Source organism: Metallibacterium sp. (assembly GCF_054637675.1).
The window spans coordinates 1-57,208 of record NZ_JBTSRB010000011.1; the positions used below are offsets into that span (position 1 = coordinate 1).

Consider the following 57,208-nt stretch of genomic DNA (forward strand, 5'->3'; position numbering starts at 1 on the left):
CGGCGGCGGCGGCGGCGCTGCAGCCGGCGGCGGCGGCGGCGGCGGCGTTTCGCCGCCGAACCGATAGATCAGGCCGACCGAGAGTAGATCAACATCTCCCTTGTTGCCGACGGCATCGCTGATTCGGTAGCGCTCCGCCTCAAGCCGCATCCCGAGCGCTTGAGTGAGCTCGTACTGCAGTCCAACGCCAAACTCGTAGTTTGTAGCGCGCTGACTGGGATGGGGGACGAGTACGTTGACCGCGCCGGTCCCGGTGAAACTGTCCCTGGCCTGGGCGTAGATCAATCCGACTCGGCCAAACGCCGACAACTTTTCAGTGATCGGAAGAAAGCCGACGGCGTCAAAATCAAGACCGCGCAGCCGAATGTTTCCGTTCAGCGAACCCGGTGGCAGCGTCATCGAAGTGAAGCCGAACTTCCCCAGATCGAAGTAACCGCCTTCAAGGGCAAAATACTTGTTGAACTGGTAGCCCCCGAAAAACTTGAACCCCGTGTTGCGGTCACGATCCGACATTGAGGTCGTGGCAAAACCACTTTCCAGGAGACCGTTGGTAATTCTCGCATTGTCAATTGTCGCCCTAGTCTGGCCAATGTTGGCGCCAACGTACCAGCCTGTACTGTCCGCCATCGCGAATGGGCTGGCGATTACAGCGAGTATCGCCAAACTCAGCATCCATGGAGCTCTTGATATTTTCATGTTCTTCTCCCTGAGGATTGACCGTCTCAGATAATGGTATGAATTACGGTAGATCAAATACCTCAAGACTCATGGAGCCGGTACATTAATGACCGTATTCACGATCGTAACTGAAGCACCCAAGGATATTGCCCTGCCGTTCAAGGTTGTTATCGCGGCATTGCCCGCTGTGGAGATGGTGACACCCGACTGGGAGATGATCGTTCCCACCATGGTCCCGCCTCCGCCTGCGTTGATCGTCGCGGCGCTGCCGACCTGCCAAAAGACGTTCTTCGCTTGGGCCCCATTCTCCAAAATGATGCTTTGCGGGAATGCCGCACCCGGGCCGCCCACGGTAAGAGAGGTCGCCATCTGGAACACCCACACGGCATTCGCGTTGCCTTGGGCGTTGAGGGTCAGGTTGCCGCCCTGGATCATGAACGAACCCGCGGCGGCTGTGTAAACGCCGGGAGTGAGCACGAGGTTGGCCAAGTTGCCAGCGCCCGGATCGGGTCCGCCCGGCATTGCCACCAGCGCGTTATAGGCGGTCAACGCGTCAGCGCGGGCCTGCGTTGCGATCGCCAAGGTGGCCGATGTTCCTTCAGTCGGACAGCCAACAGTCGGCGGCGGCGGCGCTGTGTAGATCGTGCCATTGACGGTTCCGATATTAAGCGGCGTTTGCGTATAAATGCACTGCGGACCGGCATCGTGGAATCCAGTCACTGCGGTAGAGACAGCGGTAGTCCCGATGTCACCATTGACCACGGTAAGCGTGCCCTGATTGGTCATTCCGGCGGACCCACCAAAATCACCGAACGTCGTTGCCGATCCAAGAGCTACCGGCGCCAGGCAATTCCCTGTCGCGGAACCAACGGTAAAGGTCCATACGAAGTCACTGGCCATCCCATTGGCTGGGATTGCAAGATCCTTGACCCCGTTGGCGCCACCTTTGATCGTGGCCGTATAAGTCACGCCGGCGGTCAGTGCGTTGAGCGGCGTAAAGGTCGCAATGGTGCCTGTGGCGCCATCAAGAACCACCGATCCGGCTGTGACGGGAGTCGAGGCAGGTGCCGGCCCCGTCACGGTAAAAGTCGCCGAGTTGACCGTGGTCGGGTCCATCCGCAAACCCGAGGGTACGTTGAAGGTCGCGTTGATGGTCGCGTTGGGACACACAGCGGAGGCGCCAGCGACAGGGATCGTGGACAGCACCGAGACATCTGACGATGCGACTGCGGTTGCGGTGGTAAAGGTCCAGACGTAATTGCTTGCCGCGGGCAAGGATGCCTGATTGCCCGCCAGTGCATTGCCGGCCACATCCGTGGCCGCGGAGGTAATCGTGGCGGTGTAGGTCGTGCCGGCGGCAAGCGCTGCGGTTGGCGTGAAGGTCGCAGTCGCGGTGCCAACCGTGTAACTCACCGTGCCGGCCACGGCGGTTGTGCCCGGCCCTGTCAGCGTAAAGGATGTCCCGGTGATCGTTGCAGGGGCCATCTCTTCAGTGAACACGGCAGTGATTGCCGTATTGGTTGGCACGCCCGTCGTCGGACCTGGAGTGGTCGTGGTCGGTACGGTGGACGCCACTCTGGGCCGGGTCGTGTCCGGCGCCACACCCGTGGTAAAGGTCCAGACGTAAGGACTCACCATGGCGAGGCCGCTGATGCTTTGGGCCGCGGTGACCGTGGCGGTATACAGGGTGCTGGGTTGGAGGGTTGTCCCGGACGTGAGGGTATAGGTGGCAATCGTGTTGCTAGCATTGAGCGTCACGGTCCCGGTGGGACTGGTGCAGGACGCGGCACAGGTCACCGTGAAACTTGCTGCGCCAGTGATCGGCGCCATCGGCTCGCTGAAGGCGGCGGTAATGATGGTGTTGTTGGTCGTCACGCCGGTGGCGTTGTTGACTGGAGCGACGGCGGTCACCGTTGGGGCAATACCCGTGGTAAAGGTCCAGACGTAAGGGCTCGCCAAGGGGAGGCCCGTGGCGAGACTGGTGGCCCCGGTGATCGTGGCGGTATAGAGGGTAAGGGGCTGAAGGGTGGTTCCGGGCGTGAGGGTAAAGGTGGCCACCGTGTTGCTGGTGTCAAGCGCCACGGTCCCCGTGGGACTGGTGCAGGACGCGGCACAGGTCACCGTGAAACTTGCTGCGCCAGTGATCGGCGCCATCGGTTCACTGAAAGAGGCGGCAATGACGGGGTTGCTGGTCGCTACGCCGGTGGCGTTGTTGGCTGGGGTAACGGCGGTCACCGTCGGAGCGAGCGCAGCCGTGCCACCCGCGCCGAGAATCGGGGCACGTCCTTGGCTGCCTCCACCACTGCATCCTGCCAGCAAGGCGCTCAGCATCAAGGCCATGAACATCTGCAGGTATCTGGAACTCTTGAATTCGTTCATTTGCCCATCCTCTCCATCTGATCCAGAAAACCACCGGCATCAACGACCAACCTTGGTCGGCACGTACACCGACGCTCAGCAAATCGCACAGCGCGAAACTTCATCGTGCTGAATGATCTCCATGTGCCGGCTTCGAGTCTGTACGGTGGCGTACATACATGCGGCAGTCGCTGCGAAGCACGCGCCACGCATCCGCTTTTGCAGCGCGCCGTCCGATTGCGGACGCTGTCACGCGCTCGTGCCAAGCACTGCTTGCTGCAACCTGCTGATTGTTTGGCGCTCGTGTCAACGCCAACGCATGGCACAAACCTTGCGATTGGCCCGGCATGGATTTCCAGAACCTCGCGCTGAAGAAGCAGAAGCGCCATCGCCTGTGGATCGCGGGCAGCGCCAGCGCGCTGCTCGTGCTGGTGCTGACCATCGGCATCGCGCGACTCGGTCCGGCGCTGCCAACGGCGCAGCGCGCCAACCTGTGGATCGGCACGGTGCGGCGCGGCGATCTGACCATCCACGTGCGCGCCGATGGCGTGCTGGTGCCCAGGCTCAGCCGCTGGATCGCCGCCGCGTCCGGCGCCGAGGTTGATCACATCCTGGTGCGCCCCGGCGCCACGGTTACGCCCGCCACGGTGTTGATGCGGCTGAGCAACCCCGAGGTGCAGGATCGCCTGAGCAGCGCGCAAGCCGGCGTGGCCGAGGCCGAGGCCGACCTGGCCGCCAAGCGCACGTCGCTGCAATCGCAGTTGCTGGACGAGCGCGCCGCGCTGGCCGCCGCGCGCGCGGCCTATGCCTCGGCCAAGATCAAGGTGGACGCCGACGCCACGGTGGCGGCCAAGGGCATCATCCCGATGGTGCAGTACAAGCAAAGTGTCATCGCACTCAAGCAGCTCGGCTACCGCGAGCAGATCGAGCAGCAGCGCGTCGCCGTGTTCGGCAGCAACATCCGCGCGCAGCTCGCCGCGACGCAGGCGGCGTTACGACAGCAGCGCAGCAATCTGGCGCTGCGCCAGCGCCAGCTCGCCGCGCTCACGGTGCGCGCCGGCCTCGCCGGCGTGGTGCAGGAAATCCCGGTCCAGGAAGGCCAGCAGGTCGCCGCCGGTGCCAACCTGGCGCGCGTGGCCGATACACGCAGCCTGATGGCGCGCCTGCAAGTGCCCGAGGTGCAGGCCAAGGACGTGGCGCTGGACATGCCGGTGGCGGTCGATACGCACAACGGCGTCGTCACCGGAGACGTCGCGCGTATCGATCCCGCTGTGCAGCAGGGCAGCGTGCGCATCGAGGTCGATCTGCGCGGCACGCTGCCGCCCGGCGCACGGCCCGATCTCTCGGTCGAGGGCCGCATCCGCGTCATGCGCCTGGACAACGTGCTGTGGGTGGGACGCCCCGCGCTGGGGCAATCCGATGCCACCATCTCGCTGTTCCGCCTCGGCCCGGGTGGCGACACCGCCACGCGCGTGCCGGTGCAACTGGGCGCGGCATCGATCGACCGCGTGCAAATCCTCAAGGGCCTCGCCGCCGGTGACCAAGTGATCCTGTCCGACACCAGCGTGTGGGACAAATACAACCGCATTCGCATCGAATGACACACCACTTCCCACGCCACAGGAGTCCGCCATGACAGCCACCGCATCCGTGATCACGCTGCGCGATGTACGCAAGGTGTTTCAGACCGACGAGGTGGAAACGCACGCGCTCAGCGACGTGCACCTGGACATCCGCAAGGGCGAGTTCGTGTGCATCACCGGGCCGTCCGGTTGCGGCAAGACCACACTGCTGTCGATCCTGGGATTGCTTGATGTACCCAGCGCCGGCAGCTACGCACTCAACGGCCACGCCGTGGCCATGCTGGGCCTGCGCCAGCGCGCGCGCCTGCGCAACGCCGAGATTGGTTTCATCTTCCAGGCGTTCAACCTGATCGGCGATCTCAGCGTCGAGGAAAACGTCGAGCTGCCGCTGACCTACCGCAGTGGCATCGCGCGTGCCGAGCGCCGCCGCCGCGTGCAGGAAGCGCTGGAGCAAGTCGGCATGGCGCACCGTCTGCGCCACTATCCTTCGCAACTTTCCGGCGGCCAGCAGCAGCGCGTGGCGGTGGCGCGCGCGCTGGTCGGCCAGCCCGCCATCCTGCTGGCGGACGAGCCCACCGGCAACCTCGATTCGCGCAACGGCGACGCGGTGATGCAACTGCTCAGCGAGCTGCACCGCAAGGGCTCGACCATCTGCATGGTCACCCACGACGCGCGCTACGCCGCGCTGGCGCAACGCAGCGTGCGTCTGTTCGACGGCCGCATCGTCGATGAGGACAGCTTCCAGCGCCTCACCCGCGAAGACGAAGCGCGCCTCGAATCGATGGTGAATCTGGATCCAGGCATGCAGCCATGAACGCGGGCGTGCTGCTGCGCGAACTCTGGCAATCCTGGCGCGCCAGCTTGCGCCGGCCGGGCTTCGTGCTGCTGGCGGGGCTGACGCTGGCGCTGGGCATCGGCTTCGCCACACCGCTGGTGGAAGTGCTGATGCGTCTGCATACACCGCTCGACGCGCCGCAAGCACAACAACTGATGCTGCTTTCCCGGGCCCCGCCCGGAAGCTGGTCACCGATGTATTACCGTGACTACCAAGTCCTGCGCAGGCTGCCCGGCATTGCCTCGAGCGGACTGTTCAGTACCGCATCGTCCAGCGTCAATGCCGGCAGCGGTGGGAAGTTGCAACTGGTGCAGTCGCTGCGGGCGGACCGTGACTATCTGATCACGCTGGGCACTCGCATGGTGCAAGGCCGCTACTTCAGCGCGGCCGAGGACCAGCCGCACGGACCGCCAGCGGTGATCGTGAGCTATAGATTCTGGCAGCAGCGCCTGGGCGGCGGTCAGGTCGTGGGCCACGATCTGCAGGTCAACGGCCACGCGGTGCCGATCGTCGGCGTGCTGCCACGGCATTTTCCGCAGATCAATCGGGCCGCGGTCGTGCTGCCGCTACGACTGGATGCTGCGGATGACGCGACCGGCAGCCTACTGCCGGTGGTACGGCTGCGCCGAGGAACCGTGCCCGCGCAGCTTGCAGCGCTCGCCACGGTGCGCTTCAACACCCTGAAGCCACAGACCGGGGCATCGCGAACGCAACAGCCACCATTTTACTGCTGGCCATTCGCTCAGGCGGTCAATGGCACCTTGCCCGGGTTGTCGCTGCTGTTATTGCTGTCAGCCGGGACCCTGGTGCTGGTCGTCGTCGGCAATTTGACCAATCTGATGCTGACGCGCGCGCAGCAGACACGACAAAACCTGGCCCTGCGTGCGGCTCTGGGTGCGCCGGTTACTCGCCTGCTGGTCGGTGCCTGGGGCGAAGGCGTACTGATCGTATTGCTCGGCGCCACTGCTGGTGTGATGGTCGGTCGCGTGGTCGCCCACCTGCTGCAGACACAGATCACCTTGCTCATGAGGCTGCAATCACCCGAGCTGGCTGGCTGGGCCACGACGTGGTGGATCGTCGCGCCGCTTGCGCTGCTGGTCACCATCATTGGTGCGCTGTTGGCTACCCTGCGTGTGCGCCACCTCGGCAAAGCGCTGGGCACGCTGCACGGCGCCGGTGCGGGCGCCGATCCCGGGGCCACACGCTCCGGCCACGCGCTGGTCATCGCGCAGACAGTGCTGGCGACCGCGCTGGTCGGCATTGGCGTGCTGTTTGCCAGCGCGGCCTATCGCGCAGCGCACGTGCCGGGTGGCTACAACACGCGCGATGTTTACCAGTTTCACATCATGCCGACCAAGATGCAGTACCCCGATACGCGCAGCCGGTTGCAGTTGCTGCGGCAGGTGCTTGACGCGCTGCATGCCATCCCCGGTGTCGAAACCGCCGCTGCCAGCGACATGGCGTGGTTCGGCAGCGTATTCGAGGGCGTGGCGCGATTGCCAAGCGGGAAACCGTTTTACCCGCGGATGCGTTTCTTCAGTGGCGACTACGCCAAGGCCCTGCGCATTCCCGTATTGCAGGGACAAGTGCCCAATGTGCCTACTGGGCAGGCGCAGCCTTTGGCGTGGGCCAACCAAGCCTTCGTCAACCGTTACCTGCACGGCAAGTCCATTGGCCAAACCATCGAGTTGGGCAGCGGCAAGAACAAGACCGGCATTTCCGTGGCTGGCGTGGTCGGCGACACTTATACCAACCAGCGCCAGCATGAACCGATGCTGTGGATACCGATCGACGCTGCCACCAGCAAGGCGAGCGGCGCCCTGACTGGCTCCTCATTGTATTTCATCGTGCGCATGCGACCCGGTATTGCGCTGCCCGTGTCGACTGTTGCAGGCAAAGTCCACGCGGTGGCGCCGATGCTGGCCGTGGCTGATTGGCGCCCATTATCCAGCGATGCGCCCTATCGGTTGCTGTTGTTGCAGGCCCTGGCGCAGGTGGCGATCGCATTGGCCTTCACAACGATGGTTCTGGCCGGGATCGGCCTGTACGCCGTCACCAGTTCGGCAACCGGATCGCGTGTGCGCGAGTTCGGCATGCGCATGGCATTGGGCGCATCGCCGTTCGGTCTGATGCTGCTGGTGCTGCGCGGCGCAATGCTGAGAACGCTGGTCGGCCTGATGCTGGGCAGTGCGCTGGCGATCCTGCTGGGCCTGCTGGCGCGTGCGCTATTGCTTTCGCTGGGTTCCAGTTGGCTGCAACCGTGGAGCCTGGCGATCACCTGGCTGGTGTTGCTGGCAATGGGCGTACTGGCGGCACTCTTGCCGGCATTGCGCGCAGCGCGCACACAACCCAATGTCGTATTGAACGAAGCCGCGCAGTGAGCACCGTCACCCTGACCAGGAGCAAGCCAAGATGAATGCCCAAGTGATCGCTCGCGAACTTTGGCAATCCTGGCGCGCCAGCTTGCGCCGGCCGGGCTTCGTGCTGCTCACCGGGCTGGCGCTGGCCTTGGGCGTGGCCCTGTGCGCGCCGCTGCTGGGTGTTTTCCTTGCAACAATAATCAGCCCACCGCAGCTCGCGGCACCGCAAGCGGATCGTCTTGCCTATATCGGCCCAAGCCACGCGCCGGGGCAGTACACCTCGATCTCGCTGGAACAATACGAGCAACTGCATACCTTGCCTGGCATTGCCTCGATCGGCGTGCAGACCTTTTTCAATCAGGTCAATGTGAGCGCCGGCCGCTTTCCGCTGCTGGTGAATGCGCAGCGCGTCGATCGCGGATATCTGGCCACGCTAGCCATGCCAATGGCCCTGGGGCGTTACTTCACCGCCGCCGAGGATGACCCGCATGGGCCACGCGCGGTCATCATCGGTTACGGTTTCTGGCTGCAGCACTTCGGCGGCAGCCGCGCTGTCATCGGCAAGAACCTGAGCATCAATGGACAGCCCGCGCGCATCGTCGGCGTGCTACCCAAGTCCTTTCCGAACTTGAGCTTTGCCAGCGTGCAACTGCTGCTGCCCCTGCGCGCCGCACCCGGGCTGGCGCGTGACAACGACCTGACCGCGATCGCGCGGCTCGAAGCCAACACCAGCTTCCAGCAGCTCAGCGCGGAAGCCGCTTTGCGCATGCGCCTGTTTTTCGCTCGGCAGGGCAAGCATCACGTCGACAAGCACTCCTTCGTCGCGCAACCGCTGCTGCGTTCCATGCGTCCCGGTTCGTTCGGGATCGGAGTGTTGATGGGTCTGGTGACCGCAGCCTTGCTGCTGCTGACGGGCAGCAATGTGATCAACCTGATGTTGCTGCGTGCGCAGCAACAGCGGCATCAATTGACGATCCGCACGGCGATGGGCGCATCCGCCTGGCGCCTGCTGCTGACGGCGTTGGCCGACGGCCTGTTGATCGTCGTCATCGGCTGCACTGCGGGCTTGCTGGCCAGTGATCTGCTGCTGCGCGCACTGGCCGCGCATCTGGCAGACATCGGCTTCATGGGGTCAAGCCACGTCACACTGACCGGCAACATGGTCGTGCTCGCCATCTTCATCGCGCTGCTGATCACCAGCGTCGGCGCGATCACGGGCGCGCGCCGCGCGCACGCGCTGGGCGCGAGCGCCGCGGCCGTGCAGGGTCTGCACAGCGGCCAGGACGCGCGCGCCTCGCGGCTCAATCGGATTCTGGTCGTGGTGCAGGCGGTGCTCGCCACCAGTCTGGTCGGCGTGGCGCTGCTGCTGGCACAGGCGGCATGGCGCCAGGGGCACATGGCCACGGGTTATGACACACGCGGCGTTTACAGCTTCCATGTGCTGCCACCGCGGCAGTTGTATCCGGATCGGCAAAGTCTGGCGACGCTGGCCGCGCGGATCAGCACCGCGCTGCGTTCGATCCCGGGCGTCGCAACGGCTGCCGCCAGCGACCTGCCCTTGCATAACGACACCCGCATGGATGCATTCCAATTGCCGGATGGACACACAGCCACAGTCTCCATGCGCGCAGTCAGCCCTGACTATCTGCAAGCGCTGCGCCTGACGCTGTTGCGCGGGCGGCCGTTCGATCGCGCCGATTTCCATGACGGCGCCGCGGTGGCCATGGTCAATGCCGCCTTTGTCAAGCACTACCTGCACGATGCGGCGCTCGGCCAGATGCTCGGCATTTCACCCAAAAAAGGCAGCACGAAGTTCTTGCAGATCGTCGGCGTGACCGCGAACGCCCACGCTCCGGGCCAGGCCCCGAGCCCGGTGGTGTTCGTGCCCCTGCCCATTGATCCGCACAGTGCGCTGGCTTACAGCGAGGGGCTGCATTTTCTGCTGCGCATGCACGCCGGCAACACGCTGAGCGCCGCCAGCGTGCGCGCCAAGGTCCACGAGGTGGCGCCCGCGTTGGCCGTCGCCCGGCTGCTGCCGCCCAGCGCACAGATGCCGGGCATGCTGGCCTTGCTGGGCATGCTGTCCGACATCATCGCGACGGCCGGCCTGCTGGCCTTGCTGCTGGCCGGTCTTGGCCTGTACGCGGTGATGCGCGTGGGCGTCAACGCGCGCACCCGCGAGTTTGGTGTGCGTGCCGCGCTGGGCGCCTCGCCGCGCGCGCTGTTTGCGCTGATCCTGCGCGCCGGCCTGCGCCCGCTGGCCATCGGCCTGGTGGTCGGCAGCGTGATCGCCATATTGCTGGGCATGACCGCGCACTCATTCCTGCTCGGACTCAGCGGCTTGAACCCCACCGCGATGCTGCTGACCTGGCTGGTGCTTATCGCCACCGGCTTGCTCGCCACGCTCGCCCCTGCCCTGCGCGCCGCACGCACATCGCCCACGGTGAGCCTCAATGAAAGCGCGCGTTGATCCGGGCGCAACTTGCGCCTCCATCGGAGCGATGTAGCCATGAATCTCGGCGTGGTCTTCAGGGAACTCTGGCGATCCGGCTTCTCGCCATGGCGTTGAATTGATTGCAGCGCCAGCTATTGAGTGTTTTCCCAATCCCGTATCACCCAGACCACGATTGCATCCAAAGGAATTGAACAATGAACGACACATCCATGATCAAGCCCACGCCGCTACTGCGCTTCCTGCGCAGGCCGGTGCTGAATGAACACGCGTCGGGGCGACTGACGCTCTGGCCATGGCTGGGCTGGTTGTGCCTCCTGCTACTGCTCGGCTTCGCGGGTGGGCAAGTGGATGGCGCGCTCATACACCTTTTCGGCTGGAGGATCCCACCGAACAGCGCTCAGAACTATCTGACCACGCATGCCTCGTGGTCAGCCGCCGCCGTGGTGCTCGCAGCACCGATCCTTGAGGAACTCGGCTTCCGTGCGTTTCTGTCCACTGCGCCGAAATCGGTATTCATAGGGCTGACGTTCTTCCTCAGCTACGTGTACTTCGCGGTGCGCATGAACATGGCACACGTGCCCGCTGCGTTGGCCATTGCTCATTATTTCGCGGCCTTGTGGCCGCTGCTGCCGGCAGGAATCATCAGCCTGTTGCTATACCGCTACGCACGCGAGCAGGTACTGACCTTGTTTCGCAGGCATGGCGTTTGGGTATTCTGGGTTTCCTGCATCGTGTTCGGCGCTGCACACGCTGCGGTCTATTCCAATCATCTGGAGTGGTGGGGCTTCGTTCTGGCGCTGCCGCAGTTTCTGATTGGCGTCGGGCTGGCCTACGTGCGCGTGGCCTTCGGTTTGCGCTGGAGCATTGCCACACATCTTGCCTTCGATGCACTGGTGGTGTTCGCCTCCTGGCTGTATGTGGCTACACCTCAAGCCAGCACGTTGCGTACGGCGCTGACTGGGCTATTTCTGGTGCTTGTCGCGCTGATCGTGGCCTATGGACTCGTCGTTGTATGGCGGGTCTTGCGCCGGCAATGGTAGGGCTTGAAAGGTGGCAACATGAATCTCACTGTCGTATTCCGCGAACTATGGCAGAGCTGGCGCGCCAGCCTGCGCCGGCCCGGCTTCGTGCTGCTGGCGGGGCTGACGCTGGCGCTCGGTCTGGGGCTGTCGGTGGCGATGTTCGCGCTGGTGAATACGCTGGTGTTGGCGCCGCCGCCGTTTGCGCAGCCGAACCGTCTGGTCTCGATCGGGAAAGGCCCCGAATTGATCGTGCCCGCGCGCTGGTATGGCGCATTGCATGATCTGCCGGCGCTGCAGTCAGTCGCTTATTGGACCGGAACATCGGCGGCTAACATGGCGTCGCCGGGCAAGCCACCCGCGCCGGTGACGACGCTGGGGGTCGGCCAGAGCTATCTGCCGACACTGGGCGTGCGTCTGGCGCTGGGGCGCAATTTCAGCGCCTCGGAGATGCTGCGCAACGGGCCGCGCGCGGTGATCCTGACCTATGGGTTCTGGCGGCAGCGCTACGCCAGCCGTGATGCCGTGCTGGGCAGCATGCTGCAATTGGATGGTCACTCCTACGCCATCATCGGCGTGCTGCCCAAGAATTATCGCTGGATCGTGCCGTTCGATCTGCTGGTACCAGCCAACCTCCATCAAGCTATCGAACAGAAGTGGGATCTTTCGGTTTTCGCGCGTTTGCATGCGCACGTCGGCGTGCGTCAGGCCGGCGTGCAGATCAACGAGCGCTTGCAGCACTGGCTGCAAGCTCACGGCGAGAGCCAGCCCGAACCCGCGCACCTCGAGACCATGCTGCTGGCTGCCAACTGGACGATCAATGACATCGGCATTTTCGGCATCATCATGATCTGTACGCTGGCCGTGCTGCTGCTGGCAGCGGTCAACGTGACCAACCTGATGCTGCAGCGCGCGGTGCTGCGCGGCCACGTGCACGCCATCCGCAACGCGCTGGGCGCATCCCTGCCGCGCATGGCGCTGCCGATGCTGGGTGAGGGCCTGCTGATCGCGGTGCTGGGCATTACGATGGCGCTGGGCATCGCGCAACTGGCGCTGCTCTGGGCCAATGCCACGCTGATGCGGCCCGAGTGGTTCGCCTTCGTGCCGGGCGTGCATCTGACGCCAGGCGTATTCGTGCTGAGCGCGACCGTCGGGCTGCTGGTGATGCTGGCCGCCAGCCTGTTGGCGCTGTGGCGTGCGCGCAGCAGCCAAGCCGTGCGCGAATTGGTCGGCGGCGGGCGCAGTGGGCAGACGGTGGGCGCCAGCCGGCTCAGCCGCGTGCTGGTGGTGTTGCAGGCGGCGCTGGGCATGACGCTGCTGATGGTGGCGCTGCTGTTCGCGCGCAGCCAGCAAGTGCTGGCGCAGGCCAAGCTGGGCATCGACGCGGACCACGTCATCAGCACCACGATCACGCCGCCGGCGTCGCTATACCCCGATGCGCAAACCCTGAACACGCTGGCCCGGCAGGTGATCGCGCGCATGCGTGCCATCCCCGGCGTGCGGCGGGTGGGCGTGCTCAACACGTCGCCGATCGGCTCTTACACCCAAATCCGTTTGCACAGCGACAACCCGAAACCCGTCGCTGTCAGCTATCAATTCGTTGCCGGCGATGTCCTGCAGGCCCTCGGCGTCGCGTTGCAGCGAGGGCGTGTGTTCGATGACACCGACCACATGGGCAGCGCGCCGGTGGCGTTGGTCAACAAGGCCTTCGTGCGTGCGCACCTGCGCGGCGATCCGTTGGGCCAACAGGTGACGCTGGACCTGCGCGGCTATGGCCTGCCGGATGAGTCCGTCACCGTGGTTGGCGTGCTCGGCGACATCAAGACCTTTGGCCTCGCCTATCCGACCCTGCCGACACTGTACGTGCCGATGGCGCAGGTGCCTCCCAAGCTACTGCTATCGCTGATCAACCGGCTGCATTTCGAGGCGGCGGCATCCGGATCGCCGACAACTTATGCCGCTGCCATGCGCCAAGCCGTGCAGGCCGTGGCGCCGCAGTTGGCGGTGCAGCATGCGCGACCCCTGAGCGAGCGTGTACGCAACTTCTTTGCGCCCATCCGCGTGATCGCCGAGATCATGGGAGCACTGGCCGTGGTTGCGCTGCTGCTGGCCAGCCTGGGGCTGTACGCCGTGGTCAACGTGGCCACGCAGGCGCGGCGCTGTGAATGGGGCGTGCGCGGAGCGCTGGGCGCCGACCCCACACGGTTGATCTTGCATGTGCTGCGACAGGGGATGCGCCTGGTCGTCATCGGCGTCGGGCTCGGCCTGGCGCTGGGCTGGGCCGCAACCCGGACCGTGCAGCATCTGCTGACCAGCACCGTGGCCCACGTCGATGCCCAGGCTGCGGCGGTCGCCGCGCTGGCGTTGGCGCTGTTGCTCAGCGCCGCCTTGCTGGCCTGCCTCGCCCCCGCCCTGCGCGCGGCGCACACGCCGCCGGTGGCGGCGCTGAGCGATGACTGACGTCGCCGTTACACTGCGGCCATGACGCCACGCCCGCCGCGCGCCCACGAAGCCACGGTGCTGATCGCCGATGATCAGGCCGATGTGCGCGCGGCGTTGCGCCTGCTGCTCAAGTCCGAGGGCATCGCCAGCATTGCCGCCGAGGGCGCGCAGGCGGCGCTGGACGCCGCGCGCGGCCGCGAACTGGCCTGCGCGCTGATCGACCTGAACTACACCCGCGACACGACCTCGGGCGCGGAAGGCCTGGGCCTGCTGGCGCGGCTGCGCGAGCAGGCGCCGGAGTTGCCCATCGTGGTGATGACGGCATGGAGCAGCGTGCCGCTGGTGGTCGAGGCGATGCGCCGCGGTGCCAGCGATTTCATCGAGAAACCCTGGGACAACGCGCGTCTGCTGGCGGTGCTGCGCGCGCAGATCGCGCTGGGCGAGGCCGCGCGCCGTCAGCGCCGGCTGGAGGCCGAGAACGCGCTGCTGCGCGGCGATGCCATGCCGGGCTTCGTCGCCGAATCGCCGGCGATGCGCAAGCTGCTGGACATGCTGGCGCGCATCGCGCCCAGCGACGCCAACGTGCTGGTGCTGGGCGAGAACGGCACCGGCAAGGGCGTGATCGCGCAGCAGTTGCACGCGCGCTCGACGCGCGCGGAGCGGGCGTTCATCAAGGTCAACATGGGCGGCATCGCCGAAAGCGTGTTCGAGTCGGAGATGTTCGGCCACGTGCGCGGCGCCTACACCGACGCGCGCAGTGAGCGCATCGGCCGCTTCGAGCTGGCCGACGGTGGCACGCTGTTTCTCGACGAGGTGGGCAATATCCCGCCGGCGCAGCAGGCCAAGCTGTTGCGCGTGCTGGAGGATGGCGAGTTCGAACGTCTGGGTTCCTCGCGCACGCAGCATGCGGACGTGCGCCTGATCGCGGCGACCAATGCCGATCTGGCCGCGGCGGTGGCCGCGGGGCGCTTCCGCAAGGATTTGCTGTACCGCCTCAACACCGTCGAGCTGCATCTGCCGCCGCTGCGCGAACGCCGCGAGGACATCGTGCCGATGGCGCGCAGTTTTCTCGCCGCCAGCGCGCAACGCCATCAGCGCACGGACATGCGCCTGGCCATGGACGCCGAGCGCGCGCTGCTGGCGTATGCGTGGCCGGGCAATGTGCGCGAGCTGCGCCACGTGATGGAGCGCGCGGCGCTGTTGTGCCCGGCCGGCGTGGTCGATGCCGCCGCGCTGGCGCTGGGCACGGCGGCCGCCGCCGGCGCTGCCGTCGAGCACATGACGCTGGAACAGGGCGAGGCCTGGCTGGTGCGGCGCGCGCTCGAACGCCATGCGGACAATCTGCAGGCCGCCGCGGATGCGCTGGGCATCACCCGTCAAGCGCTGTATCGGCGCATGGAAAAACACGGCCTGCGTGATGCCGACGATGCCACCGGCAGCAAATGAACCCGCGCGCACGTCGCGCTTGACGCGCTTCCAGTGGCACGTGCTGGGCGGCGTGCTACTGACGCTGTGCCCGCTGCTGCTGATCGCGATCATCCTGATCGTGCTGCCGCTGCCGCCACTGACACGCTGGCTGCTGCTGGGCACGGCGCTGCTGGCCAGCGCGGCGCTGCTGCGCTGGTACCTGCGCCGCGTGACGCGGCCGCTATCCACGCTGGCCAGCCTGCTGGAAGCGCTGCGCGAGGGCGATTACACGCTGCGCGGCGTGCCCGGTGGCGCGCTGGGTCAGGTGATCTACGACGTCAACGCGCTGGCACAGCGACTGCAGGCCGAGCGCGTGCGCTTCGAGGAAGCCTCGCATCTGCTCAGCAAGACCCTGGCGGCGCTGGACAACGCCGTGTTCGTGTTCGACGGCGGCGCGCGCCTGAGCCTGGTCAACCCGGCTGGACAACACCTGCTGCAGGGCAAGTCGCCGGATCTGTTCGGGCGCAGCGATGTTGAGCTCGGCGTGCAGGATCTGTTCGCGCAGGTCTCCGGCAGCGTCATCACGCGCAGCTTCCCCGGGCGCAGCGGACGCTTCGAGGTGCGCCATGCGAGCTTGCGCCAGCAAGGCCGCGGCGGGCGCCTGCTGGTGATCAACGACCTCGACCGCGTGCTGCGCGACGAGGAGCGCCAGGCCTGGCAACGCCTGCTGCGCGTGCTCGGGCATGAGGTCAACAATTCGCTGGCGCCGATCCGCTCGATCGCCGGCACACTCAGCACGCTGAGCGCGCGCGCACCGCTGCCGGATGACTGGGCTGGCGATTTGCGCGACGGTCTGGCGCTGATCGAGCGCCGCGCCGCCGCGCTGACGCGCTTCCTCGCCGGCTACCGCCAACTGGCGCGGCTGCCGCCGCCGCAGCGGCGCGCGCTGGACCTGGCCGTGCTGCTGCGCACGCTGGCGCGCATGGAGTCCGCCGCCATCAGCGTCGCGGCCGCTGCCACGCTGCCGGTGCGGGCCGATGCGGACCAGCTCGAACAGGCGCTGATCAACCTGCTGCGCAACGCCGCCGAGGCCGCGCCGGACGACCGCGCCGCAGTGCGTGTGCGCGCCTGGCGCGAGGATGCGCGCGCCGTGGTCGAGATCACCGACAACGGCCCCGGCCCGCCGCCCAGCACCAACCTGTTCGTTCCGTTCTTCACCACCAAGCCGGGCGGCTCGGGCATCGGTCTGGCGCTGGCGCGACAGATCGCCGAAGCGCACGGTGGCGGCGTGGCACTGAGCGCGCGCGGCGATGGCCCCGGCGCCGTGGCGCGGCTGTGGATCAGTCTGGATGACGCCGCACCAGGTGCGGACTGAAGCACGGCTGTACTATCAATGTGCGTTCAACAAGATAAGACTCTTCGAGCGAACAGCCAGTTCGTTTGGGCTCGTCATCCCCGCCTTCGCTGGGGGCAGGCTTTGCGCAGGAATGACAGCCTGATCATTCTCGATATTGGATCGCAATTTCGTATAACACCGCGCCGGGAGAAGGGTGAGGGTTCGCCGCACAAACCGCCGGCATCACGGGCTCGCAATCGGCGCGCCCTGCCTCAGCCTTGACACAGGTCCTGCAACGCCTGCGCATCCAGGGACTGTGCTTGCGCGCCGCAGCCTGGGCACCGCGGGTCGCGCGGCAGGGCCAGTTCGCGGAAGCGCATGGCCAGCGCGTCGAACAGCAGCAGGCGGCCGCTCAGCGGCACGCCGAGGTTCAACAAAAGCTTCAGCGCCTCCGTGGCCTGCAGCAGACCGATTACGCCAGGCAGCACGCCGAGTACGCCGGCCTCGGCGCAACTGGGCGCTTCGCCCGCGGCGGGCGGATACGGAAACAGGCAGCGATAGCAAGGCGAGTCGGCGCGGCGCGGATCGAACACGCTGACCTGTCCGCTATAGCGCTCGACCGCGCCGTAAATCATCGGCAAGCCGAGCCGCAAACTGGCGGCGCTGACCGCATAGCGCGCGGCGAAATTGTCGGCGCCATCGATCACCAGATCATGGCCGGCCAGCAATTGCTCGGCGTTGTCCGCGTGCAAGCGCACGGCATGCGTTTCGATGTGCGTGCGCGGATTGAGCGCGTGCAGCGCGCTCGTCGCCGAGGTCACCTTGGCTTCGCCCACGCGCGCGTCGGTGTGCAGCACCTGACGCTGCAGGTTGGAGCGCTCGACCACGTCGTCATCGATCAGACTCAGCGTGCCGACACCGGCCGCGGCCAGATACAGCGCGGCCGGCGAACCCAGACCGCCCGCACCCACCACGGCCACGCGTGCCCTGGCCAGGCGCGCCTGCCCGCGCACGCCGACTTCGGGCAGGCGCAGTTGCCGCGCATAGCGTTCGCGTGCATCGGCGTCGAGATCATCGGCAGCCATCGGCAAGCCGCCAGCGATCCACGCCTGCAATCCGCCACGGACGGATTGCGCCGCGATGCCGCGCGCGCGCAGTACCTGCGCCGCGCGCAGCGAACGCTGTCCCACTGCGCAGATCAGCAGCGGCGGCTGCGCGAGCGACGCGCGCGCCAGCCAGGCATCCAGTGCGTCGATGTCCACGCCTTGCGCGCCCTGCGCCATGCCGCTGGCGCGCTCGGCGGCGCTGCGGATATCCAGCAGCACGGCGCCCACGGCCATGCGTGTGGCGGCGGTTTGCACGGTGATTTCCAGGATGTCGTGCTGACTCATGGTGCAGGCCCGGCCGCACGCGCGGCGGCGCTCAGCGCTTGCCGCGCGAGTGGCGAATCAAGCGCTGGCGTTTGCGCAATTGGCTCTCGGTGAGCACGTTCTTGCGCCCGGCGAAAGGATTCTCGCCGTCGCGAAAATCGATGCGCACCGGCGTGCCCACCAGCTTGTAGCGGCGCCGGAAAAAGTTTTCCAGGTACTTGCGGTAGGCCGGCGCCAGATGCGCCGTGCGCGAACCGTGGATGATGATGCTCGGCGGCGCACGGCCGCCGGGATGGGCGAAGCGCAGCTTGGGCATGTGCCCGCGCACCAGCGGTGGCTGGTAAGCGGTGACCGCCTGCTCCAGCGTGCGCGTCAGCGACGACGCGACCAGCTCGGTGGTGGCCGAGGCATGCGCGCGACGCACCGCGCGCATCAGTTCGCGCAGGCCCGACCCGTGCAGCCCGGAGATGAACACCACTTGCGCCCAGGGCACGAAATCGAGGCGGCGCTCCAGGCCGCTCTTGCACTGCGTGCGCGCGTAGCTGTCCATGCCGTCCCACTTGTTGGCGGCGATCACCAGCGCGCGCCCGGACGCGAGCACGTGGCCGATCAAGGTCAAATCCTGATCGGTGATGCCCTCGCCGGCGTCCAGCAGCAGCACCGCGACTTCGACCTGCTCCAGCGTGCCCAGGGTCTTGATGACGGAAAGCTTTTCCAGACCGTCGTCGACGCGCGCGCGGCGACGCACACCGGCGGTGTCGACCAGCACGTAGCGTTGACCGTCGCGCTCCAGCGGCACGCGGATCGAATCGCGCGTGGTGCCGGCGGTCTCGGACACCACCAGGCGCTCCTCGCCGAGCAGGCGATTGACCAGCGTGGACTTGCCGACGTTGGGGCGACCGACCATGGCCACGCGAATGGCATCGGGGTCTTCCTCGGCCGCTGCATCAGCGCTATCCGGCAGCCATTCCGTCAGCGCGTCGAGCAGATCATCGAGGCCGCGCGAGTGCGACGCAGCCATCGGCAATACATGACTGGCGCCCAGCGCGGCGAATTCGGCCAGCGCGATCGGCACATCAAGACCATCGGTCTTGTTCACCGCCAGCAGCAGCGGCTTGCCGCAGCGGCGCAGCTCGTCGAGGATGCTGCGGTCCTGCGGCATCAAGCCATCGCGCGCATCGACCATGAACACGACGGCGGCGGACTCGGCGATGGCGAGGCGTACCTGACGCGCGGCGGCGATCGAGAGATCGTCGATTTCCACGCCGCTGAGGCCGCCGGTATCGATCACCACGAACGGACGCTCGCCACGCCGGCACACGCCGTAGTGGCGATCGCGCGTCACCCCAGGCAGATCCGCGACCAAGGCGTCGCGGCTGCCGGTCATCACGTTGAACAGCGTGGATTTGCCGACGTTAGGGCGTCCGACCAGGGCAACGACGGGGAGCATGGGCGGGGGACATCAGCCGCCGGAGACGCGATAGGCGGTGATGCTGCCGTCGTCGCCCTCGATCAGGGCGATGTCACCGGCGATCAGCGGCCGCGCGACGATGGCCGAACCGGCCGGATGTTCCTTCGCCACCAGCTCGCCATTGGCCAGATCCAGCCAGTACACGTAACCCTGCAAATCGCCGATGACGATGTACTTGCCCATCTGCACCGCGGGTGCCGACAACCAGCGCCACTCCAGCTTGTCCTGCTTCCACAGGTCGCCGCCATTGGAGGCATCCAGCGCCCAGATATTGGAGGCATCGTCCACCGCGACCACCTTGCCGGCGCCTTCGTCGACACCGGTGTAACCGGACAGCGGCCGGCTCCACAGCGTGCGTCCGTTGGCCGGGTCCACGGCCATCACGTTGCCGTGATAGGCATCGACATAAAGTTTGCCGTTGGCGAATACCAGGCGGCCATCCGAGTCGTCGATGCGCTCGATGTCGGTGCGGCCCTCGCCACCGGCGATGGGCACTTCCCACAGCGTGCTGCCGTCGGCCTGCGACAGCGCCACCAGCTTGCCGTTGTCGCTGCCGAAGAACACCGCGCCGTTGACCGCCAGCAGCGTGCCGTTGCCGCGCAGACTGAGCGCGGGCACATCACCGCGGTCGTACAACCACAACTGCTTGCCGGTCTGTTCGTCGAAGGCGAATACGTGGCCATCGTTGCTGCGCACGAACACCTTGCCACCGGCGATGGCCGGGGCGCTGATCACCTCGGAGCTGGCCTGCGCGCGCCACAGTTCCTTGCCGGTCTTGGCCTCGAAGGCGTACACGCCACCTTTCTGCGTGCCGACGAACAGCATGCCGTCGGCCACGCTGGGACCACCGGCGAAGTGGTCATGCTCGCGGCCCTTGAACCAGCCAAAAGGATGCCAACCGCTGCTGCTGGAATGCGACCACAGGGTGTCGCCGCTGTCCAGCTTCCACGCCGCCAGGCTGCCGTTGGTGCTGGCGGCATAGACCACGCCGGCCGACACCGCCGAGCGTAAACGCACGCCACTGCGCCCGGCGCCATCGCCGATGCCGTGATTCCACAGTTGCTTGACCCTCAGCGTGGCCGCGAACCGCGGTACCGGCTTGGGTGGATGGATGTTGTCCTTGCTTTTGAACAGCCCGCAGCCGCTGACCACGAGGGTCGCGGCGAGCAACACGATAAGACCACGTTTCATCAATTCACTTCCCGGCGATGGCGAGATTGTCGAGCTTGAGTTGCAGCAGGCCGCGCTGTGGCGCGTCGGGCTTCATGTCAGCCAATGCTTGTTCGTAGGCGCTGCGCGCGGCGGCCTGATTGCCCTGCGCCAGATGGGCGTCGCCCTGCAACATGGCGACCTCGCTGCGATAGTCATGCGCATCGACTTTCTGCAGCGTGGCCAAGGCGGCGGCAGGTTGCCGCAGAGCCAGTTGCACACGCGCCAGACGCACCAGCATCAGGCCTTGCAGCGGCATGTCCGGGCTGTGCGCGGCGGCCCATTGTAGCGAGCTTGCGGCGGCCTTGTAGTCTCCAGCCTTGACCTCGCGCGCGGCCTTGAGACTCATCGCCAGCGTGGCGTAGACGTTGCCGGGGAAGTCGCGTGTCAGCACCGCGGTCGCGGCGTCGGCCTGCGTGGTGTCGCCCTTGGCAATCGCGGCAGTGACCAGGTCGTACTGTTGCGCGGCTTCCATGTCGAGTCCGGCACGGTGCGATTTCCACCACTGCCAGCCGAAGATCAGCCCCAGTCCGAGGGCAATGCCGAGGGCGATCGAGGCCCAGTTGTTGGCCAGCCACTGGCGAACGCGTTCACCTTGTTCGTAATCGTCGTAGACGTCGAGTGCCATGCCTTGGTCCGGTCATCGCGCCGCGCAGGGAGCGCGCGTCGCAAAGGCCGGGAGGATAACCGAAAAGCGCGTTCAGGCGTTGCCCGGAGCCGGCCCGATGCTGAAGCGCGCGACATTGCTGGCGCTGATGTCATCGAGCGCGAACGGCTTGCCGTCGACGGTGACGCTGGCCGCGGCGGCGTTGCCGATCAGCACCTGCAGCGGCGCGGCGTCCTGCCAGGAGTAGGTGCCGGGTTGCAGCAGCGCGTATTCAAGGCGCTTGCCGTCGGCGCCGGTGACCTCGACCCAGCTCGGCGCGCTGAGCGTGAGCGCCAGGGTATGCGCACCGGTCACGGCCGGCACAGGTGCGGGGATAGTGGTTTCAGCATCGCCGGAGATGAACGGCGTCATGGTGGCCAGCAGCGGCTGTCGCGACTGCGGCTGCGCCGCAACGGGCGGAAGAATCACCGCCACGCCCGGAATGTGCGCCGCATGCGCCGTGCCGAGACGCGGCACCAGCGGCACCGGCGCGGAGTCGATGGCCTGCAGGCGCGCACCACTGCGCGTGCTTTCGCTGTGCATGACTAGCAACACGATGGGCGCGGTGATCGCCACGGTCAGCACGATATAACTGGCCGCGCGCAAATACCTCTCGACCACATAACGACTGCTGGGCATGCGCCCACTGGCCAGCAGCGCTGGCGGCGCCTCGGGGGCAAGTCGGCGCACGTAGTCATCGAGCGTGGCGCTGTCGATGTCCAGCAAAGTGCCATACGCGCGCAGATGGCCGCGCAGGAACACACCGCTGTCGAGCGGGCTGAGCGTGCCCGCTTCCAGCCGCCGCAGCACCTGACTGGGCATCGACAGGCGCTCGGCGCACTGCGCCAGGCTCAGGCCGCGACGCTGGCGCGCGGCCGCCAATTCGGCGCCAATACACAGCACCTCGGCGGGATCGACGACAATCGCGGAGGCATTGAATACCGTCGGATGGTTCGTGGCCGGGCTCATGGCTTTGACCCGGCGCTCAGGCTCTTGGCCTGCGGCGAGTCGGGAAACTGCTCGATCAGGCGCTGGCGATAGGACTTCGCCGCAGTCGCGTCGCCCAGCCTGGTTTCAATCTCGTAGCCCAGCTTGAGCGTGTCCGGACCGGCCGGACCCAGCGATTCCAGACGCTGCAAATACGCGCTGGCGCGGAACGCATTGCCCTGCAGATACCAGACGCGCGCCGACTGATACAAAGCCTCGGGAAACTTGGGATCGATGCTCAGCGCGTCGTGAAATTGCTTCTCGGCCTCGGCCAGCTTGTTGATCTTGATCAGGCACACGCCGGCGTTGGTGTAGGCCGCGTAAGGCGTCTGGTAGAACGGATCCTTGGCGGCGCGCGCGAAATACTGCAGCGATTGCTCGACCTTGCCGGTGCGGCACAAAAACGCGCCGAGGTTGTTGTTGGCCGAGCCGTTCTTGGGCTCCAGATCAATCACGCGGCGATACTGGTGCTCGGCGTTGCCATACTCGCCGATGCGCTCGTACAGCACCGCCAGCACGGTGTGCGCGGGCACATAGCTGTCGTCATACCTGAGCGCCAGTTGCAGCTTGGCCAGCGCGCCCTTGAGGTCGCCGCGTTGCATGTAGGCTTCGCCGAGCTGGGTGTGGATCTGCGCCGCATCGAATGCCTTGTTCGCGGAACTCGTATGCAGGTTATCGCTGTTGCTGGCACAGCCGCCCAGCACCAGCAGCCCTGCTGCCAGCAGTACCGGTAGAAATTTTTCAAGCCGCATGCGTGACGCCCTCTTCGATACGCTTGCGAAACTCGGCCGCACGCCGCGTGCGGTCGAGCACCTGACCTTTCAGTTGTCCGCAGGCCGCGGCGATGTCATCACCGCGCGTGCGCCGCACCATGGTCATCACCCCGGCCTGCATCAGGATGGTCTGGAACGCGGCGATCACTTCCGGTCGGGAGCGCGCATAGCGCGTGCCGGGAAACGGATTGAACGGTATCAGATTGACCTTGCCCGGCAGGCGCCGCATCAGCTTGATCAACTGGCGCGCATGCTCGGGATGGTCGTTGATGCCGTCCATCATGGTGTATTCGAAGGTGATGCTGCTGCGCGGCTTGCGCGCGGCATAACGCGCGCAGGCGTCGAGCAGCTCGGCAATCGGATACTTGCGATTGAGCGGCACCAGTTCGGTGCGCAACTCATCGTTGGGCGCGTGCAGCGACACCGCGAGGCTGACATCGCTGACCTCGCCAAGGCGATCGATCATCGGCACCAGCCCGGCGGTGGACAGCGTGACGCGCTTGCTGGCCAGCCCAAAGCCGAGGTCGTCGCGCATCACGTCCATGGCGCGCACCACGTTGTCGAAGTTCAGCAGCGGCTCGCCCATGCCCATCATCACCACGTTGGTGATGCGGCGCTGCTGGTGCGGCACGTTGCCCAGCGCGGCGGCGGCCACCCACACCTGACCGATGATCTCGCTGGCGTCCAGGTTGCGATTGAAGCCCTGCGTCGCGGTCGAGCAGAAGCTGCAATTGAGTCCGCAGCCCACTTGCGAGGACACGCACAGCGTGCCGCGCGTGGGCTCGGGGATGTACACCGTCTCGATCGCGTTGCTGCTGTCGGTGCCCAGCAACCATTTGCGCGTGCCGTCGCTGCCGTGCTGATCGAGCAGCGCGGTCGGCGGCGTCACTTCGGCCACATCCAGCAGCTTGTCGCGCAGGCCGCGACCGAGGTCGGTCATCTGGGTGAAGTCGGTGATGCGCTGGTGGTAGATCCACTTCATCACCTGATCGGCGCGAAAGGGTTTCTCGCCGATCTGCGCGAAATACCCGCGCAGCCCGTTGCGATCGCAACCCAGCAGATTGACGCGCGCCGTGTTCACATCAGGGCATCATGCGCGCGCACACAAGTCCGCGCCGGCGAAGAAATACGCGATCTCGACCGCCGCGGTCGCCGCGGCATCGGAACCGTGCACGGCGTTGGCGTCGATGCTGTCGGCGAAATCGGCGCGGATGGTGCCCGGCGCGGCCTTCTTCGGATCGGTAGCGCCCATGAGATCGCGGTGTTTCTGCACCGCACTCTCGCCTTCCAGCACCTGGATCATCACCGGACCGGAAATCATGAACTCGACCAGCGCCTTGAAGAACGGACGCTCGCGATGCACCGCGTAAAAGCCCTCGGCCTCGGCGCGCGACAATTGGCGCATGCGCGCGGCAATCACGCGCAGACCGGCCTGCTCGAAGCGCTGGTAGATGGCGCCGATGACGTTCCTGGCGACGGCATCGGGCTTGATGATGGACAACGTGCGCTCCAGCGCCATGTAGCGACCTCGATGGATAAGTGTAGGGCGGCGTCAGCCACGCTGCGCCGAAATTAGCCGGAAATTCCACCCCGGTTAGGGGCTTAAGTCACAAATTGTTGACTTTTTCGAGCTTTGGGGCAAGTCCCATGGCGTATTTCAGCGGCGCGCCCGAGCGCGCCCTGAACGCCTTATGCGCATCGATTGACCCCGCCGCCGCGGCGCGCCTATCCTTCAAACGTTCGTTTGATTCAGAGGTCGGCTTGAGCGCTTCGCAGTTTTCCACCAAGCAACGCATTCTGGGCGCCGCCGAGGCGCTGTTCGCGCAGCATGGCTTCGCCGGCGCGTCGTTGCGCCAGGTGACCACGGCGGCCAACGTCAATCTGGCCGCGGTCAATTACCACTTTGGCTCCAAGGACAATCTCATCGAGGCCGTGTTCCGGCGCCGCCTCGATGCGCTCAACGCGCGGCGCCACGCCGCCCTGGCCAAGGTCGAGAGCAAGCCCGATGCCACCCTGGAGGACGCGCTGGATGCGTTCATCCGCCCGGCGCTGGAACTGGCGCTGGACCGCCGCGGCGGCGCCGCGTTCATGCGCATGCTGGCGCGTGCCTACGCCGAACACGACGAGCGCCTGCGCCGTTTCCTCTCCGACAACTACGGCCACGTGCTGCGCGAGTTCGCGGTGGTGTTCCATCGCAAGCTGCCGGGACTGACCAAGGATGAGTTGTACTGGCGTCTGGATCTCGTCGCCGGCGCGCTCACCTACACCATGGCCGATTTCGGCCTGATCAAGCGCCGTGCCGGCACCAGCGAGACCGCGCACCGCGAGTACACCATCGAGCATTTGCTGCGCTTCGCCGCAGCCGGCCTGCGCGCGCCCTGAGCGGCGTACCGCGCGGCGTGCGGTCTGCACCGCGCGTCGCCAAATGCCGCCGCGCGCGCGCGCAGTCAAAGACTTTTCAAAAGCCCAGGAGTCGTCCCCATGAATCCCACTCCCCTCCGCATTCGCAAGGCCGCGGTTTTGGGCGCCGGCGTGATGGGTGCGCAAATCGCCGCGCATCTCGCCAACGCCAGCATCGAGGTCGTGCTGTTCGATCTCGCCGCCAAGCAAGATCCGAAGAACGGCATCGCGGTCAAGGCCATCCAGAATCTGGGCAAGCTCTCGCCGGCGCCGCTGGCCGAGAAATCGCGCGCCACGGGTATTGTGCCAGCCGATTACGACGAGCACCTGGCACAGCTTGGCGACTGCGATCTGGTCATCGAGGCGATCGCCGAGCGCATGGACTGGAAGCTCGATCTGTATCACAAGATCGCCGCGGCCCTGCCCGCGCATGCCATCGTCGCCAGCAACACCTCGGGTCTGTCGATCAACACGCTGGCCGAGGCGCTGCCGGAAACGCTGCGCGCGCGCTTCTGCGGCGTGCACTTCTTCAACCCGCCGCGCTACATGCATCTGGTCGAGCTGATCCCGCAGCGCGCCACCGACGCGGCCGTGGTCGATGCGCTGGAGGGTTTCCTGGTCACCGCGCTGGGCAAGGGCGTGGTGCGCGCCAAGGACACGCCCAATTTCATCGGCAACCGCATCGGCGTGTTCTCGATCCTGGCCACCATGCACCACACCGAAAAATTCGGTCTGGGTTTCGATACCGTCGATGCGCTGACCGGACCGGCCATCGGTCGCCCCAAGAGCGCGACCTATCGCACCGCCGACGTGGTGGGCCTGGACACCATGGCGCATGTGATCAAGACCATGGCCGACACCCTGCCCGATGATCCCTGGCACAGCTACTTCAAGGCACCGGCGTGGCTGGATGCGCTGATCGCGCAAGGCGCGTTGGGGCAAAAAACCGGCGCCGGTTTTTATCGCAAGGCCGGCAAGGACATCGTGGTGCTGGATTTGGCCAAAATGGACTACCGTCCCTCACGGCAAAAACCCTCGGACGAACTCGCCGCGATCCTCGCCATCAAGGATCCAGCCGAGAAATTCGCCAAGCTGCGCGCCAGCAGCGACGTGCAGGCGCAATTCCTGTGGGCGGTATTCCGCGATCTGTTCCACTACACCGCGTACCACCTCGCCGACATCGCCGAGACCGCGCGCGATGTCGACTTCGCCATCCGCTGGGGCTACGGCTGGAAGCTGGGTCCGTTCGAGACCTGGCAGGCCGCGGGCTGGCAACAGATCGCCAAGTGGATCGCGGAGGACATTGCCGCCGGCAAGGCCATGAGCAAGGCGTCGCTGCCGGCGTGGGTCAGCGATGGCCGCAACGGCGTGCATGGCAGCGATGGCTCGTTCGCGCCCAAGAGTGGCAAACATCTGCCGCGCTCCACGCATCCGGTGTACCAGCGCCAGATTTATCCCGACGCGCTGCTTGGCGAGCGCTTCAATCAGGGCACCACATTATGGGAAAACGCCGGCGTGCGCCTGTGGACGCTGGGCGACGATCTCGGCATCGTCTCGTTCAAGACCAAGATGCACACGGTCAACGACGCCGTGCTCGATGGCATGCAGGAAGCCATCACCCGCGCCGAGCGCGAGCTGAAGGCGCTGGTGCTGTGGCAGAACAGTGAACCGTTCTCGGCCGGCGCCGATCTCAAGGGCGCGCTGGGACTGCTGCAGGCCGGCAAGGTCGATCGGTTCGAGGCGATGATCGCCAACTTCCAGGCCACCAGCATGCGCATCAAATACGCGCTGGTGCCGGTGGTGGCGGCGGTGCGCGGGTTGGCGCTGGGCGGCGGCTGCGAGTTCCAGATGCACAGCGCGCGCACCGTGGCCGCGCTGGAAAGCTACATCGGTTTGGTCGAAGCCGGCGTGGGCCTGCTGCCGGCCGGCGGTGGCCTCAAGGAAATCGCCGTGCGCTGCGCGCAACAAGCCGCGGGCGGCGACAGTTTCGATTTCGTCAAGCGCTACTTCGAGACGGTGGCCATGGCCAAGGTCGCCGGCTCGGCGCTGGAGGCCAGGCAAATGGGTCTGCTGCGCGACAGCGATGTGGTGGTGTTCAACGCCTTCGAGGTACTGCACGTGGCGCTGCGCACCGCCGCCGCGCTGGCCGAATCGGGCTGGCACCCGGCGCTGCCCGCGCGCGCGGTGATCGTGGCCGGCGATGTCGGCACCGCCAGCCTGAAGATGCTGCTGGTCAACATGCTCGAAGGCCGTTTCATCTCGCAGCACGACTACGAGATCGCCAGCCGCATCGCCGACACCTTGTGCGGCGGCGCCATCGAGCGCGGTTCCAGCGTCGACGAAAATTGGCTGCTGAAGCTGGAGCGCAAGCACTTCGTCGCGCTGGCGCAAATGCCCAAGACCCAGGAACGCATCCAGCACACGCTGACTACCGGCAAGCCGCTGAGGAATTGAGCGCGGTAGTGGGGAGTGGAGAGTAGGAAGTGAAAGGCCAGCGCTCTACCAACTCCCGACTTCCGACTTCCGACTTCCGACTCCCCACCATTTCCTCCAACTTGGGAGATCAACCATGAGCAAGCAAATCCAGGACGCCTACATCGTTGCCGCCGTGCGCACGCCGGTGGGCAAGGCCCCGCGCGGCGTGTTTCGCAACACCCGCCCGGATGATCTGCTGGCGCACGTGTTGCGCGCGGCGCTGGCCAGGGCGCCGGGCGTCGATGTGCAGCGCATCGGCGATGCCGTGATCGGCTGCGCCATGCCCGAGGCCGAGCAGGGCATGAACGTGGCGCGCATCGGCGTGCTGCTGGCCGGCCTGCCCGAGGGCATTCCGGGCATGACCGTCAACCGCTTCTGCTCGTCCGGCGCGCAGGCCGTGGCCATCGCCGCCGATCGCATCCGCGTCGGCGAGGCCGACCTGATGCTGGCCGGCGGTACCGAAAGCATGAGCATGGTGCCGATGATGGGCTTCAAGCCCGCCATCAACCCGATCGTGTTCAAGGACGAGAACGTGGCCATCGCCTACGGCATGGGCATCACCGCCGAGAACGTGGCGACGCGCTGGAAGGTCAGCCGCGAGGACCAGGACGCCTTCGCCTTGCAAAGCCATCAGCGCGCGCTGGCCGCCATCGCCGCGGGCCACTTCAAGGACGAGATCGCGCCCTACGCATTGGATGACCACTATCCCGACCTGGCCAGCGGCGGCATCCACTCCGATACGCGCCTGATCGATACCGACGAAGGCCCGCGCCGCGAAACCAGCATCGAGGCGCTGGGCAAATTGCGCGCGGTGTTCCGCATGGGTGGCGGCGTCACCGCCGGCAACAGCTCGCAGATGTCCGACGGCGCCGGTGCGGTGCTGCTGGCCAGCGAAAAGGCCATCAAGGAATTCGGCCTCACCCCGCTGGCGCGTTACGTCACCAGCGCCGTGGCCGGCGTGCCGCCGGAGATCATGGGCATCGGTCCCAAGGAAGCGGTGCCGCGCGCGCTGCGTCAGGCCGGCATCAGGCACGAGGATCTGGACTGGATCGAGCTCAATGAAGCGTTCGCGGCGCAGTCGCTGGCGGTGATCCGCGATCTTGGCCTGGATCCGGCCAAGGTCAATCCACTGGGCGGCGCCATCGCGCTGGGCCACCCGTTGGGCGCCACCGGCGCCAAGCTCACCGCCACCGTGGTGCACGGCCTGCGCCGCACCGGCAAGAAGCGCGGCATGGTCACCATGTGCATCGGCACCGGCATGGGCTTCGCCATGCTGCTGGAAGCGATGTGACAGGCCGCTCGCGCATGATCCGCCATGGCTCGCGGATCATGTGCGCCGGCGCGCACCGACGCTGCGCCCGCGAGCACTGCGGCCTCAAACCTGCCAGACAGACAGCGAAGCCGGCATGCTGACTTGCCAATTCTCTAGCGCTCGCCCGATTTGCGCACAGCCAGTAGACGGGTAACCGGGAAATCGTGTGGCTGGCGCGATCGATCAGCCGCCGCTCAACAAATCATCGATCGAAGAACCATGTCCCAGCAGCGGCGCGATCAGGCTCAGCAGCAGCAGGAACAACAGCACCATGACCAGCGTGGTCACCGCCTGGATGATGTAATGCATGGCGATATCGTTGACCGCCGCGGTGGCCCGGCCGAGGCTATCGGGCGCCGCTGGACGCTGGCGCACGGCATCCAGCCGCGACGCGGCACGAAACTCCAGAAACGCCACCCAGCCCAGGGCGCCGGCGAACGGCAACCCGATGATGGTGATGGCCAGCAGCACGGCCAGCACGCCGTTGAGCACACCGCAGGCGCGCATCCACCACGTCGCACGAGCCAGCGGCGCGATGCTGGCCGCGAACACGGCGGCATCGCGGGCGGTCAGCGGCGCGGGCGCGGCATCGGCGATCGCTGCGGGTTCAGAGACCATGGTCGACCTGCGCAACGGCCGCGAACACGGTCACGACCAGCAACAACAAACCCAGCGCACTGGTGATCGCCGCCAGCATGAAGTAGCGCGCCAGCGCGGCGAAACCAGCCTGCGCATCGGCCGCGAGCATGCTGGTGTGCGCTGCGCTGAGCACCGAGGCCGCGCGATACAGGAACCACGCCGACAGCGCGCCCGTCAGTGCCACCAAGGCGTCCAGCCAATTGCCATGCCATAGTTTGAATACGGCCAAGACCAGCAGCAACGCGGCGAAAACAAAACACCACCAGCGCTGCCGGTGCAGCGGCGCGGCCAAGGTGCGCACCCACTCGGCGGGTGGCGTGGCCGACGCCGCGAGCTTGCCATCGGGCTTGCCAGCCGACAGGGGATTCATGCGCGGCGCGCCATGGGCATGGCCACGTTCAACCCGGCGGCCAGTGCATGCTGCGCCCGGCCAGCAGATGCAGATGCAGGTGATACACGGTCTGGCCGCCGTCGGCGTTGCAGTTGATCACGCAGCGGTAGCCGTGCTCCGAGAATCCCTGCGCGCGCGCATAAGCTGCTGCGGCCAGGGTGAGCTTGCCGAGCAGCAGCGCGTCCTCGCCGCGCGCGGCATCGAGCGTGCTGATGGCGCGCTTGGGGACGAACAACACGTGCACCGGCGCCTGCGGATTCATGTCGCGGAAAGCCAGCACCTCGGCGTCCTCGTAGACGATGTCGGCGGGGATCTCGCGGCGGATGATCTTGGTGAACAGGGTTTCGCTCATGCGTGTGCTCAGCTCAGGGGAAGGCGCCTGCCGAAGGCGTGCGCCAGCGTACCGCGATCGATGTATTCCAGCTCGCCGCCCAGTGGCACGCCGTGGGCGAGGCGGCTGACGCGCACGCCGGCGGCCTGCGCGATCTCGGCCAGATAATGCGCGGTGGCCTCGCCCTCGACGGTGGGATTGGTGGCGAGGATGAGTTCTTGCACCTCGCCTTGCGCCAGACGCCGCCGCAGCAGCGGCAGGCCCAGTTCCTCGGGGCCAAGTCCGTCCAGCGGCGAAAGCCGGCCCAGCAGCACGAAGTACAAGCCGCGATAGCCGGTGGCCTGCTCGATCGCGGCCAGATCGGCTGGTGTCTCGACCACGCACAATTGCCCGCGCTCGCGCGTGCTGCCGGCGCACAAGGCGCAGCGCTCGCTCTCGCTGAAGCTGCGGCAGTCGCTGCAGTTGCCGATGCGCTGCATGGCGGCCTGCAACGCGACGGCGAGGCGCTCGCCGCCTTTGCGGTCGCGCTCCAGCAGGTGATAAGCCATGCGCTGCGCGCTGCGTGCACCGACGCCGGGCAGGCAGCGCAACGCGTCGAGCAGTTCGCTCAGCAGCGGCGAGGCGGTGCTCATCGCAACCCGCCCATCAAGCGCTGGGTAGACATGGCCGCGCTCAGAACGGCAGCTTCATGCCGGGCGGCAGGCTCAGGCCTTGCGTCAATCCGCCCAGGCGCTGCTGGCTGAGTTCGGCGACCTTGTTGATGGCGTCGTTGACCGCCGCGGCGATCAGATCCTCGGCCATCTCCGGGTCGTCGGCGAGCAGCTTGCGATCGACGTTGACGCGGCGCGTTTCGTGGCGCCCGCTCATGACCACGCTGACCAGGCCACCGCCGGCGCTGCCGGTGACCTCGAGCCTAGCCAGTTCTTCCTGCGCGCGCTGCATTTCTTCCTGCATGCGCTGCGCCTGCTGCATGAGTTGCGCGATCTGGGCTTTCATCATCGGTCCTGCTCCACGGGTCGGATGCTCTCGGGCACCAGGCGCGCGCCGAGGGTCTGCTGCAATTCAACGATCACCGGATCGGCCTGCAGCGCGCTGATCGCGGCGGTTTGTTCGCTGCCGCGCAGCGCGGCGGCGCGCGCGGCCGGCGAGTCGGGTTGATCGACGCCGACGCAGCGCAGGCGCGGGCGCTCGCCCAGTGCCGCTTCGAGTTTGCTTTCAAGCTGGGTCAGCATGGCTGGACTGGCCAGTACCAGATCATGATGCGCCATGGCCAGCACCAGCGTGTGTCCGTCGCACGACTGCAGCGCGGCACGCCGCGCCATCTCGCCCAGCGGGCCGCGCAGTTCGGCGCGCTCGATCAGTTCCGCCCAATCGGGCAGGCCCGTGCTGGCCGGGTCAATGCCAGCGCTGCGCGTCGCGCCGGCGCGCGGTGCGGGCGCAGGGTCGGCGGGCGCATCGGCGATGGCCGGCGCGGCCAGAGGCGCAGGCCGCGCGGCGGGCGGCAACGCCGCGCGCGCGCCGTCGTCCTCGCGCTGCGGCCGGAACGCGAGCATGCGCAACAGCGCCATCTCGAAGCCCATGGCCTCGTCCGGCGCCAGCGGCAAATCACGGCGACCGCTGAGCGCGAGCTGGTAATCAAGCTGCACTTCCTCGGCGCTCAGACGCGCGGCCAGCGCATCCAGCGCCACGCCGTCGGCCTCGTCCACCGCCGCGTAGCCCGGCACCAACTGACGCAACTGTACGCGATGCCACAGCGCGGCCAGATCATCCAGCACCTTGCCGAAGTCCGGCGCGAAGGCGACGATGCGCTGCGCCTCGGCCAGCAGCGCCGCGCCATCGCCCTGTGCCAGCGCCCGCGCCAGACCGAGCACCTCGGCGCTGTCGAGACTGCCGAGCATGGCGCGCACATCCGCCGCGCGCACCGCGCCGCCGCCATAGGCGATGGCCTGATCGAGCAGCGACAGTCCGTCGCGCAGCGAGCCATCGGCGGCGCGCGCCAATACCGCCAGTGCATCGGCCTCGCAGACAATGCCCTCGGCGTCGAGGATGTGCTGCATCTGGCCCTGGATCTGCTCGGGCAGCAGGCGCTTGAGGTTGAACTTGAGGCAGCGCGACAGCACCGTCACCGGCAGCTTTTGCGGATCGGTGGTGGCCAACAGGAACAGCGCGTGCGGCGGCGGTTCCTCCAGGGTCTTCAGCAGCGCGTTGAAGGCGTTCTTGGAGAGCATGTGCACCTCGTCGATGAGATACACCTTGTAGCGTCCGCGCGTGGGCGCGTACTGCGCGTTCTCGATCACCTCGCGCACATCATCCACGCCGGTGTTGGAGGCGGCGTCGATTTCCAGCAGATCGACGAAGCGCCCGGCATCCACCGCCTGGCACACCACGCACTCGCCGCAGGGCTCGGCACTGGTGCCGCGCTCGCAGTTGAGCGACTTGGCCAAAATGCGCGCGATGGTGGTCTTGCCCACGCCGCGCGTGCCGGTGAACAAATAGGCGTGATGCATGCGCCCGCTTTCCAGCGCGTGGCTGAGCGCACGCACCACGTGCTCCTGACCGACCAGCTCGCTGAACCGGCGCGGCCGCCATTTTCGTGCCAGCACTTGATAGGACATGAGGCGCATCCGAAAGCGAGCGCCTATTGTGCCAAGCGTCGCCGCCGGCCCCAAGTGCGCAATGACGCAGCATGACAGGCTTGAACGCAACCCCATGCACTCGCTATGCTTGCGCGCTTGCCGTGGCGGCCTGCTCGCGCGCGGCGGCAAATACAAACCCGGAGAGGTGTCCGAGCGGTTGAAGGAGCACGCCTGGAAAGTGTGTATACGGTCAAAAGCCGTATCGAGGGTTCGAATCCCTCCCTCTCCGCCAAGTTTGAGTGTTTGAAACTTTTGTCCTGCGATGCGGTTGGTTCACAGCAATGAACACCGCGTCGCCAGCGACAACCCAGTTCACGGTGGCCCCTGTCGGTCCCTCCGCGACGCTAGTCTGCAAATCCCGCCAGGCCCGGAAGGGAGCAACGGTAGCGGATGATGCGGGTGCCGGAGTGTGGCTGGCAGGGGCCACCACCCTCGCTCGCCCCCCTTCAGCACCAGCGCCGCCCGCGGGCTGACGCAGGGTTGTACGCGCTCAGGCGCACGCGGAACCTGCCCCACGCGCTGTGTTCTATTGCCCTGATGCCCAGCCCAGAAACCCACGACACCGCCATTGAAGCGCCGATCGTCCTGCCCGCTGGCGTGATCCGGCTGATGGCGATTCGCGCCGCGCGCAGCCTTGGCCAGGGCGCCATGGTGGCCGCATTCGCGCTGTACCTGCACGCGCTGGGCTGGCACGCGGCGGGCATCGGCGCCACCTTGTCGGCGGCGCTGCTGATCGGCGCGGTGCTGACCCTGTTGGTGGGGCCGCTGAGCGATCGCATCGGCGGACGCCGCCGTTTTTTGCTGGTGTACGAACTGCTGCAGATCGGTGCGGCGCTGCTGGCGATTTTCAGCACGCGCCCGGCGTGGCTGGTGCTGGCTGCAGTCATGGGCGGCTTTGGTCGCGGCGCCAATGGCAGCGCCGGTCCGTTCGGGCCCATCGAACAGGCGTGGTTGGCACTGCTGCTGCCAGCTCCGCAACGTGGACGCGTGTACAGTTGGAATACCGCGCTGGGCTTCAGCGGCATGGCGCTGGGCGCGCTCGCTGCCGGAGCGATCGGCTGGTTCGCCCCGCACGCTGGCGCCGCGCCCTATCGCTGGCTGTTCGGACTGTCGCTGCTGGGCTCGCTGGTCAGTCTGCTGCTGCTATTCGGCGCAAGCGAGCCGGAGCGCGCGCAACACACCGCGGCCGCGGCCGGCTCGCGCGCGGAACGCGCCGAACGCAGCGAACAACACGCCGAGAATCGGCTCCTGCTCAAACTGGTGCTGGTCAACAGCCTCAACGGGCTGGGCATCGGCATGATCGGCCCGCTGATCGCGTACTGGTTTCTGCTGAAGTTCGCGCAGGGACCGGGCAGCATTGGCCCGGCCATCGCCGCCAGCTTCGCGCTGGGTGCGCTGAGCTCGGTGCTGGCCGGGAGGCTGGCGCGGCAACACGGACTGATTCGCTCCGTGGTGTGGATGCGCCTGGCCGGTCTGCTGCTGCTGCTGGCGATCCCGTTCTCGCCGTGGTTCATTCTTGCGGCCGGTTTTTACGCCTTGCGCGCGGGGATGAATCAGGGCACCGCCGGCGTGCGCCAGGCGCTGGTCGCCGGCCTGACGCGCGATCATCGCCGCGGCCTCGCCTCCAGCCTGCAGAATGTGTCGATCCAGATCCCGCGCGCCATTGGTCCGCTGGTCGCCGGTCTGCTGCTTCACGCCGGCATGCTCACCGCGCCGTTCGTGCTGACGGCGATTTTCCAGGGCGCGTATCTGATCCTGTACGCGTATTTCTTCCGGGATTTCGCCGACGGCGGCGCGGATTGAGCGCTGCTCAGCCCGCCTCGTCGCGCAGCGGCTCGGGCTCAGGCAGCGCCACGCGCTGGCCAGGGTTCAGCACCGCGTAGCCCGCTGCGCGCAGCGCTGCAGCATCCTCGGCGCTGGTTTGGTGATACAGCGTGAACCGCGCGCGCAGCTTGGCCGGGTATTCGCGCGCCAGATCATCCAACCCGGTGTGCGAGGGGTTGCCGCGCAAACCGCAATCGTGGAATACGCGCTCGCCCTGCGCGGCATACTCGGCCAGCATTTCTGGGATCGGTCGCGTATCGCCAGTCCACACGCAACTGCCGCGCAATGCCAATCCGAACGCGGTGTGCGGGCGATGGTGACGCGTGGCGAACACATCAAACCACAGGCCTTGCAGCCAGAAGCCGCGACTGCACGGCAGCAGGCGGAATGCATCCCAGAACTGCGCGCCGCCCTCGGCCAGCAGGCGCGGGTAATCGGCCAGCCGCGCCTGCAGCAGCGGCACCAGCGCGGCGTGCAGAAACAACAGCGTGCGTCCGCGCCACGCGCTGTCGAACCACAGCTGGTAGAACAGCGCTTCCAGCCCGCCGACATGATCCATGTGCAGATGCGTCAGGTACACCGCGGGCGGTGGTGCGCCGTAGGCATCGAGATAGCGCGCCAGTGTGTCCGGCCCGCAGTCGATCAGCAGCAACGGCTGTGCTTCGTGTTCGATCACCGCGGCGGAACTGCCCAGCGCGTGAGCTTGCGCCGCGCCGGTGCCCAGCGCGTGCAACGTCCAGCTCATGGCTTCTGCGCCCCGGTCGAACGCTGCATCGCCGCGTCGTAGCCACGCAGCAACGGTTGCCAGCATTCACGCGCGAAGCGTTCGCGGTCGGCCGCGAAATCCGGCGCCACCTTCAGCAGCGAACGCTGCAAACGTTCTAAGTTGGCGCGCTGCCAAGGTGACGTCGTCTTGCGCACGCGGCCACGGTCGAAATCGATCAGATACAGGTTCGCGCCAGACCAGAGAATGTTGTGGGCGTTCAAGTCGGCATGGTACACGCCGGCTTGGTGGAATCGCGCCAGCAGCACACCCACCGTGGCGCAATCCGCGGCGCTCAGCGCGCCGGCACGCAGGCGTTCGGCCAGCGTCTGCGCCGCGGGCAACTCGGCACTGAGCAGATCGGCACGCGCGCTGAACCAGCCGGTGCGCACGCAACGCGCCGCCAGTGGCTCCGGCACCGGCAGGCCGCGCGCGCGCATCCACTGCAGCAGCGCGAACTCGCGGAAACCGCGCGAGCGCGCCGTGCCCAGCCACAGATAGCGATCGCCACGCACGCGCGCCAACAACCCGCCGCGACGGAAATGGCGCAGCACCAGCGCCCCCGCCGGACTGTCGATGAAGCCCACGCCACCGCGCCCGCCGCCGCGCGTGCGCAGCCTGCCCTGTGCCTGCCACCACGCCGCATCGAACCAGCGCGCGTCGACTTGTGGAACACGTGCGGGGTCGAACACAATCGCGTTGTTCGCCTCTGTGCGCATCTGTGCCTGCCGGGGTGTTGTCTCCACTTTCATCCTGCAAAGGCTGCGGCCTGCGCAAGAGTCTAGTCAAAGCCTGATGACCGCCGCACCCCCGCCCGCCTCGATCTGCCTGCTGCGCACCTCGGCGCTGGGCGATGTCACCCACGTGGTGCCGCTGATCCACACGCTGCGCAGCGGTTTTCCGCAAGCGCGCCTGACCTGGATCGTGGGCAAGCTCGAATACAAGCTGGTGGGTGATTTGCCCGATACCGAGTTCGTAGTGTTCGACAAGAGCCTCGGTCTGGAAGGCCTGCGCACCGTGCGTCTGGCGCTGGAAGGCCGCCGTTTCGATGTACTGCTGCACATGCAAGTCGCGCTGCGCGCCAATGTGCTCAGCCTCGGCGTGCATGCGCGGCGGCGCATCGGCTATGACCATGCGCGCGCCAAGGACTTGCATGGCCTGACCGTCAACGAGCGCATTCCCGCGCGCAGCGGTGAGCATGTGCTCGATGCCATCGGCAGCTTCGCCGAACCGCTGGGCTTGCAACAGACCTCGGTACGCTGGGACTTGCCGATCCCGGTCGAGGCCGCGGCCTGGGCCGCCGATCAGCTCCCCGGCGATGCGCCGTGGCTGCTGATCAACGCCACCTCCAGCCACAGCGTGCGCAACTGGTTCGCCGCCGGTTACGCCGCCGTCGCCGATCACGCGCAGCAGGCCTTGGGCTGGCGCGTCGCGCTGACCGGTGGGCCGAGCAAACTCGAACGTCACCTCGGCGATGCCATCCGCGCGCACATGCGCAGCACGCCGGCCGATCTGATCGGCCGCGACACGCTGAAGCGCGCGCTGGCCCTGTATCAGCGCGCCGCCGCATTGCTGACCCCCGATGCCGGCCCCATGCACATGGCCAACGCGGTGGGCACTCCGATCATCGGCCTGCACGCGGCCAGCAACCCGGCGCGCTCCGGCCCGTACAGCGACCGCCGCTGGTGCGTAAATCGCTATGCCGCCGCCGCGCACAAGTTCATGGGCCGCGCGGTCGAGGATCTGCCATGGGGCACCAAGATCGAACGCCCCGGGGTGATGGACCTGATCCATATCGACGATGTGATCGAGCGCCTTGAAGCGCTGGATCAGGCGCACCGCCACGGCTTGCTGCGCTCCTGAGACTGCGCGGCGCGCAATCAGCCCGCTCGATAGTCCTGGTACGACTTCTCTTCAACGAGACGCGAACCCAGTTTGTGATTGATCGCGCGTTTGATCGCGGCGCGCTCGTCGTTGCGAAAATACACGGCGCGCGCCAGCGCGATGAATTCGGCGTCGAAGGACTGCGCCTTTTCCTTGAGGCGGATATGGTCCTCGATGTCCCACAACGCCGCGTTGACCTGCTTGAGCGCGGCGCGCTCTGCGCTGATGTCGCTACGCGCCGCGGGGTGCGCCTGCCAGATTTGTTCGAGCAGCGCGCGTTCGTCGCGCACGTTGACCAGCTTGGCGGCGTCGTGCATGCGCTCGGACTTGATCTCGAGAATCGTGAGCTTGTCCAGCAGCTCGCCATAGGACACCGGAACCTGCAGCAGGCTCATGGGTTGGCACCTTCGTGGACGGAGCGGGCGGCAAAGGCGCCCATCGCGCCGCGGTAATGGCGCAGCTCGCGGATCGAATCGTGGATGTCGCTGAGCGCAGTGTGCGCGGATTCCTTGGCCACGCCCTTGAGCAATTCCGGCGCCCAGCGCCGCGCCAGCTCCTTGAGCGTGGACACATCGAGATTGCGGTAGTGGAAAAAGCGCTCCAGCGCGGGCATCTCGCGCGCCAAAAAGCGCCGGTCCTGACAAATGGAATTGCCACACATCGGCGACTTGCCGGGCGGCACCCACGCCGCCAGAAAATCCAGCGTGGCGATCTCGGTGGCGGTGACATCGTCGCGGCTCTCGAGCACGCGCTGCCACAGTCCGGATTTGCGATGCTGGTTGCGGTTCCAGTCGTCCATCGCCAGCAGGCGCGATTCGTCGTGGTGGATGGCCAGCACCGGGCCTTCGGCCAGCACGCGCAACTCGGCATCGGTGACCACGGTGGCGATCTCGATGATGCTGTCGCGGGTGGTATCCAGACCGGTCATTTCCAGATCGATCCAGATCAAATTGTCCTCGTGCACACGCATGGCCCGGCCTGAAAACGGCAGTCTAACAAAGCGCGCGGCGCGGCCTGACCAATGGCACCATGCGCGCCAGGGTGAAACGTCACCGCATGGGAGCCTGTGCATGTCCGTGGTCGAGCGCACCGCGCATTCCGAATTCGTGGAGCGCAGCCTGGTGCATGACGGAGAACTGGTGCGCTACCGCATCCACGTGCCGACGCAGGGCGGCACGCTGCGGCCGGTGCTGCTGTTTCTGCACGGCTCCGGCGAGCGCGGCATGGACAACATCGCGCAAACGCGCGTGGGCCTGGGGCCGGCGTTGCTGCGCGGCGTGGTGCCATTGCCGCTGCTGGCGGTGTTTCCGCAACTACCGCCGGGCGCAAGCTGGCAAGGCGTGCATGCCAGGCGCGCGCTGGCGGCGCTCGAGGACGCCTGCGCGCACCGTGGTGGCGATGGCACGCGCGTCGCGCTGAGTGGCCTGTCGCGCGGCGGCTATGGCGTATGGGAACTGGCGCTGCTGCAGCCAGCACGCTATCGCGCGCTGATTCCGATCTGCGCCGGCTTGACCGCGCGCGTGGGCAGCCCCGATCTGCGTGTCGCCGCCATGGACGGCTGTGCCGATCCCTGGCGCGAGGCCGCACGGCGACTGGCGCACATTCCCAGTTGGATCGTGCACGGCGCGCGCGACGACGTGATCCCGGTCGAGCAGTCGCGGCGCATGGCGGCGGCGCTGCGCGATGCCGGCGCGCCGGTGCACTATCGCGAACTGCCCGAGGCCAACCACAATGCGTGGGACGCGGCCTACGCCGACGCGCGACTCTGGCAATGGCTGCAACGCATGCTGAATTGAAACCCCGATGAGCAGCGAAAGCTTCTACTGGCACGACTACGAAACCAGCGGCGCCGATCCCGCGCGCGATCGCCCGCTGCAATTCGCCGGCGTGCGCACCGACCTCGCGCTGGAACTAATCGAGGCGCCGCAGGTGTTTTTCTGCCAACCCGCGATCGATGTGCTGCCGCACCCGGATGCCTGTCTGCTCACCGACATCACGCCACAGCGCGCGCAACGCGAGGGCCTGCCCGAACCAGAATTCGCCGCGCGCGTGCACGAACTGCTGGCCGCGCCAGGCACCTGCGGCGTGGGCTGGAACTCGTTGCGCTTCGACGATGAGATCAGCCGCCATCTGTTCTATCGCAATTTTTTCGATCCCTACGCGCGCGAGTGGCAGCATGGCAACAGCCGTTGGGATCTGATCGATCTGGCGCGCATGGCCTACGCCCTGCGCCCGGCCGGCATGCAGTGGTCGCTGCGCGAGGACGGCGCGCCCAGCTTCAGGCTGGAGCATCTGGCGCGTGACAATGGCTGCGAACCGCGGCAGGCGCACGATGCGCTCAGCGATGTCGAATCGCTGCTGTGCCTGGCGCGCAAACTCAAGGCCGCGCAGCCGCGACTGTGGGATTGGTATTACGGCCTGCGCCGCAAGCAACAGGTGTTGGCGCTGCTGGACTGCGCCCACATGACACCCGTGCTGCATGTGTCGCAGCGCTATCCGGCGGTGCGTGGCTGTCTGGCCGTGGTGGCGCCGATCAGCGTGCATCCGCTGCAGGCCAACAAGGTGATCGTGGCCGACCTCACGCCCGATCCGGCGGAATGGGCGCACCTGCAGGTTGACGACTTGGCCGAGCGCCTGTTCATCGCGCGCGCCGATCTGCCCGCGGACATCGCGCGCGTGCCGCTGAAAACCGTGAGCATCAACCGCGCCCCGGCGCTGGCCGCGCTGGAAGTACTCAAGGGCGTGGACCATGCGCGCATCGGGCTGGACCTGGACGCCTGCCTCGCGCACGCCGTTGCGCTGCGCGCCTGCGCGGGTCTGGCCGAGCGCGTGCGCGCGCTGTATGCACGCGAAACCCACGCCGAGACCGTCGACCCCGAGCTGGCCTTGTACCGCGGCTTCCTGCCCGATGCCGACAAGCCGCTGCTGGCCGCGGTGCGCAGCGCGCCGCCGTCGGCGCTGGCCGAGTACTCAACGCGCTTTCGCGACGCGCGCTACCGCACCCTGCTGCAGCGCTACCGCGCGCGCCACTATGCGCAAACGCTCAATGACGAAGAATCACGTACGTGGCGGGATTTCCGCCGCCAGCGCCTGATGCAACCGGGCGCGCTGGGCACGCTGGGCCTGGATGATTACTTCGCGCTGATCGCGCAGCGCCGCGCCGAACCCCAGCGCAGCGGTTCCGAACTGGCGCTATTGGATCAACTCGAAGCCTGGGGCCGTTCCCTGGCCGATGAAATTGCCGTGGAACACGACCATGCCTGAATCCCCGCATTTCACCCCCGATGCCTTCAAGTTTCTGCGCGCGCTGGCGCGCCACAACGAGCGCGACTGGTTCAAGGCGCATCAGGATACTTACGAGCAGGCCGTGCGCGAACCGTTTCTGGCGCTGATCACGGCGCTGCAGGCGCCGCTGGCGCAGATCAGCCCGCATTTTCGCGCCGATCCGCGCAAGCTCGGCGGCTCGCTGTTCCGCATCCAGCGCGACACGCGTTTTTCCGGCGACAAGCAGCCGTACAAGACCTGGGCCGGCGCGCGTCTGTTCCACGAACGCCACCGCGAGCGCCCGGCGCCGTCGTTTTATCTGCACATCCAGGCCGGCGAATGTTTTGTCGGCGCCGGCGTGTGGCATCCGGAATCCGCAACGCTCAGGCAACTGCGCGCGTTCATCGCCGACAACCCCGCGGCGTGGCGGCGCGCGGTACACGCCAAGCCGTTCACCGAGCGCTATGAATTCTGGGGCGAGCGCCTGCAGCGCGCGCCGCAGGGTTACGCGCTCGATCATCCGCTGCTCGAGGATCTGAAGCTGAAGAACTACGCCGCCGGCTGCGCGCTGGACGATGATCTGGTGCTGAGCCCGCGCCTGCCCGGCGCGCTGGGCACGCATCTGCGCGCGCTGGCCCCGCTGGTCGATTACCTGTGCGCGGCGCTCGAACTTGAGTTCTGATGCGGGCGCCGCGCTGGGCGACAACGCCGCGCCCGAGCACGCCCTGCCCTACGCGCGGTTGGCGGCGTACTACTTCGCCTACTTCGCCATCATCGGTGGCTACACGCCCTACTTCAGCGTGTTCCTGCACAGCCGCGGCATGAACGCCAGCGCCATCGGCCTGATGCTGAGCCTGTGGTACGCCACGCGTATCGTCGCGCCCGGACTGTGGAGCTGGCTGGCCGGGCGCGGCGTGCATGGTGTGCGCTGGCTGCGCGTGGGCACGCTGCTGATGTTGCTGGGTTTCGCGCCGATGCTGTGGCCGCTGCATCGCGGCGGACTGATCGCCAGCCTGATCGCGTTCGCGTTCTTCGCCAACGCCATCGGGCCGCAGTTCGAGGCCATCGTGCTGTCGCACATGCCCGGCCACAGCGAGCGCTACGCGCGTCTGCGCGTGTGGGGTTCGATCGGCTTCATCGCCGTGGCACTGGGCTACGGCGTGCTGCTCGATCACCTCGATGCACGCTGGCTGCCGACGCTGATGCTGCCGTGGATGGCGCTGGTGTGCCTGCTCAGCTTCAGCCTCGACTACGGCCCCGGGCATCACCACGCGCCCGCGGTGTCCATGCAGGACGTGCGCGCCGCGCTGCGCCGCCGCGAGGTGTGGGGGTTCTTCGTGCTGATGCTGCTGATGCAGATGGCCTTCAGTCCCTACCACATGCTGTATTCGCTGTACCTGCGCGAGCACGGCTACAGCTCGGGCGCCATCGGCGGGCTGTGGGCCGCGGGCGTCGGCATCGAGATCGCCACGTTCTTCGCCATCGCGCCGATCCTGCTGCGTTACGCACCGCGCACGCTGATGCTGGCGGGTCTGGCCGCCGGCACGCTGCGCTGGCTGGCGATGGCGCTGCTGCCCGGCATCGGCTGGGTAATGCTGCTGGCGCAACTGACCCACGCGCTCAGCTTCGCGGCGTTCTACGCTGCCGCCATGCGCCTGCTGGCGCGCTATTTCCCCGGACGCCTGATGGGCTACGGCCAGGGCATCAATTCCAGCTTCTCATCAGGCTTCGGCGGCGTGATGGGCGCGCTGCTGACCTCCAGCCTGTGGTCCGTGGGTGAAGGCTATGGCGCGTTCATGGCCGGCGCCGCGCTATGTCTGGCCGGCGCGTGGCTGGCGCTGCGCGTGTTGCCGCGCGGGTGAGTTCTGACATATCGATAAAAGTCCCTCTCCCACCGGGAGACGACCAACGGAAGTCCATGAGGGACGACCAACGGAGATCCCCAAGGGAAGGGTTGGGGTGAGGGTTCGAATCTTGCTGCGCGAGGCCGACCCCTTGCTCATCCGGCGCTACGCGCCACCTTCCCTTCTCAAGCACACACTGAACCGAATTGATCAGAGAAGGTACGCTGAACCGTCTCCGCACCCGCGTCCACGTCGATGCCCGCCACGCATACCCTGTCCGTCCACGCCACCGAGGCGCTGCTGTTTTTCGTTCTTCTGCAGCTCGCCATCATCGTGCTGGCCGGGCGCATCGGCGGCGAGGTGGCGGTGCGGGTGAAGCAAACCGCGGCGGTCGGCGAGATCATCGTCGGCATCCTGCTCGGGCCGTCGCTGCTGGGATTGCTGGCGCCGCAGGTGTTCGGTTACGTGTTTCATTCCGCGTCCGGTATGCCACTGCAAATCCTGTCGCAGCTCGGGCTGATCCTGCTGATGTTCCAGATTGGCCTGGAATTCGATTTCGGCCATCTCGGCGCCAGGCACAACCGCCGCGCCGTGCTGTGGGTGGGCGTGGCCAGCCTGGTGGCGCCGTTCGTGCTTGGCTTGGGCTTTGGCTGGATCAGCGCACCCGAGCTGTCGCCGCAGGCCTCGCACTTGGCCTCGGCGCTGTTCGTCGCCGCCGCGTTCTCGATCACCGCGCTGCCGATCCTCGGCCGCATCCTGATCGACTTCGAGCTCACGCGCACGCCCATCGGCGTCATCGCCATCAGCGCGGCGGCGATCAACGACGTGGTCGGCTGGCTGCTGCTGGCCCTGGTCACCACCCTCACCCTGAGCCATTTCGAGCCGCTCGCCTTCGCGCTGAAAGTGACCCTGGTGCTGGGCTTCATGCTACTGTGGATGTACGGCTTGCGGCCGCTGATGCGCCGCGTGATCCGCCATTTCCAGACCACCGCGCACGACCTGCCGCCGCATCTGCTGGGCATCGTGCTGGCGATGGTGTTCGTATCCGCCATGGCCACGTATCAGTTGGGCATCTTCGCCATTTTCGGCGGCTTCATCATGGGCGTGATCCTGCACGACGAGACCCGCTTCGTGCGCGCCTGGAAAGCGCAGATCAACCCCTTCGTGCTGGTGTTCTTCCTGCCGATTTTCTTCACCTACACCGGCCTGCGCACCGACATCGGCGGCCTGTCCAGCGCTGCGCTGTGGGGCTGGTGCGCGCTGCTGGCGCTGCTGGCCACCGTCGGCAAGTTCGGCGGCGCGTATCTCGCCGCGCGCGTGTGCGGCATGAACCATGCCGAATCCGGCGTGATGGGCGCGCTGATGAACACGCGCGCGCTGATGGAACTCATCATCATCAACGTCGGCTACGACCTCGGCGCCATCTCGCGCAACGTGTTCACCATGCTGGTGCTGATGGCGATTTTCAGCACCGTCATCACCGCGCCGCTGCTGCGGCTGTGGCTGCCGCGCGCGGGCTATGCGCTGCCGGATGCGGCTGGCAGACCACGCGGCACCCGGGAAACCTGAGCGCTTGCCTTACCGCCACCGGGGCGACGAGGTTTCTTCGGGCAACCTGGTGATGCAGCAGCCAGGAACAAGAACGTGCTCATGACTCCGCGCGCAAGCGTCGCCCGAGCCGCGCCAGCGCGCTGAACAGGATCGGCGCGAGGCCCAGCGACATCAGGATCGACAGCAGCAGGCCGCCCATCACCGCGACTGCCAGCGGGCGCAGCAAATCGGTGCCGCGGCCGATGCCGATCGCCAGCGGCAGAAAGCCCAGCACGTCGGCCAGCATGGTCATCAGGATCGGGCGCAGGCGCTGGCGCGCGGCCAGCGCCACCGTGGCGACGCGCGGTGCGCCACCGGAGAGCTGGCGCGCGCGCGCGAAGATCAGGATGACGTTGTTCACCGCGATGGCGAACACCAGCAGCATGCCGAGGAACGCGGTGCTGTCCAGATCGATGTGCATCAGCCACAGCGCCAGCAGCGCGCCGGGCGCGGCCAGCGCGATCGCCAGCATCGCCGCGATGCCGGCGCGCTGGCTGGAAAACTGCAAGCCCAGCAGCACCAGCAGCGCACCCAGCGCGGCGGCCAGGATGATCGCCATCTGCCTGAAACTGCGCGACTGCTGCTGGTAATAACCGCCGATCACGCTGCTGATCGAAGCCGGGAAATGCATCGCCGCCAGCACCGCGCGCGCATGCACGGCGGCTTGCGCCAGGCCCTCGCCGGCGCGTGGCTGCAGCCACATGTAGGCATAGGGCACCAGGTTCTGGTGGGTGACATAGGGCACCACGCCGCGCATCCGCACGCGTGCAAGCTGGTCCAGCGGCACCTGCTCGCCGTCGGGCAGGCGCAGCGGCAAGGCCGCGACCGCGCCCGGCGCCGGGGTCGGCGTGGTGACCAGCACGCGCAGCGGCAGGATCTGCTCGCCGTGCAGCAACATGCCGGCCGTGCGCCCCCACAGCCGCGCCTCGACTTGCTGGCTCAGCATCAGCGGGGTCAGTCCGTACAGACTGACCTGGGCACGCGGCGTCAGCGCGATCTCCGGTCCGGCCGAGGGTGACTTGAACATCACGCTGCTGAATGCGCCGCTGTGCTGCAGCGCCAGCGCCAGGCGTTCACCGGCGGCGTGCAGCAGCGCCGGATCCGAGCCGAACAGGTAAATCTCCAGCGGAGCGTGCGCTCCGGACAAATCACCCAGGCGATTGACCATCACCTGGGTGGCGTTCAGCGCCAGCAGGCTGGGTACCGCCTGATGAAACGCGACGGTCAGTTGCCGCATCACCGTGCGCGTGCCAACGCTACGATTCGTCTTCAGCACGATCGCCAACGCGCCCTTGTTGGGCGTGGCGTAGGCGTTGGAAAAACCGCGCCCCACGACCAGCGAAGCGCGCGCCACCGCGGGATTGCGCAGCGCCACGTGCAGCAGCTCGCGGCCGACGGCGGTGGTCTCGGCCACGCTGCTGCCCACCTGCGTGCGGAACGGCATCGAGATCACGCCCTCATCCCAGCGCGGCAGAAACGCCGTCGGCAGCGCGCGCAGCGTGACCCAACCGAGCGCGCCCAGCATCAGCACCACCGGGATCGCCAGCCACGCGCGGCGCATGCCGGCGGTCAGCCAGCGCCCATAACGCCGCTGCGCGCGCTGCTGCCTGCGCGAGGCAACGGGCGCACGCACGCGCCCGGCCAGCCACAGCGCCAGCACCGGCGTCACCAGCAGCGCCATGAGCTGCGACACCAGCAGCGCGATGACGATGGCCACCGCCATCGAGCGGAACAGCAGGCCCAGCGTGCCGGCCAGAAAAATCAGCGGGACGAACACCAGGCACGAGGTCAGCGTGGCCATGCTCATGATCGGCAGGATTTCGCCGATGCGCTGCAGCGCCTGCGCGCGGCGCTGCTCGCGAGCGCCGCTGAGATCGTGCAGCCCGCGCTCGATCACCACGATGGCGTGATCGACCAGCGCGCCGATGGCCGCGGCCAATCCGCCGAGGGTCATGATGTTGAGGCCGTAGCCCAGCGCGTGCAGCGTCAGGAATGCGGCGGCCAGCGACAGCGGCACCACGGTCATTACCGCCAGCGCGCCATCCACGCGCCCGAGGAACAGCAGCACCACCAGCAGCGCGATCACGCTACCCAGCCCGAGCGCGATCCACACGTCGCGCAGACTACCGCTGATCAGCCCGCTCAAGTCGTAGATGCGCACCAGCTTCACACCCGCCGGCAGTTGCGTGCGCAGCGTGGCGATGCGCATGCGCAGGGTATGCGCCACCGCCACCTCGTTGGCGCCGGCCTGTGCCTGGATGTCCACCACCAGCGCGTGGCGCCAGCCGGCGACGGCAGCGTCGCGTTGCAGCGGCGGCGGCGCCAGCGCCGCCGTGCCCAACGCGCCGAGGGCGATGGGCATGCGGCTGCCATCCGCGCCCACCGGCCCAAGCGGCAGCATCAGTTGCTCGAGCGCGGCAGCCGTGGCCGGGCGCGGTGTGGTGGCGACCACGAACTGCTGGTTGTAGGCCTGCAGCACGCCGGAAAAATACGGTCCCTGAGCGGCCTGCAGCGCGCCCACGACCTGTGCCGCGGTCAGATCATGCTCGGCCAGGCGGCGCGCATCGAGCAGCACGTGCACCTCGGGCCAGCCGCGCCCGGTCCAGGTCACCCGGTACACGCCATTGATGCCGAGCAGCATGGGGCGCAGATGAAACGCGAAATAGGGCATCAGCGCCGAGCTGTCGAGTCGGTTCGACACCAGTGCGTATTCGGCGAAGGGATACACGTTGGGCGTCATCAAGTGCACCGACATCGTCGCCCCCGGCGGCAGCGCGATGTGCGCCAGCCGCGCCTGCAACATCAGGTATGCCGTTTGCGGATTGACGCCCTGGTCGAAATACACATGCAGCTTGGACAAGCCGTAGCCGGTCTGAGAGCGCACCAGACGCACGCCGGGCTCACCCTTGGCGGTCTCCTCCAGCGGGCGCGTGACTATGTCCTCCATCGCGCGCACGGGCAGGTTGCCGGCATTGACCAGCACCGTGACCATGGGAAAATCGATGTCGGGGAAAATGCTCTCGGGCAGCGTGCGCAGCGCATACCAGCCGGCGCCCAGCAGCAGCAGCGCGGACAGGATCACCGACCAGCGATTGAGCCACAGAAACGCGAGATAGCGCCTCATGGCCGCACCGCGACCGCCACCCCGTCCTGCAAGCGCGTGCTGCCGGCGACGATCACCTGCGCGGGGTTGCCCAGCGCGCCGCGCACCCAGCTCGTACCCGCGCGCGCCGCCAGCACTTGCACCGGCACCGCCCGCGCATGGCCGTTGCGCAGCACGAACACCTCGCTGTGCGCTCCGCGCCACACCACCGCCGCATCGGGCACGCGCCATGCCGGCGCGCGCGGCAGCGCGAAGTGCAATCCCAGCCACTGACCCGGCAGCAGCGCGCTGGACGCCGGCAGGGCCACGTACACCGGCACCATGCCGGCGCTGCGTGCGCTCTGCCCCAACGAACGCACCACGGCGCTGCCGTGCAGATCCCCGGCATGCCAGCGCACCGTCATGCCCGGCGTCACATGACGCACCTGACGCGGGGTCAGCTCGGCGCGCGCCCACGGTTGACCGCGTCCCAGCAGGGTGGCCACCGGCGTGCCGCGGTACACCACCGTGCCGGCGCTGACCAGATAACCCAGCGTGCCCGCGAACGGCGCGCGCAAGACGGCCTGATCGGACTGTCGCTGCAAGGCCCGCAGCGCGGCATCGGCCTGCTGCAACTGCACCCGCGCCTGGTCGAGACTTTGCCGCGCGACCAGCCCGCGCCGGGCCAGATGCTGCTGCCGGTGCAGGTCAGTCGCGGCCAGCGCCGCGTTGGCCTGCGCGGCGTGTATTTGCGCCGGCAGGCCCGGCACCGCCACGCGCGCGATGATCGCACCCGCGGCCACCGCACCCGGCGCCAGAAACGGTCCGCGCACGCGCCCGGTCACCGGCGCCGCCAACACCGTGTGATCGGCGCTCTCGACGCGCGCCAGCACCGCGATGCCGTCCTGCCAAGGCGCCGGCGCGACCGCCAGCACCGATACCGGTACCGCAGTAGCGGCGCGTGCCGTGGCGACTGCACTCAGAATGAGCACGCCCGTCAGCACAAGCGTCAGACATACCTTGCTGCCGTGGCGCATGCGCATGTTCGGGGTCCAATGCCGAAGAAAAACACGCATGGCTGGGGCGAGTTGCATCTGCCCATTGTGGGAAGTGGCAATCGACGTGAGCATGAACACAACATGACGATTTCGTCATGTCGCGCACCGTTGCAACGCGTGAGCTGATCCGCGCCTATGCTTGCGCCATGCGTATCCTGATCGTCGAGGACGAACCCAAGACCGCCGCCTACCTCAGAAAGGGATTGGGCGAGAACGGTTTCATTGCCGATGTCGCCGCCAATGGCGACGATGGCCTGCATCTGGCCCTGACCCAGCATTTCGACTTGATCGTGCTTGACGCCATGCTGCCCGGGCGCGACGGCTGGAGCCTGCTGCAGGCGCTGCGCGAGCAGCGCCTCACTCCGGTGCTGATGCTCACCGCACGCGACGGCGTGGCCGACCGTGTGCGTGGACTGGAGCTGGGCGCAGACGACTATCTGGTCAAGCCGTTCGCGTTTTCGGAATTGCTGGCACGGGTGCGTAGCGTGTTGCGGCGCGGACCTGCGCGCCAGCCCGAGATGCTGCAGGTGGCCGACTTGAGCATCGATCTCGCGCGCCAGCGTGCCGATCGTGCCGGGCAGCGTCTGCTGCTCACCCCCAAGGAATTCGGCCTGCTCGCGCTACTGGCGCGGCGCGCCGGCGAAGTGCTGTCACGCACGCTGATTGCCGAGCTGGTATGGGATATGAACTTCGACTGCAACAGCAATGTGGTGGACGTGCACATCCGCCGCCTGCGCGGGAAGCTCGACGAGCCGTTCAGCTCGCCGCTGCTGCACACAGTGCGCGGCGTGGGCTATGTGCTCGAGTTGCGCAGTGGCGATTGACAGAGATCTGGCGCAGCGCCGGGGAATGGCGGCCGGATGCAAGGCTGCAGGCCCGGGCTCCCTGTCCGCACAAGCTGGAGACACGTGATGGGAAGTGAAGTGCCGGGCAGGGGATGGGTTTCTCGCCGCCTGGACGCCGCAGTCGCAGCCCCCGGCGTGCGGATCGCGCTGCGCCGCCTGCGTCAGTATGGCTTGCCACCCGATTCGCTGGCGGCGTGGTTGGCCGCTGCTTTTGCGCTGACCCTGGTATTGATCCTGCTCGCTGCCAGCATCTGGATTTATTGGGGGTTGCAGCAGCGCATGATGCAAGAAGACCGCGAGGCCGTGCTGCGCAAGCTCGACGTGGTGACAGTGTTGCTGCGCACTCACGCGGCCGACAGCGACGCGCTGCGCCAGGAGGCCTATCTGCCGCTTCCGGCAAATGCGCCGCGCAACCTGTTCCTGCGTCTGAGTACTGCGGATGGTCGAGTGTTGTTGCAAACTCCTGGCTTCAACCCGGCACTGGACACGCACCGCTTTGCCGCACCGATGGTCAGCGGTCATCCGGTACTGAGCAAGCTGCACATCAAGCCGCATCTGCACTTCCTCAGCGCCATGCTGCGGATCCGCGCACGCCCCACGGTCGCGACGCCGCCGCAGGCACTGCGACTGGTCGTGGTGCTCAATCGCAGTACCGAGGCGCACATCCTGGCCGTTTACCGTATACGCTTGGCCGGGGTGCTGCTCGTCGCACTGCTGATAGCTGCCGCGGCTGGATACGTTATTGCGTGGCGAGGCCTGCGCCCGCTGCGTCGCATGGCCGACTCGGCGCGCCAAATCAGCGCCAGCAATCTCCACGAGCGCATCGATCCTCGCGGGCTGCCCAACGAGTTGCATGCGCTGGCACTGGCGTTCAACTCAACGCTGCAACGGCTGCAGGAATCGTTCGGTCGTATCTCGCAGTTCTCGACCGACATCGCCCATGAATTGCGTACGCCGATTTCCAATCTCTGGGGCGAGTTGGAGGTAACGCTTGGGCGGCCGCGCGAACCCGCGCAATACCGCGAGGCGCTGGAGTCGGCGGTGGAGGAATGCGCGCGCCTGTCGCAAATGATCCAGGCGCTGCTGTTCCTCGCGCAGACCGAGCTGCCGGATGCGGCGCTGCACATGGAGCGGCTGGACCTGGGGCGCGAGTTGGCTGCGCTGGCTGAGTTTTTTGACGCTGCTGCCAGCGAGGCGGGCGTACGCCTGCAGGTACGGATCGAACCGAGTCTGACCCTGCACGCGGATCGCGTGTTGCTGCAACGGGCCGTAGGCAACGTCGTTGGCAATGCGCTGGCGCATACTCCGGCGGGCGGTAGTGTGGTTTTGTCGGCACGTCGCATGGATGGCGTCGTTCGAATCGAGGTGACCGACACTGGCTGTGGTATCGCCCGCGAACATCTGCCGCACTTGTTCGAACGTTTCTACCGCGCCGACCCGGCCCGTAGCCGTGCTCGCGGTGGGCTCGGCCTGGGCCTGGCACTGGTGCGCAATATTGTCCGCCTGCACGGTGGCGACGTTGGCGCGGATAGCGCGCCCGGCCAGGGCACGCGCCTATGGCTGGATTGGCCGGCGCCGACTGTATAACCAAACCCTCGAAGCCACTGGAAGCAGGAAGTTGTTGCCGCGCGTTTGCCCCATGGCCTGCCCCAAGGCTCTACGTCGAGCGAATCACGCAATTTCCGCCGACCACTGCGGGACAAGCTACATTCTGGGAGTTGATTGACGTGGTGAACTCAAGCCTGTGGCGAACTTCAAGCCAATCAATCAGCGCATCGTCGCTCAACTCTGCGTTTCCGAGAGTGAGCCAGCCATCAGCAGCAAGTCAACGTGAACGTGTGCTCGGGATCGTTACAGGTGGCGGCCTTGTGGTCGGACATGCAGCAGCAGACCAGCCAGGATCGCCATGACCGTCATGGCGATCGGATGTACCCGCAACGGCAGCACGGATCGCCTCGTCCAGAGCCGCATCCATGCCGCAGCCCATACCCCCCCCCGCTGCCGTGCGGGCTGCGAGTTGCGGATGCGGTATCTGGGGCATCAAGTCAGCCGTTGCCCGATAACTTGAACTCGATTTGCCGTTTGAGCACGACTGCGGCGGGCCGGCCGTTGATCAGCGCCGGCTTGAACCTCCAGCGCGACACTGCATCGATCGCGGCGTGATCGAACACGTAGCGCGGCTTGGAATCGGTGACGTGAACATTGCTCACCGAACCATCAGGGTTGACGGTGAACTCGACGTCCACCCAGCCCTGCTCGCCGCGGCGCGCGGCGCGCGGCGGATACTTCGCCGGTACCATGTGCACCATCTGCGCTTTGCGATTCTCGATGTGCGTTGCGGCTTTGACTGCGGCCGCCCGCGCTGCAGCCGCTTGCTGTTCCTGCTGCTGTTTCGCCGCCGCCGCCGCAACAGCCTGTTCCAACTCTTGCCTCTGCGTGGCCGCGGCCAGTTGCTTCTGTTCCACTTGTCGCGCCTGCGCCGCCGCTGCGGCCGTTTGCGTCTGTGCGGCGCCTTGCTTCGTCTTATGCTGTTGTGCCGCGAGGGAGCGCGCCGCATCCAGCCTGGAGCGCAGAATGGTCAAGGTGTAATTGGTCGGATCGGCCTTGGCCAGCAGATCGATCTCACGCTGTGCTTCGGCGAAGTTCTTCTCGTTGATCGTCTGATCGACAGTTTGCGCGCCGAACGGGAACGTTTCCCGCAGAGCGCTCTGCGCAGCGCGATTGTGGGGGCTCTTCTGCAGCACTTCGAGGTAATACTCGAACGCATTGTCGCCTGCGGGCGCCACCAGTCGATTGCCCTGCAGCGCTTTTTGCGCCTGATCCATGAGCTGATCGACGCTCATCGCGGCCAGCCGGTCGGCGGCCTTGAGGGCCACGGCAGCGGGCGGGATGCTGGCCGATGCCGTCTTGGCCGGCACAATCGGCGCCTTGGCGGCCGGTGGTGCGGAACGATGGGAGCTGGAGCAGCCGGCCAGGGCCGCGCTCAGCAGTACGACCACCACCGATGCCACGAGGTAGGGATGGGCACGGAGAAATGCGGATTCAACAGCCATGAGCCGCCTCCTCTCGAGGCACGCGTCACCCACGGCTTCCCCTGTGCGGGGGCGCCGCAAGCGCGACGCCACAGTAGCCCGATCATGTGCGCCAGGCAATGCGAGTTGAGCGCCCGAACGACTGCCGCCTTGGCTGCGCTGCACCCTCCGCAATCGTGGGCTTGCGCTGGACGGCGCCCAGCACACGCTGCTCGTGGGCCGCATTGAAGGCAAAGGTGGTTGCGCTCGATCTCGCTCGCGATACGGAATTCATTACGAATTCGTGATCAACTTGCATGCGCACTCGCAGATTCCGGCACATGCCGGGCCACCGCGGTTTCGCCAACATGCGGCTTCCCGCACGGAACACGCCCATGCGCCGCTTCCTGCTCGCACTCGCGCTTACGCTGTCTGTGGTCGGCGGCATTCCGGCCGCGCATGCCTATGGCGGCCCGCTGGGCATCGACCACCGCTTGGCTTACGACAACGCTGGCATCTGGAAGCGCACTTACCAAGTGGACCTCGCCTACTGCGAGGCGCTGTGCACGCTGGTCGCGGCCAGCCTGGAAGGCGGCCAGACGCGCTTCGGGCGCACGCTGTGGCAGTCGGTGGACGCGATGACGTTCTCATCACTGGCCGCGCAGGGACTGAAAATGACCTTCGGTCGCGAACGGCCCAGTTACAGCGCGGACCCCAATCTCTGGTTCCATGGCGGCGCCAGCTTTCCCAGCGGCGAGGTCACCGAAGCCACCAGTTTCGTGACGCCGTTCATCGCCGAATACCAGCACGACCATCCCTGGGTGTGGGCACTCGCGGCGATCCCCGCCTACGACGCCGAGGCGCGCATGAAAACCTGGGGCCACTGGCAGACCGACGTGCTGGCCGGCGCCGCGCTGGGCACGGCAGTCGGCATCTGGGCGCACGACCGCAAGCAGCCGCTGATCCTGTCGTGGCTGCCGGGCGGATTCATGGTCGGCTACGCGCACAGCTTTTGAGCACGGCGAGCATCAGCCAGCGCAGCGTGCCCGCGGGGTGAGGCAAAACCCCGGTGAGAGCGCCACTTCGCACTCGCTCGCTCGAACCGAGTGCGGTTTCACTGGATGACCGGAACGACGGTGCCTTGCGCATCAGCCGCCGCGATGCTCGCGGCGATCCTTGCGCGCATCGCTCAGTTGCAGCCAGTTGTAGCGCGCCTGCGCAGCGAGATAACCCCACGGGCGCAGCGCCGAGTTCATGCCGAAGCGCGCGAACTCGCGCCACGCTTCGTCGCCACGCGCGATGGCGGCGGCCAGCAGTTCACCGGCCACGGTGGTCGGCGCGAGGCCATGACCACCGAAGGCTTGCGCCCACCACAGGCCCTTGCCGTCGCCGCCGAGCTGCGGCATCTGGTGACGCGCGTAGCTCATCAGGCCAGACCAACCGTAGTCCACGCGCACGCCTTGCAGTTGCGGGAACACGCGCAGCATGTCGCGATACAGCAGGCGGCGCACGTCCTCGGGGCTGCGCTCGCGCACCGCGATGCGTCCGCCCCAGAGCAGGCGCGTGTCGGCCAGCGGGCGGTAGTAATCGAAGGCGAAGCGGCTGTCGTACACCGCCGCCTCGGAGGTGAGGCAATCGTAGAGGCGCGTACCCAGCGGCTCGGTGGTCATCACATACGTGGCGATGGGCAGCACCGCGCGATCGATGCGCGCGTCCAGCCCGCTGAGATAACCGCCGGTGGCCAGCAGCACCTGGCGCACATCCACGCGCCCGCCGCCGGTGTGCAGACGAAAACCGCCGCCGCGCAGGCGCTCAAGGCGCAGTACACGCGAGGTCTCGCGCACATCCACGCCCTGCGCGAGCGCCGCCTGCGCCAGACCGCGCGCATAGGACAAGGGATCGAGGTGCATGGCGTTGGGCTCGAACAGCGCGCCGTGATAGCGCGCGCTGTGTATCCATTCGCGCAACGCATCCGGCTCGATCAGTTGCCATTCGACGCCCAACTGCGCCAGCGTGTCACGGCGCCGCGTCAGCACGCCGGCATCGCGGAACCAGTTGGCCCACAGCACGCCGGCATCGGTCAGATCGCAGGCGATTTGATAGCGCTGCACGCGTCGCCGCAGCAGATTCACGCCTTGCACCGTGGCCTGATACAGCGCGCGCGCGCGCTCCACGCCCAGGCGCGTGATCAGCGCATGCTCGTCCAGCGAATAACCGGCGAACACGAAGCCGCCGTTGCGTCCGGAGGCGCCGAAGCCGATGCGCTCGGCCTCCAGCAGCAGCACGCCACGCTGGCCGCGTTCGGCCAGACCCAACGCGGTGGTCAGCCCCGCATAACCGCCGCCGACGATGGCGACCTCGGCCTCGATCTGGCCGGTCAAGGCGGGGTACGCCGGCATCGCGGCGGCGCGCGCCTCGTAATAACTGGCCGCGGCCAGGGGCGCGCGCATCAGCACGGCGCTCCCACACACGCGAACGCCCGATCAAATGCTTGATCAAGGTCTGCGATCAGCACTTCGGCATCTTCCAGACCGATCGACAGGCGGATCAACTCCGGTGGCGCGCGCCCCGGCTGTTGAATCAGCGGCGCGCCCGCGGGCAGGAACGCCGCCAGCGGACATACCAGCGACTCGTAGCCACCCCAGGACACCGCCAGCAGGAAGCGCTGCAAGGCGTTGCAGAAACGCTCGATGACGGCGCCATCGGCGTCCTTGAGCGCGAACGAGATCAGGCCCGAGGACGCGCGCATCTGGCGCTCGACCAGCGCGCGCTGCGGGTGATCGGGTGCATGCGCAAACCACACGCGCGCCACGCGTGGATGCGCCGCCAGATGCGCGGCGATGCGCGGCGTGGTTTCGGCCACGCGCCGCATGCGCAGCTTGAGCGTGCGCAGCCCGCGCAGCAGCAGCGCGGCATCATGCGGGCTGGGAATCGCGCCAAGGGTCATGAACGGGCCGTGGAACACGCGCTCGATCAGCGCGCGCGGGCCGCACAGCGCGCCGGCGACGACATCGCTGTGGCCGTTGAGATACTTGGTCGCCGAATGCGCGACCAGATCGATGCCCAGCGCCAGCGGCGACTGATTCAGCGGGCTGGCGTGGCTGTTGTCACACAAGGTGAGGATGCCGCGCGCTCTGGCCAGCACCGCGACCGCAGCCAGATCCTGCAGCTCGAAAGTCAGCGAGTTGGGGCTTTCCAGCACGATCAGGCGCGTCCGCTGCGTGAGCGCGGCCTCGATCTGTCCGAGCTCGCGCGCATCGACGAAACCGTGCGCGATACCGAAGCGGGCCAGCAGGTCGGCCAGCAGCGCGCGCGTCCAACTGTAGGGTTTTTGCACGCATACCACGTGATCGCCAGCCGCCACGCAGGCGATCACCGCGGCGGCGATGGCCGCCGCGCCCGAAGCGAACACCAGGCATTCCTCGGCGCCTTCCAGCGCGGCCAGTTTCTGGCGCAGCATATGCACGGTGGGATTGCTGCCGCGCGTGTAGAACGGCGCGTCGAACTCATGCGCGGCCGCCGCGCGCATGGCGGCGACATCGGGGAAGGTGAAGATCGAGCTTTGCAGCACCGGCGGCGCCACCGCGCCGAAGTAGCGCTGCCGCTCCTCGCCGTGATGATTGAGGATCCAGTCCAGATCCATGTTCATCCGCGGGCCGCGGCGCGCACCAGTGGCGCCAGTTCGGGATCCTCCAGCGCCAACGCCAGCGTGGCGCGCACCAGACCGGCCTTGTTGCCGCAGTCGAAGCGCTTGCCCTCGAAGCGATAGGCCAGCACCTCGCGCTCGTGCAGCAGCGCCTCGATGGCGTCGGTGAGCTGGATCTCGCCGTTGTTGCCGGGCGCGGTCTCGCGCAGCAGCTCGAAGATGCGCCCAGGCAGCACGTAGCGCCCGACGATGGCGAGATTGGACGGCGCGTCCTCGGGCCTGGGTTTTTCGACCACGTAGCGCAACTTGGCGGCGCGCTCGCTCACGGGCTCGGCATCGACGATGCCGTAGCGCTGCGTGTCGGCGCGTGGCACTTCTTCCACCGCGACCACGCCGCAACCACGCACCGCGGCCAGCTCGGCCATCTGCTTGAGCGCGCCGGCACGCGGCGCGCGGATCAAATCATCCGGCAGGATCACGCCAAAGGGCTCATCGCCGATCACCGGTGCCGCGCATAGCACGGCATGGCCCAGACCGCGCGCCTCGGGCTGGGTCACGAACACGCAGCGCACGTGCGCGGGCAGCACGCTGCGCACGATCTCCAGCAGCTCGGTCTTGCCGGCCTCGGCCAGCTTCTGCTCCAGCTCATAGGCGTTGTCGAAGTAATCGGCGATGGCGTGCTTGTAACGGTTGGTGACGAACACCAGCGTGTCGGCGCCGGCTTCCACGGCCTCGTCCACCGCGTACTGGATCAACGGGCGATCGAGCACCGGCAGCATTTCCTTGGCCACCACCTTGGTCGCCGGCAGAAAACGCGTGCCCAGGCCGGCCACGGGAAACACCACCTTGTGCAAATGCCGGCTCATGCCGAATCTCCAGAATCGCCGCGCAGAAACGGCACCACCGTGCCCGGCTGCGCATTGTGGACCCAGTCAAGACCGGGCATCAGGGCTTGCAGCACGCGCCGCAGCGCGGGCTCATCGAAAGCGATCACGGCATCACTGGCGCGCACCATTTGCGCATCCAGCAACTCCGTGCTGACGCGCCGCGGTTCGGCCAGATACAGCTTGGCGTGCATGGTCGGCGCGTAGTTTTCCTGCGCATGAAACAACTCCTCGAACAGTTTCTCGCCGGGACGCAGGCCGGTGTACACGATCGCGATGTCGCGCCCCGGCTGCTTGCCGGACAGGCGGATCATCTGCGCGGCCAGATCGCGGATGCGCACCGGCTCGCCCATGTCCAGCGCGAAAATATCGCCGCTGCGCCCTTGCACCGCGGCCTGCA

At 67.0% G+C, this 57,208-nt stretch carries 48 protein-coding genes, 1 tRNA gene and 1 other RNA gene (1 of these 50 cut by a window edge); 23 read left to right on the top strand and 27 right to left on the bottom strand.

The genetic code is table 11. The features are described from left to right. Positions 1 to 696: outer membrane beta-barrel protein (locus ACYDAT_RS05610; RefSeq protein WP_461448926.1), on the bottom strand; the 696-nt coding region annotated here is incomplete at its 3' end. Positions 697 to 765: 69 nt separating this feature from the next. Further along, on the bottom strand, positions 766 to 3,057 hold the full coding sequence (locus tag ACYDAT_RS05615; RefSeq protein WP_461448928.1) for an Ig-like domain-containing protein: 2,292 nt from the start codon (positions 3,055 to 3,057) through the stop codon (positions 766 to 768). 326 nt (positions 3,058 to 3,383) lie between these two features. Here ACYDAT_RS05615 and ACYDAT_RS05620 point away from each other — a divergent pair, with 326 nt between their 5' ends. The 8 genes from ACYDAT_RS05620 (at position 3,384) to ACYDAT_RS05655 (ending at position 16,512) form a co-directional block, all read left to right on the top strand. Further along, positions 3,384 to 4,637 (top strand): efflux RND transporter periplasmic adaptor subunit, encoded by a 1,254-nt coding sequence (locus ACYDAT_RS05620; protein WP_461448930.1) that lies wholly within the window; start codon positions 3,384 to 3,386, stop codon positions 4,635 to 4,637. Positions 4,638 to 4,668: 31 nt separating this feature from the next. After that, positions 4,669 to 5,433: an ABC transporter ATP-binding protein gene (locus ACYDAT_RS05625; protein ID WP_461448932.1), complete on the top strand. Its 765-nt coding sequence runs from the start codon at positions 4,669 to 4,671 to the stop codon at positions 5,431 to 5,433. Further along, positions 5,430 to 7,835, top strand: a complete 2,406-nt coding sequence (locus ACYDAT_RS05630) for an ABC transporter permease (RefSeq protein ID WP_461448934.1) — start codon at positions 5,430 to 5,432, stop codon at positions 7,833 to 7,835. Before ACYDAT_RS05625 ends, ACYDAT_RS05630 begins: the two co-directional genes overlap by 4 nt. 31 nt (positions 7,836 to 7,866) lie before the next feature. Continuing rightward, complete coding sequence (locus ACYDAT_RS05635; RefSeq protein WP_461448936.1) at positions 7,867 to 10,284, top strand: ABC transporter permease; 2,418 nt, start codon at positions 7,867 to 7,869, stop codon at positions 10,282 to 10,284. A 179-nt stretch (positions 10,285 to 10,463) separates the two neighbouring features. Beyond that, the gene (locus ACYDAT_RS05640) at positions 10,464 to 11,309 is read left to right on the top strand and encodes a CPBP family glutamic-type intramembrane protease (RefSeq protein WP_461448938.1); all 846 of its coding nucleotides are present in this window, start codon (positions 10,464 to 10,466) and stop codon (positions 11,307 to 11,309) included. Positions 11,310 to 11,327: 18 nt separating this feature from the next. Then, positions 11,328 to 13,748, top strand: a complete 2,421-nt coding sequence (locus tag ACYDAT_RS05645; protein WP_461448940.1) for an ABC transporter permease — start codon at positions 11,328 to 11,330, stop codon at positions 13,746 to 13,748. Positions 13,749 to 13,769: 21 nt separating this feature from the next. Continuing rightward, on the top strand, positions 13,770 to 15,176 hold the full coding sequence (locus ACYDAT_RS05650) for a sigma-54-dependent transcriptional regulator (RefSeq protein ID WP_461448942.1): 1,407 nt from the start codon (positions 13,770 to 13,772) through the stop codon (positions 15,174 to 15,176). Positions 15,177 to 15,195: 19 nt separating this feature from the next. Continuing rightward, positions 15,196 to 16,512: a sensor histidine kinase gene (locus ACYDAT_RS05655; RefSeq protein WP_461448944.1), complete on the top strand. Its 1,317-nt coding sequence runs from the start codon at positions 15,196 to 15,198 to the stop codon at positions 16,510 to 16,512. Between the two features lie 233 nt (positions 16,513 to 16,745). Here ACYDAT_RS05655 and moeB read toward each other — a convergent pair whose 3' ends face one another. The 8 genes from moeB to ndk all read right to left on the bottom strand — a co-directional run bounded on the left by moeB (position 16,746) and on the right by ndk (position 24,448). Next, positions 16,746 to 17,864: a molybdopterin-synthase adenylyltransferase MoeB gene (gene moeB / locus ACYDAT_RS05660; RefSeq protein WP_461448946.1), complete on the bottom strand. Its 1,119-nt coding sequence runs from the start codon at positions 17,862 to 17,864 to the stop codon at positions 16,746 to 16,748. A 31-nt stretch (positions 17,865 to 17,895) separates the two neighbouring features. Beyond that, positions 17,896 to 19,293 (bottom strand): ribosome biogenesis GTPase Der, encoded by a 1,398-nt coding sequence (gene der / locus ACYDAT_RS05665; protein WP_461441323.1) that lies wholly within the window; start codon positions 19,291 to 19,293, stop codon positions 17,896 to 17,898. A 12-nt stretch (positions 19,294 to 19,305) separates the two neighbouring features. Continuing rightward, complete coding sequence (gene bamB, locus ACYDAT_RS05670; protein ID WP_461439522.1) at positions 19,306 to 20,505, bottom strand: outer membrane protein assembly factor BamB; 1,200 nt, start codon at positions 20,503 to 20,505, stop codon at positions 19,306 to 19,308. A 4-nt stretch (positions 20,506 to 20,509) separates the two neighbouring features. Continuing rightward, positions 20,510 to 21,151 carry a YfgM family protein gene (locus tag ACYDAT_RS05675; protein ID WP_461448948.1) on the bottom strand — a complete coding sequence of 214 codons (642 nt, stop codon included), beginning with the start codon at positions 21,149 to 21,151 and terminating at the stop codon, positions 20,510 to 20,512. A 72-nt stretch (positions 21,152 to 21,223) separates the two neighbouring features. Beyond that, complete coding sequence (locus ACYDAT_RS05680) at positions 21,224 to 22,138, bottom strand: RodZ domain-containing protein (RefSeq protein ID WP_461448950.1); 915 nt, start codon at positions 22,136 to 22,138, stop codon at positions 21,224 to 21,226. Next, on the bottom strand, positions 22,135 to 22,908 hold the full coding sequence (gene pilW, locus ACYDAT_RS05685) for a type IV pilus biogenesis/stability protein PilW (RefSeq protein ID WP_461439525.1): 774 nt from the start codon (positions 22,906 to 22,908) through the stop codon (positions 22,135 to 22,137). The genes ACYDAT_RS05680 and pilW overlap by 4 nt, the downstream gene beginning before the upstream one ends. Beyond that, positions 22,898 to 24,010, bottom strand: a complete 1,113-nt coding sequence (rlmN, locus tag ACYDAT_RS05690) for a dual-specificity RNA methyltransferase RlmN (RefSeq protein ID WP_461439526.1) — start codon at positions 24,008 to 24,010, stop codon at positions 22,898 to 22,900. The genes pilW and rlmN overlap by 11 nt, the downstream gene beginning before the upstream one ends. 9 nt (positions 24,011 to 24,019) lie before the next feature. After that, positions 24,020 to 24,448 carry a nucleoside-diphosphate kinase gene (gene ndk, locus ACYDAT_RS05695; protein ID WP_461439527.1) on the bottom strand — a complete coding sequence of 143 codons (429 nt, stop codon included), beginning with the start codon at positions 24,446 to 24,448 and terminating at the stop codon, positions 24,020 to 24,022. Between the two features lie 242 nt (positions 24,449 to 24,690). Here ndk and ACYDAT_RS05700 point away from each other — a divergent pair, with 242 nt between their 5' ends. The 3 genes from ACYDAT_RS05700 (at position 24,691) to ACYDAT_RS05710 (ending at position 29,095) form a co-directional block, all read left to right on the top strand. Further along, complete coding sequence (locus tag ACYDAT_RS05700; protein ID WP_297901960.1) at positions 24,691 to 25,311, top strand: TetR/AcrR family transcriptional regulator; 621 nt, start codon at positions 24,691 to 24,693, stop codon at positions 25,309 to 25,311. 99 nt (positions 25,312 to 25,410) lie between these two features. Next, positions 25,411 to 27,783, top strand: coding sequence for a 3-hydroxyacyl-CoA dehydrogenase/enoyl-CoA hydratase family protein (locus ACYDAT_RS05705; protein WP_461448952.1), 2,373 nt, complete (start codon positions 25,411 to 25,413; stop codon positions 27,781 to 27,783). 115 nt (positions 27,784 to 27,898) lie between these two features. Next, entirely contained in the window at positions 27,899 to 29,095 is a 1,197-nt protein-coding gene (locus tag ACYDAT_RS05710) for an acetyl-CoA C-acyltransferase (RefSeq protein ID WP_461448954.1), read from the top strand. A 204-nt stretch (positions 29,096 to 29,299) separates the two neighbouring features. On the opposite strand, the gene ACYDAT_RS05715 is transcribed toward ACYDAT_RS05710, so the two are convergent. Genes ACYDAT_RS05715 through dnaX form a run of 6 tightly spaced genes read right to left on the bottom strand, consistent with a single transcriptional unit; the run spans position 29,300 to position 33,092 of the window. Then, complete coding sequence (locus ACYDAT_RS05715; RefSeq protein WP_461448956.1) at positions 29,300 to 29,734, bottom strand: hypothetical protein; 435 nt, start codon at positions 29,732 to 29,734, stop codon at positions 29,300 to 29,302. Continuing rightward, entirely contained in the window at positions 29,724 to 30,125 is a 402-nt protein-coding gene (locus ACYDAT_RS05720; protein ID WP_461448958.1) for a hypothetical protein, read from the bottom strand. Before ACYDAT_RS05720 ends, ACYDAT_RS05715 begins: the two co-directional genes overlap by 11 nt. A 28-nt stretch (positions 30,126 to 30,153) precedes the next feature. Then, the gene (locus tag ACYDAT_RS05725) at positions 30,154 to 30,498 is read right to left on the bottom strand and encodes a histidine triad nucleotide-binding protein (RefSeq protein WP_461448960.1); all 345 of its coding nucleotides are present in this window, start codon (positions 30,496 to 30,498) and stop codon (positions 30,154 to 30,156) included. A gap of 8 nt (positions 30,499 to 30,506) precedes the next feature. Further along, complete coding sequence (recR, locus tag ACYDAT_RS05730; protein ID WP_461440658.1) at positions 30,507 to 31,109, bottom strand: recombination mediator RecR; 603 nt, start codon at positions 31,107 to 31,109, stop codon at positions 30,507 to 30,509. A gap of 40 nt (positions 31,110 to 31,149) precedes the next feature. Beyond that, entirely contained in the window at positions 31,150 to 31,473 is a 324-nt protein-coding gene (locus ACYDAT_RS05735; protein ID WP_461440660.1) for a YbaB/EbfC family nucleoid-associated protein, read from the bottom strand. Continuing rightward, the gene (gene dnaX, locus ACYDAT_RS05740; RefSeq protein ID WP_461440659.1) at positions 31,473 to 33,092 is read right to left on the bottom strand and encodes a DNA polymerase III subunit gamma/tau; all 1,620 of its coding nucleotides are present in this window, start codon (positions 33,090 to 33,092) and stop codon (positions 31,473 to 31,475) included. Before dnaX ends, ACYDAT_RS05735 begins: the two co-directional genes overlap by 1 nt. Positions 33,093 to 33,252: 160 nt before the next feature. On the opposite strand from dnaX, the gene ACYDAT_RS05745 reads away from it, so the two are divergent. The 3 genes from ACYDAT_RS05745 to ACYDAT_RS05755 all read left to right on the top strand — a co-directional run bounded on the left by ACYDAT_RS05745 (position 33,253) and on the right by ACYDAT_RS05755 (position 34,916). After that, a tRNA-Ser gene (locus tag ACYDAT_RS05745) sits at positions 33,253 to 33,345 on the top strand. A 93-nt stretch (positions 33,346 to 33,438) separates the two neighbouring features. Further along, positions 33,439 to 33,535: signal recognition particle sRNA small type (gene ffs, locus ACYDAT_RS05750), an RNA gene on the top strand. A 115-nt stretch (positions 33,536 to 33,650) separates the two neighbouring features. Next, positions 33,651 to 34,916 carry an MFS transporter gene (locus tag ACYDAT_RS05755; protein ID WP_461448962.1) on the top strand — a complete coding sequence of 422 codons (1,266 nt, stop codon included), beginning with the start codon at positions 33,651 to 33,653 and terminating at the stop codon, positions 34,914 to 34,916. Between the two features lie 7 nt (positions 34,917 to 34,923). Here ACYDAT_RS05755 and ACYDAT_RS05760 read toward each other — a convergent pair whose 3' ends face one another. Further along, complete coding sequence (locus ACYDAT_RS05760) at positions 34,924 to 35,682, bottom strand: MBL fold metallo-hydrolase (RefSeq protein WP_461441331.1); 759 nt, start codon at positions 35,680 to 35,682, stop codon at positions 34,924 to 34,926. Next, positions 35,679 to 36,419, bottom strand: a complete 741-nt coding sequence (locus ACYDAT_RS05765; RefSeq protein ID WP_461448964.1) for a 3-deoxy-D-manno-octulosonic acid kinase — start codon at positions 36,417 to 36,419, stop codon at positions 35,679 to 35,681. Before ACYDAT_RS05765 ends, ACYDAT_RS05760 begins: the two co-directional genes overlap by 4 nt. Before the next feature lie 76 nt (positions 36,420 to 36,495). On the opposite strand from ACYDAT_RS05765, the gene ACYDAT_RS05770 reads away from it, so the two are divergent. Next, positions 36,496 to 37,563, top strand: coding sequence for a glycosyltransferase family 9 protein (locus tag ACYDAT_RS05770; protein ID WP_461438519.1), 1,068 nt, complete (start codon positions 36,496 to 36,498; stop codon positions 37,561 to 37,563). 17 nt (positions 37,564 to 37,580) lie between these two features. Here ACYDAT_RS05770 and ACYDAT_RS05775 read toward each other — a convergent pair whose 3' ends face one another. Next, positions 37,581 to 37,979, bottom strand: a complete 399-nt coding sequence (locus ACYDAT_RS05775; protein WP_461448966.1) for a DUF6165 family protein — start codon at positions 37,977 to 37,979, stop codon at positions 37,581 to 37,583. Further along, positions 37,976 to 38,554, bottom strand: a complete 579-nt coding sequence (orn, locus tag ACYDAT_RS05780) for an oligoribonuclease (protein WP_461438517.1) — start codon at positions 38,552 to 38,554, stop codon at positions 37,976 to 37,978. The genes ACYDAT_RS05775 and orn overlap by 4 nt, the downstream gene beginning before the upstream one ends. 100 nt (positions 38,555 to 38,654) lie before the next feature. Between orn and ACYDAT_RS05785 the strand changes: the two genes are divergently transcribed. From ACYDAT_RS05785 to ACYDAT_RS05805, 5 genes are all read left to right on the top strand, one after another. Next, complete coding sequence (locus ACYDAT_RS05785; RefSeq protein WP_461438516.1) at positions 38,655 to 39,380, top strand: carboxylesterase family protein; 726 nt, start codon at positions 38,655 to 38,657, stop codon at positions 39,378 to 39,380. Between the two features lie 7 nt (positions 39,381 to 39,387). After that, positions 39,388 to 40,848, top strand: a complete 1,461-nt coding sequence (sbcB, locus tag ACYDAT_RS05790) for an exodeoxyribonuclease I (protein WP_461448968.1) — start codon at positions 39,388 to 39,390, stop codon at positions 40,846 to 40,848. Then, positions 40,841 to 41,530, top strand: coding sequence for a DUF2461 domain-containing protein (locus ACYDAT_RS05795; protein ID WP_461448970.1), 690 nt, complete (start codon positions 40,841 to 40,843; stop codon positions 41,528 to 41,530). Before sbcB ends, ACYDAT_RS05795 begins: the two co-directional genes overlap by 8 nt. After that, positions 41,520 to 42,710, top strand: coding sequence for an MFS transporter (locus ACYDAT_RS05800; RefSeq protein WP_461448972.1), 1,191 nt, complete (start codon positions 41,520 to 41,522; stop codon positions 42,708 to 42,710). Before ACYDAT_RS05795 ends, ACYDAT_RS05800 begins: the two co-directional genes overlap by 11 nt. 237 nt (positions 42,711 to 42,947) lie before the next feature. Beyond that, positions 42,948 to 44,261: a cation:proton antiporter gene (locus ACYDAT_RS05805; RefSeq protein ID WP_461438512.1), complete on the top strand. Its 1,314-nt coding sequence runs from the start codon at positions 42,948 to 42,950 to the stop codon at positions 44,259 to 44,261. A gap of 79 nt (positions 44,262 to 44,340) precedes the next feature. Here ACYDAT_RS05805 and ACYDAT_RS05810 read toward each other — a convergent pair whose 3' ends face one another. Both ACYDAT_RS05810 and ACYDAT_RS05815 read right to left on the bottom strand, forming a co-directional pair. Next, the gene (locus ACYDAT_RS05810; protein ID WP_461448973.1) at positions 44,341 to 47,406 is read right to left on the bottom strand and encodes an efflux RND transporter permease subunit; all 3,066 of its coding nucleotides are present in this window, start codon (positions 47,404 to 47,406) and stop codon (positions 44,341 to 44,343) included. Then, a complete protein-coding gene (locus tag ACYDAT_RS05815) occupies positions 47,403 to 48,407 on the bottom strand; it encodes an efflux RND transporter periplasmic adaptor subunit (protein WP_461438510.1) in 1,005 nt (334 codons plus the stop codon). Before ACYDAT_RS05815 ends, ACYDAT_RS05810 begins: the two co-directional genes overlap by 4 nt. A 161-nt stretch (positions 48,408 to 48,568) precedes the next feature. Here ACYDAT_RS05815 and ACYDAT_RS05820 point away from each other — a divergent pair, with 161 nt between their 5' ends. Both ACYDAT_RS05820 and ACYDAT_RS05825 read left to right on the top strand, forming a co-directional pair. Then, entirely contained in the window at positions 48,569 to 49,246 is a 678-nt protein-coding gene (locus ACYDAT_RS05820) for a heavy metal response regulator transcription factor (RefSeq protein ID WP_461448985.1), read from the top strand. Positions 49,247 to 49,402: 156 nt separating this feature from the next. Continuing rightward, positions 49,403 to 50,854 (top strand): heavy metal sensor histidine kinase, encoded by a 1,452-nt coding sequence (locus ACYDAT_RS05825; protein ID WP_461448975.1) that lies wholly within the window; start codon positions 49,403 to 49,405, stop codon positions 50,852 to 50,854. A 458-nt stretch (positions 50,855 to 51,312) separates the two neighbouring features. On the opposite strand, the gene ACYDAT_RS05830 is transcribed toward ACYDAT_RS05825, so the two are convergent. After that, entirely contained in the window at positions 51,313 to 52,320 is a 1,008-nt protein-coding gene (locus ACYDAT_RS05830) for an energy transducer TonB (protein WP_461448977.1), read from the bottom strand. A 353-nt stretch (positions 52,321 to 52,673) separates the two neighbouring features. Between ACYDAT_RS05830 and ACYDAT_RS05835 the strand changes: the two genes are divergently transcribed. Beyond that, positions 52,674 to 53,294: a phosphatase PAP2 family protein gene (locus ACYDAT_RS05835; protein WP_461438506.1), complete on the top strand. Its 621-nt coding sequence runs from the start codon at positions 52,674 to 52,676 to the stop codon at positions 53,292 to 53,294. 132 nt (positions 53,295 to 53,426) lie between these two features. Here ACYDAT_RS05835 and ACYDAT_RS05840 read toward each other — a convergent pair whose 3' ends face one another. The 4 genes in view from ACYDAT_RS05840 to ACYDAT_RS05855 are tightly spaced (at most 2 nt apart) and all read right to left on the bottom strand, a layout consistent with a single transcriptional unit that may run on beyond the window. After that, positions 53,427 to 54,728 (bottom strand): NAD(P)/FAD-dependent oxidoreductase, encoded by a 1,302-nt coding sequence (locus ACYDAT_RS05840; protein WP_461438505.1) that lies wholly within the window; start codon positions 54,726 to 54,728, stop codon positions 53,427 to 53,429. Continuing rightward, positions 54,728 to 55,921: a trans-sulfuration enzyme family protein gene (locus ACYDAT_RS05845; protein WP_461441338.1), complete on the bottom strand. Its 1,194-nt coding sequence runs from the start codon at positions 55,919 to 55,921 to the stop codon at positions 54,728 to 54,730. The genes ACYDAT_RS05840 and ACYDAT_RS05845 overlap by 1 nt, the downstream gene beginning before the upstream one ends. Before the next feature lie 2 nt (positions 55,922 to 55,923). Beyond that, on the bottom strand, positions 55,924 to 56,790 hold the full coding sequence (gene galU, locus ACYDAT_RS05850; RefSeq protein ID WP_461438503.1) for a UTP--glucose-1-phosphate uridylyltransferase GalU: 867 nt from the start codon (positions 56,788 to 56,790) through the stop codon (positions 55,924 to 55,926). Further along, on the bottom strand, positions 56,787 to 57,208 hold the 3' portion of the coding sequence (locus ACYDAT_RS05855) for a polysaccharide biosynthesis protein (protein WP_461448979.1). Its footprint extends 1,483 nt past the window's final position; the window shows 422 of its 1,905 coding nt (coding positions 1,484–1,905); its start codon lies beyond the right edge, outside the window; it ends in the stop codon at positions 56,787 to 56,789. Before ACYDAT_RS05855 ends, galU begins: the two co-directional genes overlap by 4 nt.

Bases quoted from the DNA above. Each gene is read 5' to 3' on its own strand.
- galU (WP_461438503.1), bottom strand. From the start codon at position 56,790: ATGAGCCGGCATTTGCACAAGGTGGTGTTTCCCGTGGCCGGCCTGGGC.
- ACYDAT_RS05715 (WP_461448956.1), bottom strand. From the start codon at position 29,734: ATGGTCTCTGAACCCGCAGCGATCGCCGATGCCGCGCCCGCGCCGCTG.
- ACYDAT_RS05705 (WP_461448952.1), top strand. From the start codon at position 25,411: ATGAATCCCACTCCCCTCCGCATTCGCAAGGCCGCGGTTTTGGGCGCC.
- ACYDAT_RS05840 (WP_461438505.1), bottom strand. From the start codon at position 54,728: ATGCGCGCGCCCCTGGCCGCGGCCAGTTATTACGAGGCGCGCGCCGCC.
- ACYDAT_RS05635 (WP_461448936.1), top strand. From the start codon at position 7,867: ATGAATGCCCAAGTGATCGCTCGCGAACTTTGGCAATCCTGGCGCGCC.
- ACYDAT_RS05630 (WP_461448934.1), top strand. From the start codon at position 5,430: ATGAACGCGGGCGTGCTGCTGCGCGAACTCTGGCAATCCTGGCGCGCC.
- ACYDAT_RS05710 (WP_461448954.1), top strand. From the start codon at position 27,899: ATGAGCAAGCAAATCCAGGACGCCTACATCGTTGCCGCCGTGCGCACG.
- ACYDAT_RS05820 (WP_461448985.1), top strand. From the start codon at position 48,569: ATGCGTATCCTGATCGTCGAGGACGAACCCAAGACCGCCGCCTACCTC.
- dnaX (WP_461440659.1), bottom strand. From the start codon at position 33,092: ATGTCCTATCAAGTGCTGGCACGAAAATGGCGGCCGCGCCGGTTCAGC.
- ACYDAT_RS05805 (WP_461438512.1), top strand. From the start codon at position 42,948: ATGCCCGCCACGCATACCCTGTCCGTCCACGCCACCGAGGCGCTGCTG.
- ACYDAT_RS05675 (WP_461448948.1), bottom strand. From the start codon at position 21,151: ATGGCACTCGACGTCTACGACGATTACGAACAAGGTGAACGCGTTCGC.
- ACYDAT_RS05755 (WP_461448962.1), top strand. From the start codon at position 33,651: ATGCCCAGCCCAGAAACCCACGACACCGCCATTGAAGCGCCGATCGTC.
- ACYDAT_RS05615 (WP_461448928.1), bottom strand. From the start codon at position 3,057: ATGAACGAATTCAAGAGTTCCAGATACCTGCAGATGTTCATGGCCTTG.
- ACYDAT_RS05845 (WP_461441338.1), bottom strand. From the start codon at position 55,921: ATGGATCTGGACTGGATCCTCAATCATCACGGCGAGGAGCGGCAGCGC.
- ACYDAT_RS05720 (WP_461448958.1), bottom strand. From the start codon at position 30,125: ATGAATCCCCTGTCGGCTGGCAAGCCCGATGGCAAGCTCGCGGCGTCG.
- ACYDAT_RS05645 (WP_461448940.1), top strand. From the start codon at position 11,328: ATGAATCTCACTGTCGTATTCCGCGAACTATGGCAGAGCTGGCGCGCC.
- ACYDAT_RS05830 (WP_461448977.1), bottom strand. From the start codon at position 52,320: ATGGCTGTTGAATCCGCATTTCTCCGTGCCCATCCCTACCTCGTGGCA.
- ndk (WP_461439527.1), bottom strand. From the start codon at position 24,448: ATGGCGCTGGAGCGCACGTTGTCCATCATCAAGCCCGATGCCGTCGCC.
- ACYDAT_RS05815 (WP_461438510.1), bottom strand. From the start codon at position 48,407: ATGCGCATGCGCCACGGCAGCAAGGTATGTCTGACGCTTGTGCTGACG.
- ACYDAT_RS05735 (WP_461440660.1), bottom strand. From the start codon at position 31,473: ATGAAAGCCCAGATCGCGCAACTCATGCAGCAGGCGCAGCGCATGCAG.
- ACYDAT_RS05650 (WP_461448942.1), top strand. From the start codon at position 13,770: ATGACGCCACGCCCGCCGCGCGCCCACGAAGCCACGGTGCTGATCGCC.
- ACYDAT_RS05640 (WP_461448938.1), top strand. From the start codon at position 10,464: ATGAACGACACATCCATGATCAAGCCCACGCCGCTACTGCGCTTCCTG.
- ACYDAT_RS05625 (WP_461448932.1), top strand. From the start codon at position 4,669: ATGACAGCCACCGCATCCGTGATCACGCTGCGCGATGTACGCAAGGTG.
- ACYDAT_RS05620 (WP_461448930.1), top strand. From the start codon at position 3,384: ATGGATTTCCAGAACCTCGCGCTGAAGAAGCAGAAGCGCCATCGCCTG.
- ACYDAT_RS05680 (WP_461448950.1), bottom strand. From the start codon at position 22,138: ATGAGCCCGGCCACGAACCATCCGACGGTATTCAATGCCTCCGCGATT.
- ACYDAT_RS05775 (WP_461448966.1), bottom strand. From the start codon at position 37,979: ATGAGCCTGCTGCAGGTTCCGGTGTCCTATGGCGAGCTGCTGGACAAG.
- pilW (WP_461439525.1), bottom strand. From the start codon at position 22,908: ATGCGGCTTGAAAAATTTCTACCGGTACTGCTGGCAGCAGGGCTGCTG.
- ACYDAT_RS05810 (WP_461448973.1), bottom strand. From the start codon at position 47,406: ATGAGGCGCTATCTCGCGTTTCTGTGGCTCAATCGCTGGTCGGTGATC.
- ACYDAT_RS05785 (WP_461438516.1), top strand. From the start codon at position 38,655: ATGTCCGTGGTCGAGCGCACCGCGCATTCCGAATTCGTGGAGCGCAGC.
- orn (WP_461438517.1), bottom strand. From the start codon at position 38,554: ATGCGTGTGCACGAGGACAATTTGATCTGGATCGATCTGGAAATGACC.
- ACYDAT_RS05760 (WP_461441331.1), bottom strand. From the start codon at position 35,682: ATGAGCTGGACGTTGCACGCGCTGGGCACCGGCGCGGCGCAAGCTCAC.
- bamB (WP_461439522.1), bottom strand. From the start codon at position 20,505: ATGAAACGTGGTCTTATCGTGTTGCTCGCCGCGACCCTCGTGGTCAGC.
- sbcB (WP_461448968.1), top strand. From the start codon at position 39,388: ATGAGCAGCGAAAGCTTCTACTGGCACGACTACGAAACCAGCGGCGCC.
- moeB (WP_461448946.1), bottom strand. From the start codon at position 17,864: ATGAGTCAGCACGACATCCTGGAAATCACCGTGCAAACCGCCGCCACA.
- ACYDAT_RS05795 (WP_461448970.1), top strand. From the start codon at position 40,841: ATGCCTGAATCCCCGCATTTCACCCCCGATGCCTTCAAGTTTCTGCGC.
- ACYDAT_RS05725 (WP_461448960.1), bottom strand. From the start codon at position 30,498: ATGAGCGAAACCCTGTTCACCAAGATCATCCGCCGCGAGATCCCCGCC.
- recR (WP_461440658.1), bottom strand. From the start codon at position 31,109: ATGAGCACCGCCTCGCCGCTGCTGAGCGAACTGCTCGACGCGTTGCGC.
- ACYDAT_RS05835 (WP_461438506.1), top strand. From the start codon at position 52,674: ATGCGCCGCTTCCTGCTCGCACTCGCGCTTACGCTGTCTGTGGTCGGC.
- ACYDAT_RS05770 (WP_461438519.1), top strand. From the start codon at position 36,496: ATGACCGCCGCACCCCCGCCCGCCTCGATCTGCCTGCTGCGCACCTCG.
- der (WP_461441323.1), bottom strand. From the start codon at position 19,293: ATGCTCCCCGTCGTTGCCCTGGTCGGACGCCCTAACGTCGGCAAATCC.
- ACYDAT_RS05765 (WP_461448964.1), bottom strand. From the start codon at position 36,419: ATGCGCACAGAGGCGAACAACGCGATTGTGTTCGACCCCGCACGTGTT.